Origin of the sequence: Microbulbifer litoralis (genome assembly GCF_023634065.1) — a bacterium.
In the GTDB taxonomy this organism is placed as follows: Bacteria; Pseudomonadota; Gammaproteobacteria; order Pseudomonadales; family Cellvibrionaceae; genus Microbulbifer; species Microbulbifer litoralis.
On sequence record NZ_JALKCV010000013.1, the window covers coordinates 57,672 to 115,342 of the forward strand.

The following is a 57,671-nucleotide window of genomic DNA, read 5'->3' on the forward strand; positions in this document are numbered from 1 at the left end:
CGGGCGAAGCTGCCCAGCGGGCAGGGCTCCTGGCCGGCTTTCTGGATGCTGCCCACGGACGGGGCTTACGGCGGTTGGCCGCTGTCCGGTGAAATCGACATCCTGGAAGCCGTCAACCTGAAAGTGGGTGGCGAGGACCGGGTGTACGGCACCCTGCACTTCGGCGACACCTGGCCATCGAACGTCCACTCCGGTGAGCCCTACCAGCTGCCCGGCGGCCTCAACCCGGCGGATGGTTTCCACGATTACGCGGTCGAGTGGCAGCAGGGCGAGATCCGCTGGTATGTGGACGGCGACCACTACGCCACCCAGACCAGCGACGGCTGGTATAGCAGCGCCGCACTGGACCGGCCCAACGCGCCTTTCGATCAGGCCTTCCACCTGATTCTCAACCTGGCGGTGGGCGGCGACTGGGCCGGCAATGTCAATGACACCGGCATTGACGAAAGCGCCTTCCCGCAGGAATTCCAGATCGACCATGTGCGCGTGTATCAATGCACCGAGGATTTCGAAACCGGCAAGGGTTGCGCCAGTACCGACGGCGAGTTTGTCAGCAATCCCGGCCACAAGCCGCCGCAGCCGCCGGAGGATGCCGGCGATGAGCTGGTGGTGTTCGATGGCGGGATCCACGCGTCCTACCAATGGGGGATCTACACCAACAGCGGCACGGTGGACTTCCAGGTGGTGGATGCCGGTGGCGACTACGGCGATGTGGGCCAGATCAGCTACAACACCGACGAGGGGATCGGCTTCTTCCAGTCCACGGATGCCTACGACCTGAGCGACTACACCTACGTGGAATTTGACCTGCGGGTCCTGGCGGAACCGGCCGATGCCGGTTCCGCTTCCCTGACCTTCCGCGCCGACTGCGTACACCCCTGCAGCTCCGGCGATTACCCGCTGGACATGCCGCCGATGGACCAGTGGACCCACTTCCAGATTCCGATGATGGAACTCGAGGAGGGCGGTCTGGAAGCGGACCGGGTCAATACACCGTTTGTGATCTCGCCGGGCTGGGGGAACCAGGATGGTGCGGTGTTGCAGGTGGACAATGTGCTGCTGAGCAAGTGATGCCCCGTCCCATTTTGGCGTTTTCAACCGGTGGCAAGGTGGTATGCACCATTTTGCCGCGCCGGTCCAAAGTGGGACGACCCTTTTCCGGGCTGTGCGTACAACGGAGACTGACAGAGCCGTGTTTCGCAAAACCGGCAGTAAACATTGGGTCACAAGAATAACGGGAGTTCTACGGTGATGAAGAAGCGAATTCTGCTGGGGGTCATCTCCGGTCTGATTGCCGGCGGCGGGCTGGCCGGTTGCAGCGAGCAGAAAATGGTCAGCCAACCGAAACAGGAGAGCGGCGCATCGACGGAGTTGAATGCGGATTGGCCGAAATTGACCAGTGGCATCGCCAAAGATCCGGCGATCGAAACGCGCATCGACGAACTGCTCGGCAGGATGTCCACGGAGGAAAAAGTCGGCCAGCTGATCCAGGTGGAGATTCGCACGGCGACCCCGGAAGAGGTCGGGAAATACCATGTCGGTTCCATCCTCAACGGGGGCGGCGCCTTCCCGAACAACGACAAGCACGCGAGCGTCGCCGACTGGGTCGAGCTGGCAGACGCCTACTACCAGGCTTCCACGAATACCAGTGACGGTGGCGTTGCGGTCCCGGTGATCTGGGGCACCGATGCGGTACACGGTCACAACAACGTGATCGGCGCGACCCTGTTCCCCCACAACATCGCCCTCGGCGCCACCCGCAATCCGGAACTGATGCGCGAGATCGGCGCCGCCACCGCGGCGGAAGTGTCCGCGACCGGTATCGACTGGATCTTCGCCCCCACCCTGGCGGTCGTCCGCGATGACCGCTGGGGGCGGACCTACGAATCCTACTCCGAAGACCCGGAAGTCGTGCGCAACTACGGCGGCGAGCTGGTGGAGGGACTGCAGGGCGCGCCGGGCAGTGACGAGCTGCTGCACGGCAAGCATGTGATCGGCACCGCAAAGCATTTCCTCGCCGATGGGGGCACCGAAAACGGTATCGACCGCGGCGATGCCATCATGAGCGAAGACGAGCTGATGCAGATCCACGCGCAGGGTTACTTCTCCGCGATCGAGGCCGGTGTGCAGACGGTAATGGCATCCTTCAGCAGCTGGAACGGCAAGAAGATGCACGGCCACAAATACCTGATGACCGACGTGCTGAAAAACCGTCTCGGCTTCGATGGCTTTATCGTCGGTGACTGGGCCGGCCACCAGTTTGTCAACGGTTGCAGCAACGTCAGCTGCCCGCAGGCGATCAACGCCGGCCTGGATATGTTCATGGCCACCGATCCGAGCTGGAAAGAGCTGTACAAAAACACCCTGGCGCAGGTGAAGAGCGGGGAAATTCCCGCTGAGCGCCTGAACGATGCCGTGCGCCGTATCCTGCGCGTCAAACTGCGCGCCGGCCTGTTCGAGGCCGGTGCCCCGTCCCAGCGTCCCTACGCCGGTGACGAATCCCTGATCGGTGCGCCGGAACACCGCGCCATCGCCCGCCAGGCGGTGCGCGAGTCCCTGGTGCTGCTGAAAAACAAAGGCGACCTGTTGCCGCTGGCGCGCGAGCAGCGCGTTCTCGTCACCGGCGACGGTGCCGACAATATCGGCAAGCAGGCCGGTGGCTGGAGCGTGACCTGGCAGGGCACCGGTAACCGGAACAGCGATTTCCCCGGCGCCACTTCCGTGTACGACGGCATCGCTGAGGTGGTAGAGGCCTCCGGCGGCAGCGCCGAACTGTCCGGCGACGGCAGCTTCGAACAGAAACCGGATGTGGCCATCGTGGTTTTCGGCGAGGACCCCTACGCGGAAATGCAGGGCGATGTCTCCAACCTGGACTACCGGGGCGAGCGCGACCTGGCACTGATGAAACGCCTGCGCGAACAGGGTATTCCGGTGGTGTCGCTGTTCATTACCGGCCGCCCGCTGTGGGTGAACCCCGAGATCAATGCCTCCGATGCCTTCGTCACCATCTGGCAGCTGGGCACCGAGGGCGGCGGTATTGCGGATGTGATCTTCCGCAATAGCGCGGGGCAGGTAAACCACGACTTCAAGGGCAAGCTCACCTTCTCCTGGCCGGACGATGCGCGTCCCCAGGTACGCAACCGCGGCCAGAACGAGGAATTGGCGCAGTTCAACTACGGCTATGGCCTCACCTATCGGGACGGCGGGCAGCTGGCCGCACTGCCGGAAGACAGCGGCCTGGAACAGGGCGACGGCAACGAGGCACTGGCGGTATTCAACGGCCGCGCACTGGATCCGTGGAAGTTTGAAGTGACCGACGTGGGCAACAACCGCCAGGTCATCTCCAGCAGTGTCGCCAAGCTGCAGGGGATCCGCGTGCAGTCTGTCGACCGCAACGTCCAGGAAGACAGCCGCCGCCTGCAGTGGACCGGCGAGGGGAACGCCGTTGCCGGTTTCTTTGCCAACAGTCGCACCGACCTCTCCAGTTACCTGGGCAATCGGGGTGCGCTGGTATTCGATGTCAAGGTGGACAGTGCCCCCAGCGACACCGTGAACCTGGGCATCAATTGCGGCATGGATTGCGGTGCCGAGCAGTCCATTACCGAGCTGCTGAAGGGCGCGGCGCCCGGCGAGTGGAAAACCGTCGCCGTGGACCTGCAGTGCATGGCCGAGGGCGGCGCGAAAATGGATATGGTGCTGTCACCATTCTACGTGCGCACCGCCGGTGCCCTGGACCTGACCATTCACGATATTCATATCGCCTCGAAAACGGATGCGGATATCAACTGCGGCTGACGGCACACCACACTGAAACACGAAAGCCCGGGCCGATAGCCCGGGCTTTTTTGATTCAGCCTGCGGTACCTTCAGTAATCAATAATCGGAGTCGCGGCTGCGAGTTGCCTGTCAGGGAACATGCGCACTCTCGAAAGTGGCCACATAGAGCGGCGGCCGGTCCAGGTAGGGCGCCCAGCGGGTGTCACCGTCGAGGAAGGTTTTCTGGAAAGCCAGCGCCAGCTGGCCCACATAGCGATTGGCATCGGTGGGCCCGCCCCAGGCGAAGTGCCCGGCGTTGGACGCTTCGTAGAAAAGCTTCGGCACACCGTAGGGAATACTGTCATAGACACCGTCGCTCTGGCCCAGGCCGCCGAGGTAGGTGGTATCCAGTGCGCCGTTGAACAGGATGGTGGGGATATGGGTGTTGCGACCGCTGGCATCACTGTCGATGGCGGTCATGTTGTGGCCGGCGAAAGACATGGCGGTTTTCAGGCCGCTGTATTCGGCGGACGTGATCCAGGTGGCGCCGCCGCCCATGGACCAACCGGTAGCACCGAAGCGGCCGGTGTCCAGCTTGCCACGCAGTGCACTGCCGTAGCGGGTATTTTCATCTTTCATCGCGTCCAGCACTTCCTGTTGCTGGTCCGCGCGCGAGTCCACCGAATCGTAGATGGTGCGGCTATCCATGGTAACCAGCACAATGCCGTGGGAGGCGAAGAAGGGGCCCCAGTCCCGGTACATGACCTGGGTTCCGGTGTAGGGTGGAGTGAAGACGATCAGCGAGTAGGGTGGCGCTGCGTCGGTGGGATGGTAAACCGTGGCCCCGCCCGGTGTGGAAAACAGTGGCATGGTGTAGCTGTCGTAATCGTAGGGTCCGTTGTCACTGTAATTTCCGGGGGTATCCTCGTAGCGGCAGATGGCGTCCGAGGGACAGCTCTGTGCCTGGGCGGGGGAAATACTGAAGGTCATCGCCAGCAGGATTCCCGCAATTGATAGCAGTGTTCTGACCGGGTTTTTCTTTATCATCATCAAGGCCTCTTTATCTGGCAGTTATTATCCGCGCGGTTGCGCGCTTTAAATCTCACTCGCGGTGCCGCTGCGAGTGCGGAAAGCATAAGTGGCCGCTGCCGTTGCCAGAAAGTACAGAAGACACCAAAAAAGCCGCGCGCAGTACGCTGTTGTCACACTGGCGCTTATCCCCTCTCGTTGCCGACCGCCGACCTCTGGCACACTGTGAAAAGAGACGTAGTCTTGTTGTGCTGCTGGTTTTTGTGTCGGTTACCCGGGAGGTAATGCCGTGAAATATTTTTGGGTGGGAGCGGGAGTTGTATCGTTCGGTATCACCATTGCGCTGCTGTCCTGGCGACAGTCGGGCCCCGCCACAACGCGCGCGATAAAAGTGGCCGACAGCCCCGCGGCCGTTACCGCGACTGTGAAAAAAGCGGAGCAGGGCCCAGTGACGACAACGCGGGAGCCGGAAGAAAACCCTGGGCATGCGGCGCTTGCCCCGCCGGAACCCGCCTCTGCGCGAATCTACGATGCGCTGCTGTTACTGAACTTCGATAAAGACGGTGCCCTGATCCTCGATCGCAATACCCGCGGCGCCCTGGAGATCCTCTACCCGGAACTGGCTGTGTCCGGCGGTTCCATAACCGCAACGCAGTTGCAGGCACTGCTCGAAGGGGCACTGCCGGAAGCCGCCGCGCAGCAGTTGACGGGGGTGGTGCGCAGCTATAGCGACTACCGCCAGGCGGAGCGGGACTTTCTCGGCGACAGTGGCGGCCGCAGGGTACCGGCGGACAGAAGCCGCTACCGGCAATTACTGGAACTGCGGCGCAACTATTTCGGCGAGGAACTGGCGAGCGGGCTCTTTGCCGAGGAGGAGATTCAGGCCCCGTATATCATGGATGCCATGGCGGTGGCGGGCGATGAGAACCTCAGCGGGGAAGAGCGGGCCCGGCGCCTGGCGGACCTGCAGCGGCAGTTCAACCGCGAGACCAGCCGGATGGGTTCCCCGCTGGCGCGCAGGATACTGGCGGCGCGGGTGCAGCGGATGCGCGCGGCGGGCGCCGGCGAGGCGCAGGTTTTTTCCGTGCGCAGCGAGGCGCTGGGCAGTGCCGAAGCCCAGCGGCTGGCCGAGGCTGAACACCAGCGGCAGGATGCGGCCGGCGGGCTATGAGCGCGCCGTTGCCACCTCTCCCTTCGGCGCCTGCGCCTGCTTTCGATACTCGGTCGGCGACATGCCCACCAGCCGGCTGAAGAAGCGGTGGAAGGCGGATTTACTGTTGAAGCCGGACTGCAGCAGGATATCGAGAATGGTCATATCCGCATTCTTGCCATCCGCCAGCAGCGCCTTGGCCTCTTCCACGCGATAGGAGTTCACGAACTCGAAGAAGTTGGTGCCGAAGTGTTTATTGATCACGGCCGAGACTTCTTTTGCCGGCAGCTCCACCCGCTCGGAGAATTGTTCCAGGTTCAGGTTTTTTTTCAGGAAAACCTTATCGTCTTCCATGGCTTTGCGCACCCGGTCGATGGCGCTCTCGGACGGCTCGTCCTCCGGTGCCTCGCGGCTGGTCTCCGGTTTGGTGTCCAGCAGTTGGTGGGCATAGGTCAGCGTGTACGCGAAGAAGGCATTGATCAGGATAAAGGTGACGTAGTTGTCGGCGATCCCCAAGTAGTCGGCGAGGGTGACGGACGAGAACTTGGCGAGGATATGAACCACCATGGTCCAGCCCCAACTGGCGGCGACGGCCAGCGTGAGGCCGTTGAGCCAGCTCAGTTCCTCGGTGGAGAAGTGCGAGTACTCGTCCTTGAGCTCGCCGCGGTAGCGGCGGATCAGCAGTACGGCGGCCACGGCGTAGGCCAGTGGCACCAGCGTGGACAGGTCCCAGACGAAATCCACCAGGGCCTCGGGCATTCCCTGGCCGGCCACGGAGATACGGCGCAGGTCGTCGGCGCTGAGGTCGAAGATGGCGATGCAGAGCATCATCGCCACCGCCGGCAGCAGGTGCAGCGCGTGGTGCCGGCGCAGGCGCAGGTTCTGCTGGGTCAGGGCCGACACATAGAGATAGATGGCCGGGCCCTTCAGCATCAGCGCGGCGAACAGCAGGTAGGGGACGATGCGCTGCTCGAACAACTGTGACAGCGTGAACTGGTCGTTCCACAGGATCAGGGTACTGGTGGAGGCCAGCGCCACGATCAGCAGGAAGGCGGTCAGCAGCAGGCCGTAGTTGCGTTCCCGCTGTGGCAGTACCTGCTGGAAAATGGACAGCAGCAGGCATTCCGCGGCGGTCATCAGTAGTACCACGTCGGGGATATTGAATACGTATTCTTTCATCGGCGCTTGAGTAGTGCGTTATTTATTAGGGTTGTTTGTAGTCTTTGTTATGTCGCGCAGTATAGAGAATAACCAGTGCTGCGCCTATCTTGGCCTGTCGCGAATTTTGTGCCTGGGGAGGCCGGGTGCGCTGGATCACAGGGCTGGCGGTTATTTCTTTTTTGTTCCCGGAGTGGCGATAAAGTGGCATGCCCAGTTTCCGCCGCGGAGGGAAGTGGGGCGACTCGATGGTCGCCAGCAGTGACCATCGACTGGTTACGAGTCTGGATGCTGTGTCGCGGGGCGCGGTCATCGCGCGGAGTTCAAGCGTGGGCTTGGTTCGCGGTGCGCTATCCGGGCGAGGATTGACAACAATAACGACGGATACAGCAATGAAAACACTCAGCAAGTTGCTCTGGCTGGGCGCCGCCCTGTCAGCGGCGCCCCTCGCGCAGGCCGGCTTCACCAACTACGGTGCCGGCAATATCAGCGATACCATCAACCCCGCCGGCTACGGTTGCACCGTGGATCACGGCACCTGGATTCACAATGCCGGTGTCGTCGAACCGGGCGTCAGTTCCTGTGATCCGATCGGCGCGCCCACGCCACTGCACCCGCAGTTGGTGGCGCCGGCGGCCAACGGGCCGACCATGACCCACCGCTGGTGGGGCTCGGTGTCCTTCTACGGCGAGATGACCATCGGCGATCCCGCCGATTCCGCCTATATCACCCCGGACCCGGTCACCGCGCGCATCAGCAACCGCGGCGCGCGTATCCTGTCGATCCCGGCGGGCCTGCAGACGCTGGACAACCAGACCGTCTACCAGATCCCGGACCCGTTCAGCGAAGTGTTCGACGGTATCGCCGTGGGCAACACCGCCTACAGCGATATGGAAGCCTTCCTGAAAGACTATAGTGACGGCTCGGTCACTGTGCAGTGGCGCAGCGGCGCCACGCCGGTCATGGAGGCCACCTTCGTCTACGGCTCGCCGTTCGTTTACTTCGACCTGCTGGCCGGACAGTTCGCGGTGCGCACCAAGGCCGCCGACGGCGGCGAGAAGGGTACCTTCCACCAGGACGGCAACAGCCTCGGTATCTGGACCGATGTGGCCGGTATCCGCAACCATTTCCTGTTGGTGGGCGATGGTGCCACCCAGTTCAACAACCCGGCCGGCAGCGAGATCGCCATCACCGACAGCAATCGCCTGACGGTCGCCTGGCTGCCGGGGGCCGGCACGCCGGATGCGGGCACCATCCAGACCTTCGCCCAGTACGCGCAGCAGCCGGTGGACGAGATGTTCATCGATTACGCGGTCAACCGCGCCGACAACTCGGTCAACGTGACCCATCACTACCGCTATCGGGGCGCACCGGTGAATACCCTCGCCGGCCTGCAGCCGCTGCACTGGAAAAACTCCAGCCAGCCGCTGTCCGGCTACAAGGCGCGCAGCGCCCGCGGTGTGGTGCAGTTCGCGGCCACCAGCCAGTTCAGCTACCAGTTGCCATTTGTCGGCCTGCTGCCGTTTTTCCCGGCCGGCGTCGGCGATTACGATCCGCAGACACTGCAGCAACTGGTGCAGGGTTTCATTGATCAGGGCCAGGCGAACTGGAATACCAACTCCGATACCTACTGGTCCGGCAAGAACTACGGCAAGGTGGCGGAACTGGCGGCCATCGCGCGCAGCAACGGCATGACCGCGCAGGCGGACCAGTTGACCAACTGGCTCAAGGCGGAACTGGAGGACTGGTTCCGGGCCAACACCAGCGGCTCCCTGGATACCAGCAAGTATTTTGTCTACGACGACGAGTGGAACACGCTGCTGGGCTTCGACGAGTCCTTCGGCGCCCAGCAGCAGCTGAACGACCACCACTTCCACTACGGCTACTTCGTGCGCGCGGCGGCGGAGATCTGCCGCGTGGACCCGGCCTGGTGCGGCCCCAACGCCTACGGGCCGATGGTGGAACTGCTGATTCGCGACTACGCCGGTGGCCGCAACGACACCATGTTCCCGTACCTGCGCAACTTTGACCCGGCCAACGGCTTCTCCTGGGCCTCCGGTCACGCCAACTTTGCGCTGGGCAATAACAACGAGTCCACCTCCGAGGCGGCCAACGCCTACGGCGCCATCGTGCTCTACGGCCTGATCACCGACAACCAGGACCTGGTGAACCGCGGCATCTATCTGCACACCCTGTCCACCGCGGCCTACTGGGAGTACTGGAACAACCTGGACCGCTACCGCGGCCTGGGCGGCGACCGGGACAACTTCGCGCCGGCGTACGACAAGATGACCACCTCCATTATCTGGGGCAACGGCCATGTCTTCTCCACCTGGTTCAGCGGCGCCTACGCCCATATCCTCGGTATCCAGGGCCTGCCGCTGTCGCCGCTGGTGCTGCATATCGGCCAGCACCCCGACTACCTGCAGGACTACGTGACCCTGGGCATGAGCGGAGAATCCAGCAACGGCAAGCCGTCCGGCCTGCCTGCCGGCCACTGGCGCGATGTCTGGTGGAATATCTGGGCCATGACCGACGGCCAGGCGGCGGTCGCCGACTACGACAGCATGGCCGGCAACTACACCCCGGAGGAGGGTGAGACCAGGGCCCATACCTATCACTGGATCCACACCTACAAGGAGCTGGGCCACCTGGCCAGCGGCAACGGCGGCCTGAGCGCCGACTACCCGGCGGCGCTGGCGTTCGACAACAACGGCGACAGGACCTACCTGGCCTACAACTTCGGCGACACCGCGCGCACCGTGAGCTTCTCCGACGGCACCAGCTTCAGCGTGCCGGCCGGACAGATGTCGGTGGACGGCAGCAGCGGCGGCGGTGACCCGGATCCGGAACCCGGTTTCGAACTGACCATCCAGGCCGAGGACTACACCGCCATGGCCGGCGTGCAGACCGAGGCCACCTCGGACACCGGCGGCGGCGACAATGTGGGCTGGATCGAAACCGGGGACTGGATGGCCTACGCCGGCATCAGCCTGCCCGAGGCCGGCAGCTACCGGGTCGAGTACCGGGTCGCCAGCGAGGCCGGCGGGCGCCTGTCGCTGGACCTGAACGCCGGCAGCACGGTACTGGGAGAAGTAGATATTCCCGCCACCGGTGGCTGGCAGAGCTGGGACACCGTATCCCAAACCGTCGATCTGCCCGCGGGTCCCTTCGACCTGGGCGTGTTCGCGGCCCAGGGCGGCTGGAACATCAACTGGATCCGCATCGTCAAGCTCTGACCTGCGGTAGGGCGGGATTTCCCGCCCGTCGGGGCAAAGTGACACGGCCCCAGTTTGCCCCGGCGCTGCAAAGTGGGCCGACAGACTGTGCATCTGCGGCGATGATCCGCCTCACGCGACCGCCGCCACGACAAGTGGCTCCCTGGTTATTGCGGTCGCCGAGGCAGTGGGCTCCATCGCCTTCTTCTTCTTTTTTCTGCTAATTGGACCGGCCCCAGTGCCGGTCTTTTTTTGTCCGCAGGTTGACGGCGGCCCCGGTGAGCGGCGCAGTTGGCGTCTGTCTACCCCTCCCGCCGGAGGGGAGTTGTCGACAAAGGCGGGGAGGGCTGGTTTTTTAGTCGCCGAATCCGTAACTTATAGCGCCGCTTTTCAGGGAGATACAACAGGAACAAGCCATGACGAGCATCGTAGCGGATATCGGCGGCACCAACGCCCGTTTTGCCATCGCCAAGCCTGCCAACGGCGGCTATGAACTGCAGTGCCTCAAGGTGGTGGACTGCCAGCAGTTTGCCGGCTTCGATGCCGCCTTCCACCACTGGCTCCAGGGCCTGGACCAGCCGGCCCCCGAGCGCGCCTGCATCGCCGCGGCCGGCCCGGTGGACAGCACCGCCGCCGGCGGCCGCGTCTATATGACCAACCTGGGTTGGAGCATCTGCGCCGAATCCCTGCGCCGGGAGTTTGACTTTGCCCACCTGGAACTGATCAACGATTTCGCCGCGCTGGCCCTGTCGCTGCCCAAACTGGGTGCGGGTGACTATAAAGTCCTGCGCGATGTGCCGCGGGTCGAGGGCGCGCAGATGGCGGTATTGGGCCCGGGCACCGGCCTGGGGGTGGCCGGCCTGGCGGTGGAAAACGGCCGCTACCACGTGCTCGCCGGCGAGGGCGGCCACGCCAACCTGGCGCCGGCCACGGAGCGGGACCTGGCACTGATACAGATACTGATGAAGAGCCGCCAGCCGGTCTTCAACGAGTGGGTGCTGTCCGGCAACGGCCTGGTGAACCTGTACCGCGCTGTGTGCGAATTGAACGGCAAGCCGGCCGAAGACCTGGCGCCGCCGGATGTCGGCACCCGGGGCCTGGACGGTTCCGACCCGCTGTGCCGCGAGACCCTGATCGATTTCCTCAACTTCCTCGGCAGCGCCGCCGGCGACGCGGCCCTGTATATCGGCGCCCGTGGCGGCGTATTCCTCGGCGGCGGTATACTCCCGCGCATTGCCGACCTGGTGCCAGCGAGTCAGCTGGAGCAGCGCTTCCTGGATAAGGGCCGGGTGGAAGGCTGGATGCAGTCCGTGCCCCTCTATGCCCTGAATGCGGGCTTCCAGGCCCTGATCGGCGCGGCGGTACAGCTGGAAGGCTGAGCAGGGGGGGCGTCGGCTACTGCCGCCGAGGGCGGATTCCATCCAGTCGGCGCGCGGCGGCTGAATTACTCGCCGCGAGCAAACCATTGTCGATACTGCCGAAAAGGGCTGCCTCGGGGCTGTTTGGCTGCGCTCCTGTACCCCGGCCGGGGATCCTTCCCGCACTCCGATCACTCACTGTTGAGCGATTGTCGCCACACCGGCGATGACGGTCAGCAGGGCTCTGTCCTTTTCTTCCTGCAGCTCTTTCCTGCCAGCCTTTGAAGTCGGGAGTTATTTCCTCTGCCGACATTGTCGGGTGCGATCCGCAGGTGTTGACCGGATATCGGGCATCTCTATTTTTTTGCCGCTGTATTTGCAGTTGGGCTCATCGATTATTTTATGTTTTCGGCATTGCAAGGCATTTCCTTGAGTAGCCAGGCATGAGGTTTCATGTCGGACTACTGATGTATATGTTGGTAGGTCGGAAATTTATTGCCGTTTTATATTTGAATTACTTCTAACAATCGCGTTGAAAAATCCTTAATTTTTAGTATTTCTAGTACTGCATGTAGTCATATCTCGAAAAAATAAAATAAAGACTCCTCCTCCCCCAGCCGGGGGGAGGAGTCTTTTCTCTCCGCTGTTTAGATTCCGGGTTCCAGAAAAATCTTTCCGCAGACGCCTGCCGGTTGGCAGGCCGTCGGCATATTCCTGTTTCGATTACTTTATGTGGGCCGCTAGGGAGGTGGGCAGATGACTTATTTACGTAATATATTGTCTTCTATTTGGTACGGAAATCTCCATTTGCGGGACAGTGACAGGCAGAAATTGATTCTGGTTGTTATTTCCGTTGTCGGATTCCTGGCGTGGCTGATTCCCCAGCCTATAATTTCTGACTTTCGTAGCATTGTCGAAGCGGATTCCGCACGGGTCTTCTATATGGCCAAAGACCTGGTGTTGGACAGTGTCTCTGCACCACTGGCCAGTATCCTGGTGGCTGGGTTGGTCGTGCGCGCGGTCTTTGTAATCCTGGTGGGCTGTGCGGATATGATCTTTTACCGCCGCGTATCCGGACGACCATTTGATTACCAGGGCATGTTCAATATTTCCATGGTGAACCTGTTCCTGGTTTTCGGTGGCCTGTTTGCTTTTTTCAACAGCGATATACAGAGCCTGCTCGAACACTACGATGAACTGGTGCAGAGCGTCCCCACGCTGATTGAGCTAAATGGCGTTGTGGCTCTCGTGGTTTCGATGTTGATCGGGGATTTCTGCTTTTACTGGTCTCACAGGCTATGCCACAACGTGCGTTTTTTCTGGAACCTGGGGCATATTTACCACCACCGTAACAGAAATCTGACACAGCTGACCTGTGCCATAGAGCCGACTTCCGTACTGTTGCAGGCTGCCGGTGGCCTGACCCTGGTTGTGTTGCCGCTGCTTTCGAAGCTTTTTACCTCGAATATCCAAAACGCCGGCTGGGCCCTGGTTGTGGTCATGATTGTGGATGTTCTGGTCGACCCGTCCCACTCCCCGGTGCTCTATCGGATCGAGTCCCGCAGCCGCATTCTGAAATCGTTGCGATGGTTCTTTGTGACGGTCGGTGTGCACTACACGCATCACTCCCGGGAGGAAAAGCACAATATCCACTCGGGATGTAACTTCGGGGCGCGACTGACCATCTGGGATCGCCTCTTCGGGACCTACCGGGAGCCGGACGACGAGCTTCCCGAAGCCGGCCTTTTCAGCGATACGGCAGATTATTGCATGAATCCAGTACGCTATATCTTACAGCCCTTTGTGCGGATGTCGGACGAGTTGAGAAGGAACAACATCATTCACTGGCCGATGATCCTGTTCGGGCCGACAACCTACCAGCCGCCAAATCAATCCCCTGTAAAGCCCTGATTGTGACCGGTGGTGAGCCCCGACAGCTTGTGGAGCATGTCCGGGCTGCCGCGTCTCCCTTCGTTTTCAGCAATCTCGGGTGTTGGTATGGAACGCTGGTTTGCCGCTTTTCTGGTGTCTGCGCTGCTGTATTCCCCACAGACCTCTTCGGCGGAAGCCCTGGGGTTTTCCACCAGTGGTTATATCCGCTATGGCTACGGCCATACGCGCAACAGGAGCACGCATACCTGTTACCGGGCAAAGGGCGCGCACGGTGCTTCCCGGTTTGGCAACGAGTGCAATCAGTATATGGATTTCCAGCTGAAGCACGATTTGGGAAAAAAGGACGGTATCTACCTGCACAGTGAAATTGGCTGGGATTTTTATGCTGAGGAAGGGAGGACGCTGGCACTGGTAAAACGGGATGAGCGCTTTTTGCAGTTGCATGGCCTGGGCGAGGTGAGCCTCTGGGCCGGGCGGCGTACCTATCGGCGCAAGGAGGCCCATTTACTGGATTTCAAGTATTCCAATCTCTGGGGAGAGGGATTTGGCTGGGAGGATGCTCCTTTGCTGCGTGGTCACTGGGCCTACGCCTACCTGTCCCGCCCCGCGGAAGAGGGCGACATCCATTCGCGACATATTACGCACGACTTCCGGGTCTACGACTTGCCGATCGATATTTTGCCCGTGCAGTCTGCCACTCTGGAATTATCCGCCAACTATGCCGAAATGAAACCAAAGCCAGGCTACTTCGACCGCCAAACCGGCTTCGAGGGATTTTCGCTCAATGCTGTGCTGGATCAGCAGTTCCGCCCGGGGGTGAGCCACAAGCTGTCGCTGCAGACTGGTTCCGGCGCCCTGGCTGATCTGGACTCCCGACTGTCGCTGCGTCGCGACAGAGAGGGGGACCCCATCTCCCCCGACAATTACAGAACAGTGCGGGTTGTCAGCGAATCCCTGATCGAGAACCTGGACCGCGCCTCGATAATGTTGACGCAGCTGTTTGAAAAGAGGTGGGTGCTCGGGACGCAGGATAGTGGTTTTACCTGGGGTAGCCTCGGCGGCCGGGTGAAGTTGTATCAATCTGATGCCATCAATTACGTACTGGATGGCTCTGTAGATTATGTCCGGGACGGCGAGGTGGGTGTCTCGTCGCTGGTAAAGAAACTGTCGGTTGCGTTGCAGTTTTCCCGCGGGCGCGGGTTTTACAATCGCCCGGCACTGCGTCTTTATGCCACCTATGCGGAACTCGACGATGATTATGCCCTGACAACTAGGGAGGGCCTGTCGGAGTCGGGGGTCTCCTGTGGTATCCAGTTTGAAACCTGGTGGTAGCCGGTATGCAGGCCGGAGCCTGTCCAAAGGTGGACTCGGAGACACCCGCTGAGCTGCGGGGCGAAGGTGGCCCGGGTCGGGTGCCGGCAGTCAGTTGCGCCACCGGCTTTCCCCGGATGCCTCGCGCTGGCCTGCGAGGTTCTGTGCCGGATGGGGTCGCCGGAGGGGGGGGGGAGGGAAGCGGGGTTCCTTTCATCATTGCCCGGGGGAGGCTTTTATTTTCCCAGCGAGCAGAAGCTGAGACTTTTTTGCTCGTTGCGGCAGCGATCTGATTGTTTTCTGGACAGATGGCGGCTGTGAAATCATTATACGCAGCCTGGTCGGTACTGTGGCGGGTTGCGTACTGAAGGGGGAGAGAAAGTCTCTCCGGAGTTCGCCGCAGGCTGGGGGCCGGATCAGTGTGATCTGATAAAGTCTTTATAAAACAGTTGGTTACGGTGCTGTATCGAACCGGGCTGCAGAGCCCGGTTGCTTCTCTCGCCTCCTCCCCCTCGGGGGAGGATGTTATGGACAATGGGCGCTCATAGGATGCGACTACTCACCATAACGATAAGTCCAGGGAGAAGATGATGAGTCAATCCTATAAAGGCAAAGGGGTTTTCCGGCCCACTTTGCTGTCCGCTGCCGTAGCAGCCGTGAGTGTTTCATTGCCGGCTTTCGCTGCTGAAGAGGGCGTTTCCAACACCCTCGAAGAAGTAACTGTCACGGGCTTCCGCAAGAGTGTGATGGATGCCATCGACACCAAGCGCGAAGCCACTGGTGTTGTCGAGGCTATATCCGCCGAGGATATCGGCAAGCTGCCGGACTCCTCCATCGCCGAATCGATCTCCCGCCTGCCGGGCCTGACCTCCCAGCGACTGGACGGCCGAGCGAGCCGCGTCAGCATCCGCGGCTTTGGTGAGAACGAGAGCGCCACTACCTTCAACGGCCGCGAACAGGTCTCCATCGGCGACAACCGCGGCGTCGAGTTCGATCTGTATCCGTCCGAAATCATGAGCGGCGTGACGGTTCACAAGACGCCTACCGCCGATCTCGGTGCCGAGGGCATCGCCGGTGTGATCGATATGCAGTCGGTCAAGCCGCTGGATCGCGGCGAGCGCGTAATCAAGGTCAACAGCCAGTACGAAATGACCAGTTTCGACAAGCTGAACCCCGATGGTGAAGACAGTGGTCATCGCGCCACCCTGTCCTACATCGACCAGTTCGCCGACGACAGGATCGGTGTGGCGTTTGCCTACAACACCATGAGCTCGCCGAATCAGGAGGAGCGCTGGAATTCCTGGGGCTACCGCACCGATACGCCCGGACTGGAAGGCTACTCGGTATTGGGCGGTGCCAAGCCATTCGTGCGCTCTTCCGTACTGGATCGCGACAGTGCCATGCTGGTGCTCCAGGCCCAGCCCAATGACAGGTTGGACCTCACTTTCGATTCCCTCTACGTGGACTTCAACGATGAGAAGATCCTGCGCGGTATCGAAGTTCCCTTCGCCTGGGGGCAGGGTGAAGTAGTCGCCAACGAAATCGATGAAGCCACCGGTTTTGTGACCGACGGTACAGTGCTGGACCAACGCGTTGTGGTCCGCAACGATATGGAAAGCCGCGAGGCGAAGCTGAACTCCTTCGGCTTCAACGCCAAGTACGATGCCACCGACTCGCTGATTCTCGAGTTCGATGCCAGCCACTCCAAGGTCGAACGCAAAATCTGGAGTTTCGAGAGTTACTCCGGTACCGGCCGCGGCGACAGCCTGGGTGTGGGTGAGGATATCGGCTACACCTTCCGGTCCGGCAACACCGGGGCCCTGTTTACCCACCAGCTGGATTACAGCGACTGGGACCTGATCAAGCTGGGCGGCCCGCTGAGCTGGGGTGCCAGCACCGCATTGAACAGCAAGTACGGCCTGGAAGAGGGGGACGTGCTCTATAACTCCGCCCAGGACGGATTTATCAATGCACCGGAAATCGACGACGAACTGAGCACCTTCAAGCTCGCCGCCACGCAGATGGTGGATCTCGGTGTCGTCAACGAAATCTCCTTCGGGGTCTCCCACCGCGCGCGGGAAAAATCCAAAGACTCCAACGGCTACTACATGACCCTGGCCAATTTCGACGGTGAGTCCGAGGGGATGCTGACCGTGCCGGAAGAGTACCGCCTGGGTACCGTCTCCCTGGACTTTATCGGTATGGGGAACATGGTTGCGTATGACTCCGCCGGCCTGCTGGCTGACGGCTACTACGACCTGCTCGATGAATCCCTCACCGGCATCCAGCACTTGACCAAATCCTTCACCGTGAGCGAGGACGTCACCGCGGCCTTCGCCCAGGCCGGCATCGACACCGAGATCGCCGGCATGCCGCTGACCGGTAGCGTTGGTATGCGCTACGTCTACACCGACCAGCGCTCCGAAGGTTACGCCGGAACCGTCAATGCGGACGGGCTGGTTGAGGCCCTGGCTACCGATGTGAGCCACGACTACGATCACTGGCTGCCGAGTCTCAACCTGTCACTGGCGCTCGACGAGCAACAGACGGTGCGCTTCGGTGCCGCCAAGACCATCTCCCGCCCGCGCATGGACGAGATGAACGCGTCGCAGGAAGTGACCTACAGCCCTACCCCCAATGCAGACGGCTATTACTGGACCGTCACCGGCGGTAACCCGAACCTGGAGCCGAAGGAATCTCTGGGGCTGGATCTCACCTACGAAAACTACTTCAGTGATGAAGGCTACTTCTCCGTAGCTTACTTCTGGAAAGACCTGAAACAGTGGATTTTCGACGGCAACTACGAACTGGATATGAGCGGCGTTGCCGACCCGGCTACCGGCGAAGTGCCGGAGGAATCCCTGGCGTTTGCCAGCGGCAAGGTCAACGGCGGCGGTGGCACCCTGCAGGGCTATGAAGTGTCCGCCACCCTGCCATTCAACATGTTCAGCGAAGCACTGGATGGTTTTGGTGTGATCGCCAGCCACACCGGTATCACCTCCGATGTGGAGGACCAGCACGGCAACGACTACGAGCTGCCGGGCCTGTCCGACCGCATTGAGTCCCTGACCCTGTACTACGACAACTACGGTTTCTCCGCCCGCACCAGCGTGCGGAAGCGTTCCGACTTCAAGGGCGAAGTCTACGGTCTCGGTTTCGATACCACGCAGGTGGATGTACTGGGTGAGACCATTGTCGATGCGCAGCTCGGTTACGACTTTGGCGAGGCGGGCTTCACCGGCCTGGACGGCCTGTCGGTATACCTGCAAGGGACCAACCTGACCGATGAACCGTTCACGACCCTGAGCGGCGACAACGAACTGCAGGTTCGCGACTACCAGAGCTATGGCAAGACCTACCTGCTGGGCTTCAGCTACGAGTTCTAATCCAGCCGGTTAGTGCCGCAATTGAAAGGCCCCTGCAATCCGGTATTGCAGGGGCTTTTTTTGTCGATCGCGATAGGCCGTACAAGCGGGCAGACCGCTGTCGCGGACCAATCACTTCCGGCTTGTCGCGTTAAGGAGGGAGCCATGAGCCAGAAACCAGTCGCTGTATTCCTGTACTATCTGCACAAGCTGTCCGCTCTCTCGGAGCGAGCCCGGGACATGGATGATGGTGAATTGCTGCAGGCGCGGCTTGCGCCGGAAATGTTTCCGCTGGGACAACAGATAACCACTGCGGTCAGCTTTGCTCCGAGAACCCTGTGCCCGTTGGCAAAATTGGAGGTGCCGGACCTGGGCTGCGCCGGAACCTTTGCCGAAATCCGCGCGCTGATCCAGCGCACGGAAGATTTTATCCGGCAGATTCCGGAGTCGGCGTTTGCCGACTTTGAAGCGCGGGAGGTGACTGTGACAGCCGGCTTCGCTGAACGGGTATTCACCGGCGATGACTTCCTGGACCTGTATGGGGTGCCGAACTTCCTGTTTCACTATGCGATGGCTTACGCAATACTGCGGGCCGCGGGTATCCCGGTGGGAAAAGGGGATTTCGACGGTTTTCACGAATACCCGGTGGGCTTCAGTTTTCCTGCCTGAGCCCACAGGAGCCCGGGAGGAGGTATTTGCGACGAGGGGAACTCCACACAGGTATGGAGAGTTCCCCCGCAAACGACAGACTGGATCAGCGCTCCCGGTTTCTGACCAGGATCAGGCCATCCAGGGCGCCGATGGTTATACCGCTGGATTGGCGGTCGACAGGCTGCGCCTTTTTGTCCAACGCATTCTGCCAGCTTGAGTTTTCCAGCATCTCTGTCGAAATGGTCTGCTGCCGGGGGGCATTGTTCAATATCACCAGAACCTCGTTGCCGCGATACTTGCGTCGATAGCCATAGAGCTGGCGCTTATCATCAATCAGCACGGGCTTGAAATTGCCCAGCTGTAGCGCCGGGTTCTCGTTGCGGATCCGAATCAGTGCGCGGTAGTGAGACAGCAGGTCCGCGTTGACGGCCACTTTGTCGGGCGAGCGCTTGCCGCCATCGGGCAGGTAAATTTCGTCTTCGTACTCGATGTCGGGCCAGATCATCGGCTTGCGCGAGTCCGGGTCATTTGCGCCCCACATGCCCACTTCATCACCGTAATAGATCATCGGAGCTCCCACGTAGGTCATCTGGAAGATGGTAAAGAGCTTCTGTAGCTGGATCTCATCCTGGTTGGGTTTCCTGACAGAGTAATCGGGGTTATTGCCAGCCTGCGACTTCGTGAAGTAATCGCCCCAGTCCCTGAAGTTGCCTATTCCGCGGTTGACGATGTGCGAGCCGATCCGGTTGGAGTCGTGACTGCCAAACAGGTTTTGCACGACGTAGGCGACACCCTGCGGGTAGAGTCCCCTGAGCTCGGCCAGTTTCCGGTTGAACTCACTGACACTGATATCGGTATCGGCGGGATTGAAGAAGAACTCCGCTGCGGCAAAGGCAAAGTTGTAATTCATCTCGCCGTCGAACTCGTCACCCTGGAAGTAGGGCTTTACCTTTTCGGGCTTATCGACGATCTCTGCGGTCAGGTAGGCCTGGGGATTGATCGATTTTACGTGGCTGCGCCAGGCTTTCCAGAAGTTGTGATGCACATCGTAAGCGACGTCCAGCCGCCAGCCATCGATGCCGTGCTCGATACCCTCGCCTTTCGGATTCATCCAGCGCCTGGTTGCGGCAAATACGTACTCTCTCGGGCCTGCTACCAGCCCGTTTTCATCTTCCCTGAATTCGGGCAGGGACTCCACGCCAAACCAGCCGGAGTACTTGAATTTCGTCCCTTTCTGTTCATTGCGGAAAGACTCCACCATGAACCAATCCCTGTAGGGAGACTTCTCCTGGTATTTGAGCAGGTTCTGGAAGGCGAAACTCTCGGTGCCCATATGATTGAACACACCGTCGAATATGATCCTGATACCGCGTTTATGGGCTTCGTCGATCAGCTCCAGTGCCAGCTCATCGGCGCTCGTCCAGACCCAGGTCGAGGGATCCAGCGGGTTTTCGCCGGCCATCAGTTTCCGGTCGCCCTTGGGGTCCGGCCCGAAATTGGGGTCGATATGGTGGTAGCTGGCGCCGTCATACTTGTGCAGCGAGGGGGAGTCGAAGACCGGATTCAGGTAAATCGCATTGATACCGAGGTCGCTCACGTAGTCGAGCTGATCGATGATCCCCTGGAGGTCGCCGCCGTAACGGCGCCGCAGCAGGTGTTTCCAGAGCTCCGGCTCGCCGTTGGCTTTTTCGTAGGGCTGCAGCCGATACCAGTCGCTGCCCCAGGGGTGAATCTGCCATTCCCTGGGCGGCTCCTGCGGATCGGCGCCGAGTATATCCTTCATCTTTGGGTCGTTGGAGGAATCGCCATTGCGGAAACGCTCGGGAAAGATCTGGTACCAGACCGCCCGCTTTGCCCATTGCGGTACGAACTCATCGCCGTCTTGGGCGCTGGAAAGCTGGGTACTGCCGAGCATGGCAGCGGACAGGGTTATCGCAGCAAGCCGTTTTATATTCTTCATCTTTAACTTCTCTTCTGTGGGCCTGTGTCAATGCAAAATAAAACCTGGAAGGGATCTGCGCAGGAGCTGGTCGCAGGCGGCAACCGGGTATGAAGCGGGGCTGTGGCTCTTGCGATAACAGCTTCCAAGGGTCTCGGTGTAATAACCTGCCAGTATCCACCAGAAGGTCGGCTGTTGCGTCAGCCCCATACGGGGAGTAGGGAGAGCCGCCGGGTGGACCGGCGGTTAAAAGGAGGGCAGGTAAATCAGCGCTGTTCGACTGAGTCCACTTTTTGAGTCAGACGCTGGCTCTGAACTTTGTCACTATCGGGATCGCCCGTTTCGACCGATGCTTTGGGGCTTGGTTGCCCCCGCAACCGGGGTTTTTAGCGGGTAACATTCATATTGACTCTGGTTCCATAGCTCAATTCCTGAATCCCGTCGCCATCCAGATCGATAAAATGGACACTGTTGAGTGGGATTGAGCTGGATATCTCCGGCGAACGATATACCGTCTTGCCGGAGTATGGATCCACAATCGCAATAAACGAATTCCCGGAGCTGTAGAGGTAGTTATGGCTTACATTGAGCAGAAGGTTTCTATGGCCGTCGCCGTAATTTTCGATCGCCAGTGCGCGAATGTAATTCCCAATGGAAAATACCGAGCGCAACGTCAGGTCCGGCTCGTATATCAGTACCCAGTTTTGGTCGGAGTAATATCTCGCGACTACGGCGATCTCCCGTGTACCGTCACCATCGAGATCCTCTATGGCAATATCTGTAATGGAGGCGTTGTCGCTCACTTCGGCTATATCCCGGATACTGGCGGAATACATCTTGTTGAGAACGCCGTCCCGGCGGGAGGTTACCGACAACTCGGTGCCAGAGGCTGTGACAAGTTCGGCGGAGTCGTCGTCGTTGAGATCGGCAATGGAAACATCGCGGCCGCCGCCGGCACTGTCGCTCCAGATCAGGGTAGAGTTGGCGACATCGTAAGCAAAGGTTGCACCATCGGAGGAGGTGACCACAAAATCGGCCAACTGGTCGCCGTTCAGGTCGCCGCAGGCGGTGGCGACACCGGATTCATTTAGCGAAGGGGCTGTCCACAGGGTGCTTTGGGTCGACGGATCATAGAGGTAGACCGCCGGGTTGTAGACTTCATTGGTGGCGATAAACAGCTCGTAGACGCCGTCGAGATTGTAGTCGGCGGGACACAAGGCCAGTGCGCCTTCCCAGTTGGATCCCTGCTCCTGCCCTATTTCCAGGACGCCGGTATCGGGGTCCAGGTAAATGAGGCGGGAACCCTCACCGCCGCTATCGGTGCTCAGGGAGGCGAAAGAGAGACGGCGCTCGCCGCTGCTCAGGGTGATTGGTTCGCCGCCGAAGAAGGTGCCGTCCAGCTGGCTCGGCGAGGTGTTAATCCATTCTATTTCAAAGTCTGGGTTCAGCCCCGCGACAACGAGGGCATCAGCCCCACTGTGGCCGGTACCCGATCCCCAGATTATCTCCGCTTTGCCATCGTTATCCGCATCGCCGATCAGTAGGCCGCTCTCGTCGCTCCCCGATGTGGTTGATATCCACTCTTCGGTCAGGCCGGATCCCGAGGTGAAGGTGTAGGCCGCCGCCGATCCCACCACTATTTCCGCTTCCGGGTCGGCGTCGATATTTCCGACGGCAATAGCGGCATATCTCGTGTTCGATTTTTCCGTCAGGATAGCTTTTTCCGTAGCGCTATAGACCCGAAGTGCATAGGAGCTATTTGAAATGCCGACGATCTCGTCGATACCGTCGCCATCCAGGTCGCCGGTCTGCACTTCTCTGTAGCCAAAACCCTCGCCGAAGATCCATTCGTTTTCATAGCTGCTGCCACTGTAACCGAAGATATAGCCATTGGAGAGAACTATCTCGATTTGTGGATCTGAATCGGTATTCCCGAGCGTCATGGCCGATCCCAATACGATTTCTGAAGACTGCCATTCCAGTTCCAGGCTTTGAGCGTCTCGGATCTGTATTATCTGTCCGGTGCCGTAGGTGTGGCCGAGGTCGATCAACAGTACCAGCTCAAGTTGCTTATCGAGGTCCGTGTCGGCCAGGTGTATCGCGCGAACGCTGTGGCCATCAATCTCGATAAACTCCGCCAGTTTTCTTGTGGCGCCATCTAGGATCAGGAGTTTAGTCTGCGTGTCGTGGTAACTTGAAGTGAGGCCGACAAAAAATTCTGCTTGCCCATCGCCATTGATTTCTGCGGCGGCAATAGATGAGATGTTTTCATCTTCGCCCGCCAGGCTGAATGGGTAGAGCCAGTCCTGTATATAGTCGGTTCCATTGTGGGAGAGTGTGAAGAGCCTCTGCCGCCCGTCGGTGATCAACAGTTCATTCTTGTCATCGTTGTCAAAGTCCCCCAGGCGAATTTGCTCCTGGTTCTTGGCTACCTCAATGCCGCTGCGGCTGAGAGGGTAACGCCTGTCTTCATCGATAACTCTGATAGTGCTGCCGGCAGTTTCACTATTGTTGTCTCCAGTGACGACGACTTCCCAGTTGAAGTTGGTTTCGTCGACAAACAAAGGCCCGGTTGGTGTCCAGGTTATATTGCCCTTGTCGTCGATTTCCATGCCGTTGGGACGGGCGAGGAACTGAAAATCGAGCGGGTCGTCATCTTTGTCCTGTGCATCGATCCTGAAGTTTACCGCTTGTCCGTAAATGGCGCTTTCCGGGACACCGCTCAATTTCACACTCGGTGGGCTGTCGGCAATCGTCAGCGTGGCAGAATCGGCATCGTCACCATAGCCATCGGTAACCTGCAGCGCCACTTGCACCCGGTCGTCTTTATGGAAGAATTTCGGAGCCAGGGTTTCGCCGCTGGCTTCCGGTATTTCCTCGCCGTTGACCATCCAAGTATACACATAGCTGAGATCGCGGCGGTCGTGATTCGAAACGCTCACTTCCGCCTGCAATTCTGAATCGGTAAAGGCCGGGGAGGGGGTTATTTGCAGGCTGGTTATCTGCGGTGGCGTATTGCGAACCAGTACGCGTACTTCGGAGGGCTCGGAACTCTGTTCGCCATCACTCACCAGCAGTTGGAATACCAGTTCGCCATCTTCCGAAGGACTCGTAAAGCTGGCCGTGGCTTTATCGGCATTCCGGATTTCCACTTCAGCGCCGGCGGTTTGGGTCCACGAATAGCTTAGAGAGTCTCCGTCAGCGTCCTCGGCTTTGCCGTTGAGCGGGATTTCCCGGCCGCTGATGACGGGACTGTCGGCACTCGCCTCGGATTGGGGAGCGCTGTTCAATATGATGGTACCAATGTTCCGGCTTGTGGACTTGTCGCCATCAGTGACGATAAGGAAGAGACCGATTTCATCACCTTTAGCAAAGAACTCGGGGCTCAATTGATCGGTTTCCTCTCCGGGAATTTCATTGCCGTTGAGAATCCAATGGTAGGTGTAGGTGAGGTCATCGCCGTCCGGATCATTGGCCTCCGCCTTTGCCAAAAGAGGGGTATCGCTATAGGCCGGGTTAGGCGAGAGGCTCAGGTTTTCAATAGCCGGCGGTTGGTTGGAGGGGCCACCTGAGCTGCTACTGGATCCTCCGCTGGATGAGCTGCCCGAGGAGGAACTACCGGATGAGCTGGTGGATCCGTTAGATGAACTGCTACTCGAAGAACTGCTGCTTACAGGTCCGCCGGATGAGCTGCCCCCACCTGAACCACTGTCAGACGAGCCACCGCCACCACCGCAAGCGGCGAGAGACAAAGTAAATAGCGTGAAAAGCAGGTTTCGGGTTGAGGGGGCAATATGGATCATGGGTCGGCCCTTCCGGGGCATTATTGGTTTTATCACAGTGGGTCGCTGGGCCCGATACGGGCAGCTTATTCTTGATAACTATGCCACGGGATTCAAGCCGGGGAGTTCTGTACGGCAGGGGGGATATCTGCACTCCGGGCAGGGACAAAAGCGGGCCCGGAGCGCCAAAACCGCGGTATACGGTGTTTAGGGGAGGGGTTGTGCGTCAGGACCGCCGGGTCTATCCGGCGGTTGCGGACGCATTACATACCATTACATCCACGTCGAGAGACCCGATCACCCGCTCCGCGGTATTGCCCCGCAGCAGCGAGCCGGTTTCCCCGTACTGGTTCAGGGTGCCCATCACCACCAGGTCCGCGTCGACTTCCTTTGCCACCTCGGCCACGACTTCGTTGGTATAGCCCTGCTTGACGTGAATGCGGTGCGTGGGCACGCCGGTCTTGTCGGCCAGCTTGGCCAGGGCGCCGCGGTCCGGGTAGAGCATGGAGTCCAGGTAGGCGTTCACCAGGTGCAGTTCGGCACCGTAGCGCTCGGCAAAGTAGCTGGCCTGGGAGCTGATCAGTCGATTGAGTTCGCGCTGGGCAGTCTTCTGGGCCTGGAAGTTGACGGTGGCCAGTACCACCTTGCGGTTGCTTTTGGCTCCGGGGCGAATCAGCACGACCGGGCACTTGGCCTGTTTCAGTACCTGCCACTTGGATTCGGCAAAGGTGAAGCGACGGCTGGTTTTGGCGTGCACCGGCAGGTAGACCAGTTCGGCGCCGTAGCGTTTGGATTCCTGGATGATCGCGCCCTGCCAGTCGCTCGACCAGCAGACCTGCAGTTCGTAGTCCAGGCCGGCGTCCTCCACCGGTTTGCGGATCTGGTCGCGGAACCAGAATTCGTCGCGGAACAGGTGATCATTGCTTGCGCGGGTGTCGACGGCCTCGCCATCCACGGCCACGAAGATGACCAGTTTGGGCTGCGGGTCACGCAGCTTTGCGGTGGTGAGCACGCGCTCAAGGGCGACATGGTTGTCGTCGTTGGGGTCGACGACGACAAAGATGGTTTTCGGCTCGGCTTGCATTTTCTCTCCTCGGCTGGGAATTCCATGTTCCCGTGCCGCGCCAGCCGCGCATACCCCTCGGCCGGCAGCGGCCGGCGGGGAGAGATTAACATACCTTTGTCATAAACAGTGGGGCGGGGGATGGGTTGCCGGTGAATCGGGGAGGCCTGTTCCCGGGTGGGACCGGCCCCCTGGCGGGGGCCGGTCCGTTGGAACAATATTGATGACGGTTGCCCGGTTCAGTCGCCGGCAGAGGGCGATACCTGCTCCAGTTCCGCTTTCAGCTCCCGCAGCTTTTCCTTGACCCGCGCGGCATTGTCCGGCCCCATCCGGATCATCAGCTTGTGCACGCCGGGCAGCCGCTCCAGTTTGGGATCGGCGAATTTGTAGTAGACCGACGGGCGCACCAGTTGGATGGGCTGTTCCGCTTCGGAGGCGGCCAGGGCCTGGTCGATGGCCTTCAGCACCACGTCGTGGAAACTCTGGTTGCGCATGCCCAGTTCGCCGTAGGCCTCCTGCAGCCGCGGGTACCAGAAGCGGTAGAGATCGACGGCCTTGGCTGTGTCCATCATCGCCAGCAGCCGCACCGGCACGTCGTAGCGCTGGTAGTTCTCTTCCGACAGCACCATGCCGGTGGCGCCTTCTTCTTTCACCGCCAATTCGCCCTGCGGGGCCTTGTAGGGCCGGTTCTTGGCCATCATCTGGCCGCTGGAGGCGGCGTTGACCGCGGCTACCCACTTGCGCAGCAGTTCGTCGGAAACCAGCCAGCGGCCGAGGGCGCCGTCCGGCGCCAGGCTGAGCAGGTCGCCGCGGAAGGTTTCATCGCTGTCGTTCAGTGGCGGGAGTTCGCGCTCCGGCTCGGCGGGCTCGGGTGCGGGTTGCGCTGTTTCCGGCTCGGCGGGTTCGGGCTCCAGGTCCGGCGCCGGCTCTTCCTGCGGTTGGGGCTCTTCGGTCACCACGGGCGGTGCGGGTTTGGGCGGTTTGTCCGCGGAGAGAATAAAGTAGGCGGCAATGGCGACGGTGGCGATGACGGCCAGGCCGATGATCCAGCCGCGATTTGATTGATGTTCCGACATCCCCGGCTCTCCTTGATTGAGTCTCTGGGCGCGATGGTTCCACGTGTTCTGTGACGGATCTCCCAACGGGAAAGTTCCCGCCATTGTCCCTTTGTATGGTAGCTGCCGCGATAATGCAATCGGCGCGACCGCCCGGACAGACTTAATGGTCGCGCTACGCCCCCGTCCCCGGAGGATGTGGGCGGTGCTGCCAATGGTAGAGTGGGATGATCGAAATACCGTTGATGTCTAGCGAGAGAATAAAATGAAACGTATCGCCGCCGGCCTGATTGCCCTGTTGGGGCTCAACGCCTGTACCGACCCGAGCGTCGCGGAACCACAGACCAGCGACAACGCCTGGTCCAGCGCCACCGTCTATTTCCTGCTGCCGGACCGTTTCCGCAATGGCGATCCCGACAACGACCTCAGCTATGGCCGCAAGCGCGACGGGGCCCGGCTGCGCAACTTTGCCGGCGGCGACCTGCGCGGTGTGATCGGCAAGCTCGAGGAGGGCTACTTCAACGACCTGGGGGTGGACGCCCTGTGGATGTCGCCGGTCTACCGGCAGATCGAGGGCGCCACCGACGAGGGCACCGGGCGCACCTACGCCTACCACGGCTACTGGCCCCGGGACTGGACTGCCGTCGACCGCAATTTCGGTACCGAGGCGGATCTGGCCGAGTTGATCGATAGCGCACACCGCCGGGGGATCCGTGTACTGCTGGATGTGGTCATCAACCACACCGGGCCGGTCACGGAAAAGGATCCGCTGTGGCCGCAGTCCTGGGTCAGGCCCGGGCCCGTCTGCGACTGGTCCGGATTCGCCGGCACCGTGGCCTGCACGCTGGTCGAGAACCTGCCGGATATCCGCACCGAGCGCGAGGAGCCGGTGGCATTGCCGCCGCAGCTGGTTGAACAGTGGCGCCGGGAAGGGCGCCTGGCGCAGGAGCAGGCGGAGCTGGATGCCTTTTTCGAGCGCACCGGTTATCCGCGCACGCCGAGATACTACCTGATCAAGTGGGCGACCGACTGGGTGCGGGAATACGGTGTGGACGGTTTCCGTGTGGACACCACCAAGCATGTGGAGCCGGAGGCCTGGGCGCAACTCAAAAAAGAGGCGGATACGGCACTGGCGCAGTGGCGGGCCGAAAACCCCGAGCGGAAACTCGGCGACCGCGACTTTTACATGGTGGGTGAAGTCTACGGCTACGGTATCAATGATTTCGGTGCGAGCGAGGGGCGGGACTACGATTTCGGCGATCGCAAAGTGGATTTTTTCGACTACGGTTTCGACAGCCTGATCAATTTCGACCTGGTGCAGAGCGCCGACGGGGACATGGAGACAATTTTCTCCAGCTATTCCGACAGCCTGCACGGCGGGGCCCTCGATGGCGTTGGCGTGCTCAACTACCTGGCGTCCCACGACGATATGCATTCCTTCGACCGCGAGCGCCAACGCGCGCGAGAGGCGGCGATCAAGCTGCTGTTGGCCCCGGGGGCCGCACAGATCTATTACGGCGATGAACTGGGCCGCACCCTGACCGCGTCCGCCAACGGCGACGCCCAGTTGCGCAGCCCGATGAACTGGGCGGACCTGGACGAGCCGCAAACCCGCGAGTTGCTGTCCCACTGGCAGAAGCTGGGCCGCTTCCGGCGCGCGCATACCGCAGTCGGGGCCGGTGTCCACAGTCAACTGGCCGACAAGCCCTACACCTTTGCCCGCACCCTGGACGGCTCGCCCTCGGTGGTGGTCGCGGTCGACAGCGGGCGGGGACAGAAGTCCATCACAGTCGGCGACATTTTTGCCGAAGGCACAAAGCTGCAGGATTTCTATTCCGGCAAAACGGCGTTGGTCGAGGGCGGTCGCGTGAGCCTGGATACACCCTCCGGGCTGGTGCTGCTGGCGCCGGCGGAATAGACCGGCTTCCCGTCTCCGGCAGATCCCCCGCGATCGGGCGGGGGATTTTCTGGCGCTTGAATTTGCTACGCCCCACAGTGGGTGGATGCCGGGGATTTCCCCCTTTCCTTAAGCTGTTCCCGCGCTGCCCGGCAAGCTGTTCGGCCGGCAGTTGAAAACTCCTGAATAACAATAACGGGAAACAGCGATGAAACCACAGACCCAGACCAGCAACTGGTTTGCGGGCGCGGCCATGGTGCTCGGCGCGCTCGCCAGTAACAATCTTTCCGCCGGCACAGCATTTGTGCACCTGTTCGAATGGCGTTGGAATGATATCGCCAGCGAGTGTGAAAACTTCCTCGGTCCCAAGGGCTACGATGCAGTACAGATCTCGCCGCCGCAGGAACATATCAGCCTCGACACCTGGTGGGCCCGCTACCAGCCGGTAACCTACACCAACCTCACCAGTCGCAGCGGTACCGAGTCGGAGCTGGCCAGCATGATCCAGCGTTGCCACGCCGCCGGCGTCAAGGTGTACGCGGATGCGGTGATCAATCACACCGCCGCCTGGAACAGCGGCGGCACCGGCTGGGGCGGCACGCCCTGGAGCCTGACCAACCACCCGGAATTCTCCCCCGCGGATTATCACTCCAACTGCGATATCGACAACTATGCGGATGCCGGCAATGTCTGGAATTGCCGCCTCAGCGGACTGCCGGACCTGGATACCGGTTCCGGTTATGTGCGCGACACCCTGGCGGCCTACTTCAGCAAGCTGTCGAATATGGGCGTGGACGGATTCCGTATCGATGCGGTCAAGCATATGAGCCCCGCCGACCTCGGTGCCATTCTCGGCGCCGCCGGCAACCCCTGGGTTTTCTCCGAGGTGATCGGCGCGGCCGGGGAGGCGGCGGAAATCCAACCCGCAAACTACACCCACCTGGGGCGGGTTACCGAGTTCAAGTACGGCACCGATGTGGCCAGCAATTTCAACGGCCAGATCAGGAACCTGGAGACCATCGGCGAGTCCTGGGGACTGCTGCCCTCGTCCGACGCCGTGCAATTTATCGATAACCACGACCGCGAGCGCGGCCACGGCGGCGGGGGCAATTTCACCTATAAGGATGGAGCCAAATACAACCTGGCGAATGTATTCATGCTGGCGCATCCCTACGGCTACCCGAAAGTGATGTCCGGCTACGCGTTTACCGACACCGATATCGGCCCGCCCGCCAGCGGCCCGCAGGACTGCGGCAACAGCGCCTGGATCTGCCAGCACCGCTGGGGCAACATCGCCAACATGGTCGGTTTTCGCAACCATGTGGACGGCACCCCGCTGCAGAACTGGTGGGACAACGGCGATAACCAGATCGCTTTCAGCCGCGGGCAGAAGGGGTTTGTCGTGATCAACAACGAAAGCGGCGGCCTGGAGCAGGACCTGTACACCGGCCTGCCCGCCGGGGACTACTGCAATGTCCTGGCGGGAGACGAGCCTTGCAGCGGCGATGTGATCAGCGTGGATGCCGATGGCTACGCACAGTTCAGTGTGGCCGCCAACAGCGCCGCGGCGATTCACGGCGGCGCCCCCGCAGCGCCCTGCAGCGACTGCATCGCGCAGAATTTCCCGCAGCTCCATTTCCGCGGTACGCCCAATAACTGGGGTGCCGCAGCCATGGAACTGGTGGCGGACAACACCTGGCGTACGACGGTGGTGTTTGACGGCAGCAGCGAACAGCGTTTCAAGTTTGATGTGGAGGGCGACTGGAGCTGGAATTACGGCGACAGCGACGCCGACGGTGTCCTGGAGCAGGGCGGTGGCGATATCCACACACCGGTCAGCGGTCGCTATCGCGTGGAGGTCAACGACCAGACCCTGGCCTACAGCCTGACCTGCCTGTCGGATTGCGGCGCCCTGCAATCCAACCTGCCGTCACTCTATTTTCGCGGCACAGCCAACAGCTGGGGCAGCACGGCGATGACACTGGTGGCGGACAATACCTGGCAAGCAACGGTGTCCTTCGACGGCAGTACCGATCAACGTTTCAAGGTGGACGTCCACGGCGACTGGAGTGAAAACTACGGCGACAACGACGCGGACGGCACCCTGGAGCAGACCGGTGCCGATATCTACACGGATGTCAGCGGCAGTTATCGTGTCACCGTAAACGACGCGGCCATGAGCTACTCGATCGAGGCCCAATAGCGGCTGCACCGACCCGCTCGCGGACGGGGCCGGGTAGCGCATTCCCCGCCCCTGTCCCATCCCCCTTCGGATCTGCGGCGCCAGCTGGGCGTCGATTTTGCCTTGAGCGGTCGCGACAAGGAAAAGTATTCCGCGACAAAGCTGATAATTCCGTCACGCTTTTGGCGAGACTCCCGGGCCAGCCCCTCAAATCGCCGGCGTGGCGACATGGTGGCTACTAGTCTCTGTACGTTGGATCGTCAAGGATAAAAACGAGGGACGGGCAGATGCGGTGGTATCGGAAAACCGACAGAAAGGGATCCCGCAAAACCTCGCGGGTATCACTGAGGGCGCGGATACTGGGTGGCCTGTTACTGGTGCTGCTGGCCACAGGGGCCAGCGCCGGCCTGCTGGACCTGCTCAGAAATACCAAGGTGGACATCAATACAGGCTTGCTCGACCTGCGTCTCGAAAACCTGGTGTTGGACCTGGGTCTTCTGCTGGGCCTGATCGAACTGGAAATAGACGGCAACCAGGTCCTTGCCATTCTGTCGCTGCCCGGCGATATCGAAACCGACCTGCTGATCAGCTTCGACCGGGTGCTCGGGCTCACCGAGCAGAACATCGGCCTCTCCGCGCGCGAGTTCGACCCCGTCGACCCGGATCTGCTGCAGCGCCTGCCGCCGGGCGCCCACGTCGTGCCCCAGGCCGATTTTCCGATGATGGTGCAGATTGAACCGGTCGGCGGCCTGGCCTTTTCCGATACCGTGGAACTGGAACTCCACACCCACAACCTCGAGTACCAGCCGGGCACCAACCTGCGCCTGTTCGCCGCTTCCGGCGGTGAGGACTTTCGCGATATCACCACCTACGTGGGCTCGGGCAGTTACCGCTGCCGCGGCCGGCGGGGCAAGTTTTCCGAATTCCTGGTGGTCGAGGACACCCGCGATACCGATGTGGTGATCGCCGGCAAGTTCGATTTCCTGCAGGACAAACTGCACGAATTCCGCGGCCAGATGCCCAGCTGGATCTACTGGAGCCTCTACCTGAAAGTGGCCCACGCGAAGGGCGCCTGGGCCTTTGACAACGACGCCGGGGCGGTGTGGAAACTGAAATCCGCCATCGCCACCGTCGAGGGTTACGGCGGCTACTGGATTCCCAATACCTGGCGCTCCAGCCGCGATATCGACAATGTCGCCGGCGAACTCAGTGCCGCGGCGCAAACCCTGATCTTCAGCCTGGAGCTCCCCGACTGATGCCCGAATATCGCGATACAGACCACGGAGTTGAGCCGCCAGCCGGCAGCAGTATCCGCCGCGGGCTGGTCCTGTTCTTTACCGCCCTCGCCATTGCCGTGCTGTTCGGGGTGCTCGGGGCACAGAGGATCGCGAAACCGCAGCCGCCATCCGCCGGTGCGGCCTATGCACTCGCGGTGTTGCCGGTACAGGTCGCGGGGGCCCCTGGAAACAGCGATTGGCTGGAGCGCGGCGGGCAGGTGCTGTTGAACCAGTCGCTGCAGGAGTTGCGGGAAATCCGCCTGTTGCAGTCCGGCGATGTCAACCGCGCGCTGCACCTGTTCCAGCAGGCCTATCCGGGCGCGGACGATCCCCAGACGGCCAGGATCGGCCGCCTGATGGGCGCCGACTACCTGCTGGCCGCACAGGTTGCCCCGGCGCAGCGCGGCTACCGGGTTGTGCTGAAGCTGCGCAGCCTGCACGCGGGGGCGCGCGAGGCACAGGTCCTGGCGGAGAGACAGCTCGAGCAAGACTCGCTGCCGGCATTTTTCCAGGGCGCCCACACCCTCGTGCGGGACGCATTGAGGATCGACGGGGCATCGGCTGAAGAGGTTCCCCTGTGGACCGCCGATGCACAGCGCTTCACCGAGGCAAAGCGGGCCTACCAACTGGGCCAGCTGCAGAAAGCGCGGGATGCGGTGGAGCAACTGGTGCGCTCCCAGCCTGACTACGGGCCGGGTTGGCTGTTGCGGGCCCGTATCGCCAGTGAGCAGGGCGATGCGGCACAGGCGCAAGCCAGCCTCGAGCGCGCCGTCAACGCCGGCCGCCCGGACTCGGTGACGGCCCACTGGGCCCAGGCCCTGTCCGCCCGCTGGCGGGGGGACGCGGAGGCGGCAGAGACTTTCCTGCGCGGGCTGATCGAGACTTTTCCCGGCCGCACCCGCGCGCGTATGGAGCTGGCCGCGCTGAAAATGGAACAGGGGTTGTTTGAAGAGGCTCTCGTGGAACTCCAACGCGTGGTCGAGCTGGACCCGAAACACCCCCGCGCCTGGCTGGAACTCTCCAAGGCCGCCATTGTCGCCGGCCGCGCCCAGCGCGCCGTGGATGAATTCCTGCCGCGCGCACTGGAAACCCACGAACGCCTGCGCGACCTGGCCGGTCGCGGCGATGTACTGAATGCCTACGGCGTCGCCTACCAGCGTCTCGGCCAGTTGCAGCAGGCGCGGGACTACTACCGCCAGGGCCTGGAGATGCGGCGCGCCGAGGGCGACAGCCGCGGCCAGGTGGTCAGTCTCGGCAACCTCGCGGCACTGCACAGCATACGCGGCGAAGGGGAGATCGCGGCGCGGCAACTGCGCGAGGCGCTGGCCCTGGCCGAGGGGCTTCGCGACGAAACTTCCCAGAGCGAAATCTACAACCAGATGGGCCTGCTGGCGGAAGAGCGCGGCCGCTACAGTGAGGCGCTGCAGCACTACCGCGCTTCCCTGGCCATCCGCATGCGCCTGGAGGATATCTGGCTGCGTGCCGAGAGCCAGAACAATGTCGGCTTTATCTATTTTCTGTTGTCCGACTACGATCACGCCATGGTTTACTGGCGCAGCGCGCGGGAGAATTTTGCCGCTGCCCACGACGCCATGGGCGAAGTGGAAGTGCAGCAGAATATCGCCCAGCTGCAGTTGCAGCGGGGCAACTGGCCCGAGGCGTACAGCGCGCTGCGTGCCGGTGAGAAGCTGGCCCGGCGGGAAAAACTTGAGGATTACGAAGTGGTCATCCGCGCCTACCTCGGACGGTTGGCTTTCCTGCAGGGGCGCTTCCGGGCCGCGGCGGAAACCTGGGAATCGGTCAGCGGGTTTATGCACCGCCGCGGCGACAGGCGGGGTATTGTCGAGTTCGATCTCTGGCGAGCCGAGCTCTCCCTGGCGTTGGGCCAGCTCAAGCGCGCGTCGCGACAGTTGCAGGTGCTGCAGAAAAACCTGCTCGAGTACGGCAGCACCGAGCAGAAGGTCTCGGCAAAGCTGTTGCGACTGCAATTGGCCAGCGACAGCGGCGAGCCCCGGCGCGCGGCGGAAATCTACCGCGAAATACAGCCGCTGCTGGGGCCGGAGGTGCCGCATTACCTGGCGCTGCGCACGCGTATCGCGGCGCTGGAGCTGGGGCTTGCGGGGGAGGAAGAGGCCGGGCTGGAAAAAGTGGCGTGGGCCGATTACCCGGTAGAGCACCTGCGCTGGCTGGAGGCGAAGTCCCGCCGACAGCGGCAGGGCGGCGACTGGAAAGGGCTGCAACAGAGCCTGGCGGTCGCACAGCCGGTATTGAAAAAGGTGGATGGCTACTGGCGCAGCTATGTATTCAACCACCTGGATTTCCTGTTGTCGCAGCAACTGGGGCGCGCCGACCTGGCCGCCCGCGCCAGTGCCAACCGCCTCTACAGCAATCTGCTGGAGCAGGTGGCCGACGAAGACAGGGCGGCATTCCGCGCCCACAACCCGCTGCCGCGGGAGCTGGCAATGCATGTCAATTGACATGCATTGCCCGGGGAGATACCGCGGCGAGGCAGGCTTCCCGGATTCCGCTGCGTAGTGGGCCGGAGTGAAGGTTCCGGAGCCGGGGGTTACTGCGTGACGCGGAAAATATGGCTGGCCCGCGGTGCCAGCTCCAGCGCGATGGAGCCACTGGTCCCTTCCACATGCAACTGCGCATCGGTGTCGCCGAGCTGGTCAACCAGCGGGTAGTTGCCGTCGGCCAGTTGCCACTGTTGCATCAGTGCCTGCGGTAGCTGCAGTTCGGCCGGGCTGCTGTCGGCGGCGAAGTTGGCTACCACCAGCAGCTTCTCGTCCCCATCCCAGCGTGCAAACGCGAATTGCCGATCGCCGTAACCTTCCAGCGCCGCGTAGTTGTCACTGCGCAGCGCGGCGTTGCCGGCGGAGAAGTTCATCAACCGCCGGTAGAATTCCCGCAGTCGCTGTTCATCCGCAGTGGACTCTCCCTGCAGCCAGCGGCGCACACTGGGGACCGACCAGTAATCAAAAATGGTGGTGCGGCTGGCCTTGCCGAAACCGGCGTCCTCGCTCGCCGGCTCGCCCAGTTCCTGGCCGAAGTACACCAGCGTTGGCGCGGCGGATACGGTGGCGGAGACGAGCATGGCCGGCTTGCCGGCCTCGGCGTCGCCGGCGAATTCCGGGCTGGCGATGCGCTGCTCGTCGTGGTTTTCCATAAAGTGCAGCATATGCGGGGCGATATCCTCGAGGCTCCGCTGGATCTCGGCGACCTTGTCGGTATCGCCCTTGCCTTCCATTACTGCGCGAATCGCGTCGTAGGTGCCTACCTTGTCGTACAGGTAGTCCATCTTGCCGAGGTGGATATAGTCGCGGTAGCGCTCCGGGGTATAGATCTCGGCCAGCAGCAACGTGTCCGGCTTCTCCATCTTGATGGAGGAATTCAGGTAACTCCAGAATTCCACCGGCACCATGCCGGCCATATCGTAACGGAAACCGTCGACGCCGAAGTCGAGCCAGTAGTGGGTGATATCGCGGAATTTTTCCCAGGAATCCGGCACATCCCTGTCGGCCCAGAATTCCGCGTGGGCTTTGTAGTCCTTCTGTGCAAACTCTGCGGACAGCTGCGGGAAATCCTCACGGCCATCCGGGCGTACGCCGAAATTGATCTTGACTGTCTCGTACCAGTCGTCAATGGCCGGCTGTGCCGCGCGGGCGCCGTTGCCGGTCCACTTGGCCGGGCGCTCTTCGAACCGGCCGTCCGCCAACGGGTGCGGTTCGCCCCCCAGCGGCCGGTAGTCATCGCTCTCGGGCACCCGGAAGTCCTCGCCCACCACATAGTAGAAATTGTTGTCGCGGTCGTAGGTGACCGAGGTGTCGTCGCCGGCACCAAAATCCCCCACGCCGTCCGGTTTGTCGAGGGATTCGTAAGCGCGGGCCACGTGGTTGGGCACGATATCGATGATGACCTTGAGCCCCTGCTCGTGGCTGCGGTCAATCAGCGCGCGGAACTCGTCCAGACGCTTTGCCGGATCTTCCGCCAGGTCCGGGTTGACGCTGTAGTAATCCTTGATCGCGTAGGGAGAGCCGGCGCGGCCCTTGACCACATCCGGGTCGTCATTGCCGATGCCGTACTGTGTGTAATCGCCGACCAGTGCGTGGTGCAGCGAGCCGGTATACCAGATGTAATTGGCTCCCAGCTCGCGGATCTGCTGCAGCACTTGCGGCGTAAAATCGTTGAACTTGCCCGTGCCGTTTTCGTCGATGGTGCCCCAGGGTTTGTTGGTGGGGTTGGTGTTGCCGAACAGGCGCGGCAGGGCCTGGTAGATCACCGGTTTTTCCACGGGCGCCGCGCTATTGTCACTTGCGGAGTCGGGGCCCCGCGGGTCCGGGGTGGATTCTTCGCTGCAGCCGCCGGCGATGGCGAGCGTGGCGGCGGCGATCAGGGATTGGATTTTCTTCATCGGTCATTGTGCCCTTGAATCTTGTTTATTCTGCAGGATGGGGACGATCCGCTCTGCCCATCCTGCGTCTATTACTAGTATTTGACGGCCAGTCCGAGTGGGTTGCCACTCCAATCGAATTTGATGCGCAACTGTCCGGTGGACTTGTCCAGCCAGGCGCCTCGGGCGGCTTTGTCGAAATCGCTTTCGCGCGCCAGTATCCGGAATGGCTGCCCGTCGACAGCAACGCGCGCCGGCGCCGTCTTCCAGTTGTGGATGTTCAGGTGGATACGGCGCTGTTCCGGTGCGCCGTGGTAGCCGTCGCCCTCGCTGGTAAAACGGAAGTCGATGCCGTCGGCGCTGCGCTCGGCGTTGAACTCGAGCATCTGGTATTCGCCGCGCCCGTAGGCGTCGACGGTCTGGCCGTCGTCCTCGTAGACGGAGCCGCTGGAACGGGTTGCCGTCGGGTGGGCGTAGTAGTCCAGGTTCAGTGTTTTGCTGGAGTAGTCGCGGGTATTGTCGAGGTCGTCGACGGTGGGGACAAAGGCGCCGGCGCGTACCAGTACCGGGATAGTCTCCAGCTCCACATCCACCTGCGCCGCGTCGCCGCTGTACTGCTCGTCGCTCCAGTAATCGAACCAGACACCACCGGGCAGTTTCACTTCCACCCGATCGACGCCGGCGTCGGTCACCGGTGCCACCAGGAAGGCGTCGCCCCACAGGTAGGCCTCCCTGTAATCGATCAGGTCGGTATCCTTCTCGTTTTCAAAAAACAATGGACGCATCAGCGGCATGCCGGTGCGGCTGTTTTCGAATGCCAGGGTGTAGTTGTAGGGCAGCAGGCGGTAGCGCAGTTTGACGTAGTCGCGCACGATGTCGCGGGTCTTGCGGTCGTGGAAGACCGGTTCCGGCGCTATCTCTTCCTGCGCGTGCGGGCGGTAGACCGGCTGGAAGACGCCGTACTGCAGCCAGCGGATATACAGTTCGCGATCGAATTCCTCGCCGCCGGCAAAGCCGCCCAGGTCGGAGTGGGTGTAGCCGAATCCCAGCAGGCCCATCTGTAGCGACAATTCCACCTGCGGTTTGAGGCCGCCCCAGGAGCGGCTCACATCGCCGGTCCAGGGAATCATGCCGTAACGCTGGGAGCCGGCGAAACCGGCGCGCATCATGATAAACGGGCGCCGCCCGGGATAGTTTTCCGTCTGGCGTTCGAACAGCAGTTGTGCCCAGCGGTGGCCGTAGGCGTTGTGGACTTCGTCCGCTGTGCCGATGGCGTGCACTGTGTCCGCCGGGTGCACTTCCGGTTCGCCCAGGTCACCCCACCAGCCGGCGACGCCCTGCTGGTAGAGGCCGTGGTAGATATTCCAGAACCAGTCGCGGCCGTCTTTGGAGAAGACATCCACCAGGCCGGTATTGCCAAAAAAGAAGTCGAAGCGCTTGGGATCGCCGGCCAGGTTTTTCGCCAGCGCGTTTGCGGCCACAGCGTCGTCCCAGCGTTTGGAGCTGGTCAGCACAAAGGGCTCGGTGACGAGAATGGTCTGGATACCGCGCTCCTTCAGGTCGGCCAGCATTTTCTCCGGCTCGGGGAAGGCGTTTCTGTCCCAGGCCAGGTTGCCCATGTGGCCCTGGACATCCGGGCCGAACCAGTAGAGGTCCAGCACCAGTGCATCCAGCGGGAAATCCTCATCGGCGAATTTCTCCACCGTATCCCGCACTTCTTTTTCTGTGTGGTAGCCAAAGCGGGAGGCGAAGTTGCCCAGTGCCCAGCGCGGCGGCAGCGGCTGGCGGCCGCTTACGTCGACATAGTGTTCGATCAGCTGTGGATAGCTATCCCCGGCGACGACGATGTAGCTGGTGCGGCCGGCCGCCGCCTCGAACTGCAACACGTCCTCCTCGCTGGCACCCAGGTCCATGGCACCGCTGGCGCTGTTGTCGAACAGCAGCAGGTACTTGTTGCTGCTCATGACTGCCGGCAGGCCGAAGTACATCTGGCTGGACTCGGTGGTGTAGCCGTAGTGGGCCTTGTTGTAGAGCGGCAGGCGCTGGCCGCGGCGGTCCATGCCCAGCACCCGCTCGCCGCCGCCGAGCAGTTTTTCCTGTGGCTGTAGCGAGAAGCGGAAACCGCGCAGGGTTTCGGTAGCGAAAAAACCGCTTTCCTCGCCGACAAGCAGCCGGCCGCGGTGCAGGTACTCGATGCGGAACGGGGATTTGTGGATCAGGGCGGTGAGGCCGGGCAGGCTGTAGGCCAGCCTGTCCCGCCCCTCGGTGAGTTTGGCCGCGACGGTGCGTTGGCGCTCACTGTCGATGGCAAAGGAGGGCAGCTGTTTCAGGCCATCGCGCCGATAGTGGACTTCCAGCGCTGCATCGTTGAGGGGGGTCAGGGTAACGCTGCCGTCGCTGAGCGCGATGGTCAGTGTGTCCGAGTCCAGTTGATGGCTCCGGTACTCGCGCGTTTCGCCGGCGCTGGCGAGGCCGGCGTAGAACAGGAAAACAAGCGCGAAACCGCGCAGCAGGGTATTTCGGTTTGTCATCGCTCTATTACATCTCGATTATCTGGTCGGTGTCCCGTAGGAGCCTGCTTTGCAGGCGAATAGGGTCGATGCCCGTTCCGGTTCGCCTGCGGGGCAGGCTCCTACAGCCGTTGCGCAGCGACCTGCCGATCAATCCAGTTCCAGCACCAGCACATCCCGCGCCGGGATCTCCAACTGATCCAGTGTGTGGCGTTTGCCAGTCAGGACGTCGACGCCCGCGGTGTTGTCACCGAGCGCTTCCGCAAAGCGTGCCGCCGGCAGCCGATAGGGTTCGTCGCCTTTGTTGATCGCCACCATCACCGTGTCGTTATCGTTGTAGCGGAAATACACATAGGTGTTTTCCCGCGGTGAGAAGTGTTTCAGCTTGCCGCTGTGAATCACCGGTGCCTGCCGGCGCCAGCGGAACAGTCTGCGCACGGTTTCCTGCGCCTGCTGTTGGCGCTGGTCCAGGCCCTTGCCGCTAAACGCATCGCGCTCGTCGCCGGTCCAGCCGCCGGGGAAGTCGCTGCGCACGATGCCGTCGTTGCGTTCTTTTGGGCTCTCCATCAGTACTTCGTCGCCGTAGAAAAACTGCGGGATGCCGCGCATCGTGGCCAGGTAGGCGACCGCCATCTTGAACAGCGCGGGGTCGTCATTGAGCTGGCTGAACAGGCGGCTGGTGTCGTGGTTGCCGCCGAAGATCACCAGCCGCTGCGGCTGCGGATAGAGGAAGTCGTTGGCCAGTGATTCGTACAGGGTGGTGAGGCCGCTGTCCCAGCTGTCCTCCCGGGCGAGACCTTCGCGCAACGCATAGTGCAGCGGGAAGTCCATCATGCTCTTCAGGCGGCCGCCGCTGACCTGTGCGTCTTCGCCGCGCTGCCAGTGGGCCACCAGCGCCGGGTTGCGGGTCCACTCCTCGCCGACGATATTGAAATCCGGGTACTCCCGGTGGATGCGCGCCGCCCACTGCTGCAGGAAGTCGCCGTCGGAATAGGCATAGGTGTCGGCGCGAATGCCGGACAGGCCGGCGTACTCGATCCACCAGACGCTGTTCTGGACCAGGTAGTTGGCCAGCAGCGGATTGCGCTGGTTCAGGTCTGGCATCGAGTCCACGAACCAGCCCTGCACGAAGGCCGCGCGGTCGCTGTCGCTCGCGTGCGGGTCCACCAGTGTGGTGCGGCTGTGGTTGGTGAGTGTGTACTCGCCCTCGTCGGTGCCGTCGCCGTTCAGCCAGCTCGCCGCGGGCAGGTCGCGCATCCACCAGTGGCCGCTGCCGATATGGTTGAGCACCACATCCTGGATCACGCCGATATCCCGCTCGCGCGCCGCGCCGACGAATTCGCGAAATTCGTCGTTGCTGCCGAAGCGCGGGTCGATGCGGTAGAAGTCGGTGGCGGAGTAGCCGTGGTAGGAGTAGGCCGACTGGTCGTTTTCCACCAGCGGGTTGGGCCATACCTGGGTGAAGCCCATGTCGGCGATATAGTCCAGGTGTTCGCGCATGCCGGCGATATCGCCGCCGTGGCGGCCGCCGGGGTTGTCGCGGTCGGCTCCCTCGCGGGTGTCGGCGGTGCTGTCGTTGGCGGTGTCGCCATTGGCGAAGCGGTCCGGGGTGATCAGGTAGATGGCGTCGCTGCTGTCGAAGCCGCGGCGCCCGGCGGAGCCCGCGGCCCGCGCTTTCAGTGTGTAGTCGATCACCGCCTGTGTCTCGCCGCCGTCCTGCAGGGCGATTTCCAGCGTGCCGGGCTCGGTTTCCGGTGCCAGCCGCAGGTTGATGAACAGGTAGTTGTCGTTGTCGGTGGTCTCGCTGCCCAGCAGGGTCACGCCGGGGTAGTCGAGTCGCGGTTCGAGACCGGCGATATCGCGGCCGTGAACCATCAGTTGCAGTTCTTCCGCCGCCATATCCGTCCACCAGAACGGCGGTTCGACGCGCTCGACGGTGTCGGCGCTGGCGGGGAGGGCCAGGCAGGCGAGCAAGGCGATGAGTAAGTACTTGGTTACCTGGCGGGTATGGTAGAATCTGACGCCAGTGCGGGTCGTGGCCTGGCGGGCGGAGTGATATCGGATGCTCGGAATCATGGTGCTGACCGGGTCGTTATTGTGGGGTCGATCGAATACTGCGCCGGGCGCAGTTGGGCCAGCTTTATGGTATTTCGGTGACAGCCGCCCGCATCCACCCCCTCGGGGGAGGATGGCCCCGCCGGGGTGCCGTGCAAAGATGGCCCGATAAGCATAAACAGTTCCAGCGGTGAGCCTTCCCATGTCGCAAACAGAGTCAGCGTCTCCAACAGCATCCCCGGCGGCGAAGCAGCCGAAACTCCCCTTCTGGCAGGTGTGGAACGTCAGCCTCGGCTTCCTCGGCGTGCAGTTCGGCTTTGCGCTGCAGAATGCCAACGCCAGCCGCATCCTGTCCGACCTGGGGGCGGACCTGCACGCGCTGTCGCTGTTCTGGATAGTGGCGCCATTGATGGGGCTGATCGTGCAGCCGATCGTCGGTTCGGCGTCCGACCGCACCTGGAGCCGCTTCGGCCGCCGCAACCCCTATATCCTGTTCGGCGCCATCGCCGCGGCCCTGGGCATGGCGTTCATGCCCAACGCGGGCATCGCCGTGGCCTTCATCGCGCCGATCCTGTTCGGCGGTGTGATGCTGGCGCTGATGGACGCCGCCTTCAATGTGACCATGCAGCCGTTTCGCGCGCTGGTATCCGATATGGTGCCGCCCGAACAGCGTACGCTGGGTTACTCGGTGCAGTCGCTGCTGATCAATATCGGCGCGGTCATGGGCTCCATGTTGCCGTTTATCCTGACCAACGTGGTCGGGCTGGAGAACACCGCGCGCGCGGGCGAGGTGGCGCCGTCGGTGATCTGGGCCTTCTATCTCGGCGGCTCGGTGCTGCTGGGCTCGGTGCTGTGGACCGTATTCCGCACCAAGGAGTACCCGCCGCAAGAGTACAACGCCTACAAGGGCATCGACGGCGAGCAGTTGGCCCGCGAGCAGGCTGAACGCCAGTCCCTGCCGCAGCGCCTGGCGGGTTTCTGCCGGCTGCTGGTAAGTATGCCGAAGACCATGCGCCAACTGGCGGTGGTGCAGTTCTTCTCCTGGTTTGCGCTGTTTATCATGTGGGTCTACACCACACCGGCGATCACCCAGCACGTCTGGGGCGTGGAGGCCAAGTGGTTCGATTCGCACTACCTGCAGAGCGTGGGCGAGATCCCGGCGCATATCGCCGCGGCCAAGGGCGCGGCCGGGGACTGGGTGGGTATCCTGTTTGCCGCCTACTCGCTGTTTGCGGCCATCTTCTCCATCGCGCTGGCGAAGATTGCCAACACCATCGGCCGCAAGCCCACCTACGCGCTGTCGCTGGGACTGGGCGGCCTGTGCTATATCAGCTTCCTGTTTTTCCAGGGCGGCGCACCGACGCCGGTGAACCTGTTGATTACCGAGGTGACGGTGCCCAGCGGCGCACTGGGGCTGCTGCTGCCGATGATCGGTATCGGGATCTGCTGGGCGGCGATCCTGGCGATGCCCTACTCGATTCTGTCCGAGGCGCTGCCGGCCAGCAAGACCGGGGTCTATATGGGCATCTTCAATTTCACCATCGCCGCGCCGCAAATCGTCTCGGCACTGGTGGCCGGGCCGATACTGGCCGGGGTGTTCGGCAACCAGGCGATCTACATCATCGTGCTGGCGGGCGGCTTTATGCTGCTCGGGGCCCTGTCGGTGTTCTTTGTCCGCGAGCCGGACAGCGAGGTGCGCGCCGCGGAGGCTGGTGCCGTCGCCGTATAGTGGACCAGGCTATAGAGACAAAAAGCCCCGTACGGGGCTTTTTGTAGGGAAAAGGAATTGGGAGCGGGCGAGCCGCTTCAGTCCGCGCCGGCCGCCGACAGGGTGTTGCCGGAAACGCTGACATCCTCCTGGGACGGGTAGGGCCAGTTGGCCTTGCTGAAGGCGCCGCCGTCGACCCACAGGGTCTGGCCGCTGACGAAAGACGCTTTTTCATCGGCGAGAAATTCCACTGCGCGGGCGATATCGTCGGTGTAGCCGACGCGCCCCAGCGGTGTGATTGCCGCCCAGCTGCCGGCGTAGTCCGGCGCTTCGCGCTCGGTGCGCTCGGTCAGGACGCCGCCGGGCGCCACGCAGTTGACGCGGATCCCGTATTCCCCCAGCTCGATTGCCGAGGTCTTGGTGAGCATCTCGATTCCGCCCTTGCTGGCGGCGTAGTCGACCAGGTTGGGAAAGGCGAGCTTGTTGCAGCCGGAGCCGATATTGACGATGGCGCCGCGTACGCCGCTCTCCACCATCAATCGCGCAGCGCGCTGGGTATTCAGGAAGCAGCCCTTCAGGTTGGTGCGAATCACCCGGTCCCAGTCGTCTTCGGACAGCTCGAGCAACGGCGCCCATGTCTGTACGCCGGCGTTGTTCACCAGCAGGTCCGGCACCCGCTGGAAATGCTCCACCACCTCGCGATAGAAGGCATCCACCTCTTTGCTGTCGCCCACATCGCAGCGGGCGAACAGGACCTGGCGACCCAGCCCTTCGACTTCTGCTACCAGTCGGCGCGCCTCGACGTCGTCGCGCAGATTGTTGACCGCGATATCCCAGCCCGCCCGGGCCAGGTAGAGGGCTATTCCCCTGCCGATGCCGGTAGTACCACCTGTGACTACCGCCAGCTTGTTGTTCTTCATACTTCGATCTCTATCCATACAGCCGATCATGTGCCCGGCGATCGCCAGCCGGACCAATAAATGGGATGACCCTGAGTAGTGTGAACGCTACCATGTTATGTAAACGTTTACAATTAACATAAAGCGTGGCAGTAATGGGGCGGCGTTGGCGATGGATGCCGCTGAAAACGTTACCATAACCTCCCGACCGGAAGTCTCTCGCACAGGAAACCACAGGTGTCGATCAAACAAGTTGCCAAAGAAGCCGGCGTTTCCATCGCCACGGTATCCCGCTATCTGAACAGCCCCGAGCATGTGCGGGAGAAGACCCGCCTCAAGGTCCAGGAGGCGATCGACAAGACCGGCTTCTCGCGCAACGCGCTGGCGCGCAATTTCCGCCGCGGCAAGACCAGTCTGGTGATGGTGGTGCTGTCGGCCGTGGGCGATCCCTTTTTCTCCGGCGTGATGCGCGGTATCTGGCGGGTGGCGCGGCGCGAGGGCTACAGCATCCTGATCAGTGAAACCCAGTTCAACACCACCGGTTTCAATGAATATGCGGATATGGTGTTCTCCAAGCAGGCGGACGGCATCATCCTGCTGGCGAGCATCTCGCCCTTCATGCGCGACGGCGGGGCCGGCAGCAGTGCCCTGGAACGCCGCGCGGACGGCACCGTGCCGCCGGTGGTGATCGGCTGTGAGACGGTGACGCCGGAGCTGAGCCATTTCCCCAGCGTGCGTGTGGACAATATCGGCGCCGCCCGCGAGGCCGCCGGTCACCTGATCGACCTGGGGCACAAACGCATCGCCTTTATCTCCGGCGCGCACGATTCGCTGCTGACCAGCGACCGCGAGCGCGGCTACCGGGCCGCCATGGAGGATGCCGGCCTGCCGGTGGCGGAGGGTTGGGTGCAGGAGGGCCAATTGAGCATCGACGGCGCGCGCCGCGCAACGCGGGAACTGCTGGCGCTGGAGTCGCGTCCCAGCGCCATTTTCTGTGCCACCGACGAAATGGCGCTGGGCGCCATGCACGAGATCCGCGCCCACGGGCTGGAGATTCCCGGGGACATATCGATCATCGGTTTCGACGATATGCGCTACGCCGCGACCGCCTCACCGCCGCTGACCACCATCGCCCAGCCCGCCGAGGAGATCGGCGAGCACACCATGGAACGCCTGTGCCGTGCCATGCGCGGTGACGATATCGGCGCCGAGCCGGAGGTGGTGCCACACCGGCTGGTACTGCGCAGTTCCACCGCGCCGCCGCGGGAGTGACGGGGCGCCGCCGCGGCCAATTGGGTGTAAACGTTTACATCCCCGCTCCGGAAGTTGTATAAAAGACAGGACGATGCCGCTTTGGCAGTGGCGCCCGGGGCTGGCCCCTGTTACAACATCCGCCTGGCATCGATAACAATAATCACCGGCCGCACCGCGGCCGCTACAGCGAGTGAGGGAATAACAAGATGAATCCCACGACCGACAGCGCCGTACTGGGCGAAGCGCCCGCGGCCGCACAATCGGAAACCAATCACGCGATGGTGATCGCCATCAGCGCCGTGGCCACCCTCGGTGGCTTCCTGTTCGGCTTCGACAGCGGCGTGATCAACGGCACCGTCGACGGCCTGCAAAGCGCGTTCAATTCGGACAGCGCCGGTACCGGCTTCAATGTCGCCTCCATGTTGCTGGGCTGCGCCGCCGGCGCCTTCTTCGCCGGCTCGCTGGCGGACAAGTTCGGTCGCAAGGCGCTGCTGGTGGTCTCGGCCATCTTCTTTATCGTCTCCGCCTGGGGCTCCGGCGTCGCCACCGGCTCGCTGGAGTTCGTGGTCTACCGCATTCTCGGCGGCCTGGCCGTGGGCGCCGCCAGTGTCATGACACCGGCCTATATCAGCGAGGTGGCACCGGCCGCCTACCGCGGGCGCCTGGCCACGGTGCAGCAGGTGGCGATCATCAGCGGCCTCTTCTGCGCCTTTGTCAGCAACTACGCCATCGCCAACTGGGCCGGTGCCTCCACCGAGGTGCTGTGGATGGGCTTCGAGGCCTGGCGCTGGATGTTCTGGATGGAACTGATCCCGGCCGCGGTGTTCCTGGTCGGTCTCTACTTCATCCCCGAGAGCCCGCGCTTCCTGGTCGCCAGTGGCAATGGCGACGGCGCGCAGAAAGTACTGGGCAGGCTGTTCGGCGACAGCGCCGGCGCCGACAAGGTCAGCGAGATCCGCGATTCCCTGGCGGAAGATCACCGCCCGAGCCTGCGCGACCTGCTCGACCCCACCAGCGGCAAGCTGCGCCGCATCGTCTGGGTGGGTATCGGCCTGGCGGTATTCCAGCAACTGGTGGGCATCAACGTGGTCTTCTACTACGGCGCCGTGCTCTGGCAGTCGGTGGGCTTTACCGAGAGCGATGCGCTGCTGATCAATGTGGTGTCCGGTGCGGTCAGTATCGCCGCTGTCATCACCGCGCTGATCCTGGTGGACAGGATCGGCCGCAAGCCGCTGCTGTGGTTCGGCTCCATCGGCATGGCGGTGACGCTGGCGATCATGGCCCTCGCCTTTTCCCAGGCAACCATCGACGACAGCGGCTCCCTGAGCCTGTCCGACGGTATCGGTACCATCGCGCTGCTGTCGGCCAACGCCTATGTGGTTTTCTTCAACGCCTCCTGGGGCCCGGTGATGTGGGTGATGCTGGGGGAGATGTTCCCCAACCAGATGCGCGGCTCCGGCCTGGCGGTCAGTGGCCTGGCGCAGTGGCTGGCGAATTTCGGCATCACCCTGTCGTTCCCGGTGCTGCTGGCCTCGATTCAGCTGTCCGGCAGTTACGGCCTCTACGCCCTGGCGGCGGCGATCTCGATTTTCTTCGTGGGTAAATACGTGCACGAAACCCGCGGTCGCGAACTGGAACAGATGGAAGGTTGAGGACAGTCATGCAGCAGTACGGCAAAGACCTGCAGTGTATCTGGGAAGCCGGCGCCACCCTCGGCGAGGGGCCGCTGTGGGTGGAGCGCGAGCGCGCGCTCTACTGGGTGGATATCAAGCGGATGCAATTGCACCGCTGTGATATCGATGGCGGCAACCGCCGCAGCTGGCAGTTCGAGAGTCCGCTCAGTGCACTGGCGCCCCGCGCCGGCGGCGGCTTTATCGGCACTTTCCGCGAGGGCTTTGCCACTGTCGACCTGCGCGGCAGCGAGGCCGCGGTGCATCCGCTGGGCGGTCCCGAGGCGGACCTGCCCGGCAACCGCTTCAACGATGGCAAGGTGGATACCCGCGGCAACTTCTGGGCCGGCAGTATGGACGACGGCGAGGAAAACCCCACCGGCGCCCTCTACCGGCTCGACCGCGACCTGCAGTGGTGTCTACAGGACGACGACTATGTGATTACCAACGGCCCGGCCTTCAGTCCCGACGGCCGCAGGATGTATCACAACGACACCCTGAAGCGCACCGTCTACGCCTTCGACCTGGACGAAAACGGCCGCCCGGGCAACCGGCGCGTTTTCCTCGAGCTACCGCAGGAGTCCGGTTTTCCCGACGGCCTGACCGTGGATGCCGAAGGCTGCCTGTGGCAGTGCCACTGGAACGGTTGGGGTATCACGCGCTTCTCGCCCGCGGGTGAGACCATCGGCCGCATCGAGTTGCCAGTGGCCAATATCACCAGCTGCACCTTCGCCGGCCCGGACCTGGATACGCTGCTGATCACCAGCGCCCGCAAAGGCCTCAGTGACGGGGAGCTGGCGGAGCAGCCGCTGGCCGGTGGCGTCTTCCGCTGCACACCGGGCGTGCGCGGTGTGGAGCAGCCGCTGTTTCGCGGCTGAGCGGCTTCGTCGTCATTCCGGACTTGATTTGAAACAGGGTATCCACGGCGCCTTTTTCGGATCCGGTTCGGATCTGGATGTAAACGTTTACTTAAATTGATGTGAGTGAGTCATGACTGTAACCGAGAGCCTGCAAACACAAACCCTGCCGGAGGACGGCCTGGCCGGCACGCTGCTCGGCCGCGCCTGGATACCGGCGGAAGTGTCGCCGTCCGGCATCGCCGGCCCCAGCCCGGTATGGCTGTGCGAGGACGGTGTCTTCGACCTGAGTGCGCTGGCGCCGACGCTGGCGCAACTGGTGGAGGCGGGCATCAGGCCGGGCAGCGCCGATGTCGGCAAGGCCCATCGTATCGGCTCTGTCGATGAAATCCTGCAGAACACCGAGTCGCCCGGGCGCGACCCGTCGCTGCCGCACTTCCTGGCGCCGGTAGACCTGCAGGCGATCAAGGCCTGCGGCGTCACCTTTGTCTGCTCCATGCTCGAGCGGGTCATCGAGGAGCGGGCCGCCGGCGATCCGGCCCGGGCCAAAGCGTTGCGGGAAAAGCTGGCCGACAAGATCGGCGGCGATATCACCGGGGTGGTTCCCGGCTCCGCGGAAGCCGAATCACTGAAGGCCGCACTGCAGGAAGCGGGTATCTGGTCCCAGTACCTGGAGGTTGGCATCGGCCCCTTCGCCGAGGTGTTTACCAAATCCCAGCCGCTGTCGGCGGTGGGCCCCGGCGACCAGGTGGGGGTGCATCCGGTTTCCTCCTGGAACAACCCGGAGCCGGAAGTGGTGTTGATCGTCGACAGTCGCGGCAACACCGTCGGCGCGACGCTCGGCAACGATGTCAACCTGCGCGATATCGAGGGCCGCAGCGCATTGCTGCTGGGCAAGGCCAAGGACAACAACGCCTCCTGCGCCATCGGGCCCTTTATCCGCCTGTTCGACAAGACCTTTTCCATCGACGACGTGCGCTCTGCCGAAGTCACGCTGGAAATCGAGGGCGAGGACGGCTTCGCGCTGCGCGAAGTCAGCCCCATGAGCGAAATCAGCCGCGATCCGCTGAACCTGGTGGAACAGACCATCGGCCGCACGCACCAGTACCCGGACGGCGTGGCACTGTTTACCGGCACCCTGTTCGCGCCCACCCAGGACCGCGACAGTGAAGGCGCAGGCTTTACCCACAAAGAGGGCGACCGCGTGCGTATCAGCTCGCCCAAGCTGGGTGCGCTGACCAACCGCGTCACCACCAGTGACAAGGCGCCCGAATGGACCTTTGGCTTTTCCGCACTGATTCGGAATCTGGCGGCCAGGGGACTATTGTAATTGCGGGGACCGCGGCGCCTGTAAACGGGTGTTGAGGGGGCCGCGCCGCCTCTGGGCGCCGGCCCCGCGGCCAGTCCCGCCACATTTGCAGCCATAGGGCGTCCGGCAAAAATCCAGACATGAAAAGGGCCTTCCGGGCCCTGCATTGTTTTAAAATTAATTATATGATTTAACCTATGAATAAGAAGCGGAAACTCAGAAGCACGGACTGGTTCAACGATCCGAGCCAGCCGGACCAGACGGCGATCTATATCGAGCGCTACCTGAATTACGGCCTCACCCGCGAGGAACTGCAGTCCGGCAAACCGATCATCGGTATCGCCCAGACCGGCAGCGACCTGGCGCCGTGCAACCGCCACCATATGGACCTGGCCAAGCGCGTGCGCGACGGCATTCGCGACGCCGGTGGCGTGCCGTTCGAGTTCCCGGTGCACGCGATCCACGAAATGGGCAAGAGGCCCACCGCGGCGCTGGATCGCAACCTGGCCTACCTGGGGCTGGTGGAAATCCTGTACGGCTACCCGCTGGACGGCGTAGTGCTGACCACCGGCTGCGACAAGACCACCCCCGCCACGCTGATGGCCGCGGCGGCGGTGGATATCCCCGCAATCGTGCTGTCCGGCGGCCCGATGCTGAACGGCTGGGGCCGCGACGACACCAATCGCCGCGTGGGCTCCGGTTCCATCATCTGGACCTCGCGCGAAGACTACGCCCGCGGCGATATCGACTACGAACAGTTCATGGACAATGTCACCGACTCCGCGCCCAGCATCGGCCACTGCAACACCATGGGCACCGCGCTGACCATGAACAGCCTGGCGGAAGCGCTGGGCATGTCGCTGCCGGGCTGCGCGGCGATTCCGGCCCCCTACAAAGATCGCCCGGCGATGGCTTACTACACCGGCCAGCGCATCGTCGACATGGTGTTCGAGGACCTGAAACCCTCGGACATCATGACCCGCGAATCCTTCCTCAATGCCATCCGCCTCTGCTCCGCCATCGGCGGCTCCACCAATGCACCGCCGCACCTGCAGGCCATCGCCAACCGCGTGGGGGTGAAACTCTCGATCGAGGACTGGCAGGACTACGGCGAAAAAATCCCGCTGCTGGTGAACTGCCAGCCCGCGGGTGACTACCTGGGTGAGGATTTCCACCGCGCCGGCGGCGTGCCGGCGGTGATGGGCGAACTGCTGCGCGCCGGCGTCGCCGACGGTAACTGCCTGAATGTCAGCGGCAAGACCCTGGGCGAACTCTACGGCGAAAAGGCATCGCGCAACGAGCAGGTGATCCTGCCCTACGGCGCGCCGCTGATGGAGAACGCCGGCTTCGCGGTGATGCGCGGCAACCTGTTCGACAACGCCATCATGAAAAAATCGGTGATCGGCGACAGTTTCCGCAAACACTACCTGGAAAACCCTGAGCATCCGAATGTACTGCGCGGCCGCGCCATCGTGTTCGACGGGCCGGAGGACTACCACCACCGCATCGACGACCCGTCGCTGAACGTGGACGAGCACTGTGTACTGGTGATCCGCAACTGTGGCCCGTTGGGTTACCCGGGTTCCGCCGAGGTGGTCAATATGCGCCCGCCCAACTACCTGATCAAGCGCGGGATTACCGGCCTGCCCTGTATCGGCGACGGTCGCCAGAGCGGTACCTCCGCCAGCCCGTCGATCCTGAATGCCTCCCCCGAGGCGGCCGCCGGCGGTGGCCTGGCACTGCTGCGCACCGACGACCGCATCCAGGTGGACCTGAACAACAACCGTGTGGATGTGCTGGTGGACGAAGCGGAACTGGAACGCCGCCGCGCCGACCTGCCGCCACCGCAGCTGGTCAACCAGACACCGTGGCAGGAAATCTACCGCAAACACGTAACGCAACTGGACGAGGGCGGCGATATGAAAATGGAAGAGCAGCATATTCGCATCGTCGAAACCCACGGCACGCCGAGAAATTCCCACTAGTGGGTCGCTTGTAAAGTTCGGTAACAAAGGAGCACAGCCAAATCGTTCAGGTCAAGGCGAGAAAGCGCTGGAATAGCAGCGTTATTTCAAGCTTTCTCAACGCGGAGCTGGACGATTTGGCGAAGTGAACTGTTACCTAATTTTGCGAGCGGCCCACTAGTGATCCGAGAGCTCCCCTCTCCCCGACCGGAGAGGGGCTGGGGGAAGGGCCTCCGTGCCAACGCCAACTGAACAATAAAAAAGAAACCGCGATGATCAGAAAAAGCCGAACCACAAAGACCCTGGCCGCAATCGTATCCGCAACCTTGCTGTTCCCCGGCATCTGCGCCGCAGAGGAATCCGCGCGCAACCTCGGCCTCTGGCCCAGAGTCTCCAGCCCCGACGCCGACCCGGCCATTGAACGCCGGGTGGAATCCCTGCTGAAAAAAATGACGCTGGAAGAAAAAGTCGGCCAGATCATGCAGCCGGAAATCCAGTCGATCACCCCGGAGCAGGTAAAAAAATACCATATCGGTTCGGTGCTGAACGGCGGTGGCTCCATGCCCGAGCGCAACAGCAATGCCGGCCCGGACGACTGGTTGGCACTGGCCGATGCCTACTGGGAGGCGTCCATGGACACCGCCGACGGCGGCACCGCGATCCCGGTTTTCTGGGGCACGGACGCCGTGCACGGCAACGGCAACCTGCTGGGCGCGACGCTGTTCCCGCACAATATCGGTCTCGGCGCCGCCGGCGATCCAGAACTGGTCAAGGCCATCGGTACCGCCACCGCGGAAGAGGTGCGCACCACCGGCGTCGAGTGGGTGTTTGCGCCGACGCTGGCGGTGGCCCAGAACGATTTCTGGGGCCGCACCTACGAGAGCTACAGCGAGAATCCCGAGCTGGTGCGCGAATATGCGGCGGCCATGGTCGAGGGGCTGCAGGGCGAAGCCGGTTCCGATGAGTTCCTGTCGGAAAAGCACGTCCTCGCCTCCGCCAAGCATTTCCTCGCCGACGGCGGCACCTTCGAGGGTGACGACCAGGGCAATGCGCGTATCGGCGAAAAGGAACTGGTGAAGATTCACAACGCCGGCTATCCGGCGGCCATCGAGAGCGGCGTGCAGACGATCATGGCCAGCTTCTCGTCCTGGAACGGCGAAAAGACCCACGGCAACGAATACCTGCTGACCGAGGTGCTGAAAAAACGCATGGGTTTCGACGGCCTGGTGGTGGGCGACTGGAACGGCCACGGCCAGGTGCCCGGCTGTACCAACGACAGCTGCCCGCAGGCGGTCAACGCCGGTATCGACCTGCTGATGGTCACCTACGACTGGAAAAACATGATCGCCAATACACTGCAGCAGGTGGGCAGCGGGGAAATTCCCGAAGCGCGGCTGGACGACGCGGTGCGGCGTATCCTGCGCGTCAAGCTGCGCGCCGGCCTGTTCGACAGGAAGCCGTCGGCGCGCGCGCTGGCCGGCGACGAATCCGCAGTCGGCAGTGCGGAACACCGCGCACTGGCACGCCGCGCCGTGCGCGAGAGCCTGGTGCTGCTGAAAAACCGCGACGGTATACTGCCGCTGGACCCGAGCGGGGATATCCTCGTCGCCGGTCCCGGGGCAGACTCCATCGCCATGCAGTCCGGCGGCTGGAGTGTGAGCTGGCAGGGTACCGGAATTGCCAATGAAAAATTCCCCGGTGCCACCTCCATCTATGCCGGTATCCGCGAGGCGGTGGAGAGTGCAGGCGGCAGTGCGCGGCTGTCGGCGAACGGCAATTTCGACAGCAAGCCCGATGTGGCCGTGGTGGTGTTCGGCGAAACCCCCTACGCGGAGGGCCAGGGTGACCTGAATTCGCTGGAATTCGAGGCCGGCCGCAAAAACAGCCTCGCACTGCTGGAAAAATTCCGCGCGGCGGATATTCCGGTGGTGTCGATCTTCCTGTCCGGGCGCCCGCGCTGGGTCAACCCGGAACTGAACGCCTCCGATGCCTTCGTCGCCGCCTGGCTGCCGGGCACCGAGGGTGCCGGTGTGGCGGACGTGATCATTGCCGACCGGGACGGCGAGCCGCGCCACGATTTTCGCGGACGCCTGTCGTTCTCCTGGCCCAGGCTGCCACTGCAGGGCCGCCTGAATCCGCAGCACCCGGATTACGATCCCCTGTTCGCCTACGGCTACGGCCTGGACTACCGCTCTGGTAAAAGCGGGCCGGAAAACCTGGCCGAGAATGTGCCCGGCCTGATGCGCGGCCAGCCCAGCGAATACGATCTCTATGTCGGTCGGCCGCTACAGCCCTGGGGCATCCAGATCGAGGATTTCGAGCAGAACCAGATGTTGAGCGGCGCCTTCGCCAGGCTGCCCAGTGGCCGGGTAACGGTGATGACCAGCGACAAGGAGGTGCAGGAGGATGCGTTGACCTTAGAGTGGCAGGACACCTGGCTCGCCCGCCTGAGCCTCAAACACGGCGGCCCGCTGGACCTGAGCAGTTACGTCGACGGGGGCGTGCTGTCTTTCGACCTGAAAGTGGAGGACCTGGAAGAGGGCGACCTGGCACTGGAACTGCAGTGCGGTGACAACTGCGAGCGCCGCGTGAATCTCAGCCCGCTGGCGCGGGAGAGTATCGGCGAGGGCTGGCAGCGCCTGAGCTACAGGCTCGCCTGTTTCGTGCGCGACGGCGACGATTTTTCCAAAGTCACGGTTCCCTTCTCCCTGAACGCCGGCGGCGAGGGCCGGGTGGCCGTGGCCAACGTACGGCTGGAAAAAAATGGCGAGGCCAGCCAGGCCTGTCCCGACTATCGAAGCCTGTCCGTCACCCCGGCGATGCTCGACACCTACTGGGCGCGGGACTGGTGGCTGCCGCGTCACAAGGAAAAACTGGCGATGCTGGAAAAGCGCGATATCGACCTGCTGATGATCGGTGACTCCATAACCGAGGGCTGGGCCAATGCCGGCAAGGACGTCTGGGAAAAATATTACGGCGACCGCAATGCACTGAACCTGGGGTTCGGCGGCGACCGCACCGAGAACCTGCTCTGGCGCCTGCGCCACGGCGAGGTGGACGGCATCGAACCCAGCGTCGGGGTGCTGATGATCGGCACCAACAACACCGGCCACCGCCGCGAGGCACCGGAACTCACCGCCGCCGGTATTCGCGCGGTGCTGGACGAACTGCGCGAGCGCCAGCCGCAAATGAAGATACTGTTGCTGGGCGTTTTCCCCCGCGACCCGCAACCCGGCACGCCGATGCGGAAAATCAACCGCGATATCAACGAGATCATCGCCGGTTATGCCGATAACCGGCATATTTTCTATCGGGAAATCTACGACGAATTCCTGACCGGGGACGGCGAGCTGACAAAAGAGATCATGCCGGATTTCCTGCACCCGAACGAGCGTGGCTACGAGATCTGGGCCGAGGCCATGGAGCCTACGCTGGCCAGGTTGCTGGAGGAGTGATCCGAAATGAGCGGTGGCAATTGAATTCCCCGGACGGTATGCACTGATGGTCAACGATTCCCGAAGAAATCTTTTCAAGGCCGTGCTGGCCGGCACCGCCTCGGCACCTTTCGCCGGCCTGGCCCGGGCCTCCGGATGCCCGGCGGATAACGATAGCGGTGCGCCGCAGTGGCAGCGCGGTGTCGAGGGGCAGCGCAAGGCCGACCTGGGCAACGGCCGCTACCTGAATCCGATTGTTACCGGCGACCACCCGGACCCGACCATCGTCAAGGATGGCGATGACTACTACATGACGTTTTCGTCCTTTTACTCCTATCCCGGGCTGATTATCTGGCACTCCACCGACCTGGTGAACTGGAGCCCGATAGGGCCGGCGCTGTTCAAGCCGCTGGGTGCCATCTGGGCCGTGGATCTGTGCAAGCACGGGGATCGCTACTACATCTATATTCCGGCCAATCCCGATGACCGCGGCTGGTCCATCTATGTGATCTGGGCCGACGATATACGTGGACCCTGGAGCGATCCCGTCGATATGGAAATCCACGGCTGTATCGATCCCGGCCATATCGTGGGCGAGGACGGCAGGCGCTACCTGTTCGTAAACGGCATCCGTAAGATCCGCCTCCGCGACGATGGCCTCGCCGCCGACGGCGAACTGGAGCAGGCCTACGACCCCTGGCGCTACCCGGATCACTGGGTAGTGGAAAACTTCGCCCCGGAGGGACCGAAACTGTTGCGCCGCGGCGAGTGGTTTTACCTGGTAACGGCCGTCGGCGGTACCGCCGGCCCGCCCACCGGACATATGGTGATCGCGGCCCGCTCGCGCTCCATTCACGGCCCCTGGGAGCACTGCCCGCACAATCCGCTGGTGCGCACCACCGACGCCGCCGAACCCTGGTGGTCGCGCGGCCACGCGACCCTGGTGGAGGGCCCCGCCGGCGACTGGTGGATGGTTTATCACGGTTACGAAAACGGTTATCGCACGCTCGGGCGCCAGACACTGCTGGAACCGGTGGAGTGGACCGACGACGGCTGGTTTCGCGCTGTCGGGGGAGACCTGTCGAAACCCCTGCCGGCACCGGCCGGTGGCGAGACCGGTGTGGCCGGCTTTGCACTGTCGGACGACTTTGGCCGCAACCGCCTGGGTGTGCAGTGGGCCTTTCACGATCCGGCACCGGGCGAACAACAGCGCGTCCACTACGAGGCGGAGGGGCTGCGGATTGCCGCTGGCGGCAGCACGCCCGCGGACAGTGCGCCGCTGACCTGTACCGTCGGCGATCGCGCCTATGTGGCCGAAGTGACCATCGACCTGCTGGATGGAGGCGAGGGCGGATTGCTGCTGTTCTACAACCACAAAGCATTTGTCGGACTGGGTTTCTCTGCGGAACATGTAAAGACTTTCCAGTATGCGCAGGAGCAGGCCTGGTTTCGCCAGCCAATGCGCTCCACCGGCGTGCGGGTGCGAATGGAGAATCGCGACAATGTCGTGACCTACCACTACTCGCAGGACGGCGGAAAAAGCTGGACGCAACACGGCCACCGCATGGAGGTTTCCGGTATTCACCACAATGTATTCGGCGGTTTCCTGAGCCTGCGCATCGGTATCTACAGTGCCGGAAAGGGCAGTATCCGCCTGCGGGACTTTAATTACCGCGCACTGGTTTGAAGCAGAAGTTTGAATAAATAAAAGCCGGGCCAAACCGGCATTATCCACTTATCAAAGCAGTCTGATTGCTTTCGCACCATCACAAGCAGACGAACAAAGAGCATTCACAGCATCGCTGTGCCTGCTGTTTGTGTGTGTCGTGGTGACGGTGCGAGTAAAGCGGGATGACTGACAGCCATCTTTTTCTTCCCGTTCGTCTCTTATCCAGGCCCGGCGCACAGCGCCCGTACCCACTTGTCTGTTCGGGACGGGTTATCCGCGCGGAATTTCCGGTTGTATCCGCTGCGGTCTTTTGCACTGCAGTTGCCGACCGGCATCCGCAGTGCACCTTTCACATAGGCCTGTTAGCAGTATCGGCTGAATAAAAACTGACAAAAGGACAGTTCAATGAGAGATAAACGGATAACACCGGGAGCGCGAAATATACGGCGCATGGGTTGCAACCTGCTAAAGGCCGGTGCCCTCGCCCTGATTGCGGGCGGTGTCGGTGCCGCGCCACAGGAGGACTACGACTGGCAGAATGTGCGTATCGATGGCGGCGGTTTTGTGCCCGGAATCATCTTCAATCGCAGCGAGCCGGACCTGATCTACGCGCGTACGGATATCGGTGGCGCCTATCGCTGGAACGAAACCGCACAGAAATGGGAGCCGTTGCTGGACTGGGTCGGCTGGGACAACTGGGGCTGGAACGGTGTCATGAGCATGGCCACGGACCCGGTTGACCCGGACCGCGTCTACGCGGCGCTGGGGATGTATACCAATGACTGGGACCCGAACAACGGCGCCATCGCCCGTTCCACTGACCGCGGCGAAACCTGGGCCGTGACTGAACTGCCATTCAAGGTGGGCGGCAACATGCCTGGTCGCGGTATGGGGGAGCGGCTGCGTATCGACCCCAACGACAACAGTGTCATTTATTTCGGTGCCGAGGGCGGCAACGGTCTCTGGCGCAGCACGGACTACGGCGCGAGCTGGTTAGAGGTGGAGAGCTTTCCCAATCCCGGCAGTTACGCTGCGGATCCGGCCGATCCCAACAATTACCTGAATCAACTGCAGGGCGTGGTCTGGGTCACCTTCGATCCCTCGTCCGGCACGCCGGGCCAGGGCAGTGATGTCATCTACGCGGGCGTGGCGGACAAGGCGGAATCCCTGTACCGCTCCACCGATGGCGGTGCCAGTTGGGAAGCCATCCCCGGTGCACCGGCGGGTTACATTCCGCACAAAGGCGTCTACGACGAGGTGAACGGTGTCCTCTATGTAGCCACCAGCGATACCGGTGGCCCCTACGATGGCGAGGACGGTGCCGTATGGAAATTCGACGCCACCGCCGAAACCTGGACGGATATCACACCGGTCAGTGGCGACGACCTGTATTTCGGCTTCTCCGGTCTGACCATCGATCGCCAGAATCCGGACACTATCATGGTGGCCTCGCTGAATTCCTGGTGGCCGGATATGGTGCTGTTCCGCAGTACCGATGCCGGCGCCAGTTGGACGCGCATCTGGGAGTGGGGCGCCTACCCGGAGCGCAGCAAACGCTACACCATGGATATCAGCAGCGTGCCGTGGCTGGATCTGGGCGCGAATCCGCAACCACCGGAGGAGGCACTGAAGCTCGGCTGGATGAATGAATCGGTGGAAATCGACCCGCACGACTCCAACCGCTTCATGTACGGTACCGGCGCCACCATTTACGGTTCCAACGACCTGACGAACTGGGATGCCGGCGGCGTGATCACCATCGAGCCGATGATCGAGGGGCTGGAGGAAACCGCGGTACTGGACCTGGCCAGCCCGCCCAGCGGCGATGCACCGGTGTTTTCTGCGCTGGGCGATATCGGCGGTTT

Annotated in this window: 32 protein-coding genes (2 of these 32 cut by a window edge); 22 read left to right on the top strand and 10 right to left on the bottom strand. The window is 62.2% G+C overall.

Translation table 11 applies throughout. From position 1 onward, the window contains the following. Together MWN76_RS16855 and MWN76_RS16860 are read left to right on the top strand one after the other, a co-directional pair. Window positions 1–1,071 carry the 3' portion of a glycoside hydrolase family 16 protein gene (locus tag MWN76_RS16855; RefSeq protein ID WP_250463465.1) on the top strand. Its footprint begins 486 nt before the window's first position, so 1,071 of the gene's 1,557 nt are visible here — the last part of the coding sequence; its start codon lies beyond the left edge, outside the window; the stop codon is at window positions 1,069–1,071. Window positions 1,072–1,251: 180 nt separating this feature from the next. Continuing rightward, the gene (locus MWN76_RS16860; protein WP_284500635.1) at window positions 1,252–3,795 is read left to right on the top strand and encodes a glycoside hydrolase family 3 protein; all 2,544 of its coding nucleotides are present in this window, start codon (window positions 1,252–1,254) and stop codon (window positions 3,793–3,795) included. A 111-nt stretch (window positions 3,796–3,906) separates the two neighbouring features. Here MWN76_RS16860 and MWN76_RS16865 read toward each other — a convergent pair whose 3' ends face one another. Beyond that, window positions 3,907–4,806 carry a dienelactone hydrolase family protein gene (locus tag MWN76_RS16865; RefSeq protein WP_250463467.1) on the bottom strand — a complete coding sequence of 300 codons (900 nt, stop codon included), beginning with the start codon at window positions 4,804–4,806 and terminating at the stop codon, window positions 3,907–3,909. Window positions 4,807–5,233: 427 nt separating this feature from the next. Here MWN76_RS16865 and MWN76_RS21205 point away from each other — a divergent pair, with 427 nt between their 5' ends. After that, complete coding sequence (locus MWN76_RS21205; protein ID WP_250463470.1) at window positions 5,234–5,956, top strand: lipase secretion chaperone; 723 nt, start codon at window positions 5,234–5,236, stop codon at window positions 5,954–5,956. Here MWN76_RS21205 and MWN76_RS16875 read toward each other — a convergent pair. Continuing rightward, window positions 5,951–7,114 (bottom strand): helix-turn-helix domain-containing protein, encoded by a 1,164-nt coding sequence (locus MWN76_RS16875; RefSeq protein ID WP_250463472.1) that lies wholly within the window; start codon window positions 7,112–7,114, stop codon window positions 5,951–5,953. The genes MWN76_RS21205 and MWN76_RS16875 overlap by 6 nt on opposite strands. 371 nt (window positions 7,115–7,485) lie before the next feature. On the opposite strand from MWN76_RS16875, the gene MWN76_RS16880 reads away from it, so the two are divergent. The 6 genes from MWN76_RS16880 (at window position 7,486) to MWN76_RS16905 (ending at window position 18,907) form a co-directional block, all read left to right on the top strand. Next, window positions 7,486–10,332 carry a glycosyl hydrolase gene (locus MWN76_RS16880; protein WP_250463475.1) on the top strand — a complete coding sequence of 949 codons (2,847 nt, stop codon included), beginning with the start codon at window positions 7,486–7,488 and terminating at the stop codon, window positions 10,330–10,332. Between the two features lie 395 nt (window positions 10,333–10,727). Then, window positions 10,728–11,690 (top strand): glucokinase, encoded by a 963-nt coding sequence (glk, locus tag MWN76_RS16885; protein WP_250463478.1) that lies wholly within the window; start codon window positions 10,728–10,730, stop codon window positions 11,688–11,690. A 735-nt stretch (window positions 11,691–12,425) separates the two neighbouring features. After that, the gene (locus MWN76_RS16890) at window positions 12,426–13,580 is read left to right on the top strand and encodes a sterol desaturase family protein (RefSeq protein WP_250463482.1); all 1,155 of its coding nucleotides are present in this window, start codon (window positions 12,426–12,428) and stop codon (window positions 13,578–13,580) included. 87 nt (window positions 13,581–13,667) lie between these two features. Beyond that, on the top strand, window positions 13,668–14,894 hold the full coding sequence (locus tag MWN76_RS16895; RefSeq protein WP_250463484.1) for a carbohydrate porin: 1,227 nt from the start codon (window positions 13,668–13,670) through the stop codon (window positions 14,892–14,894). Window positions 14,895–15,463: 569 nt separating this feature from the next. Beyond that, window positions 15,464–18,259 (top strand): TonB-dependent receptor, encoded by a 2,796-nt coding sequence (locus tag MWN76_RS16900; protein ID WP_250463488.1) that lies wholly within the window; start codon window positions 15,464–15,466, stop codon window positions 18,257–18,259. A 144-nt stretch (window positions 18,260–18,403) separates the two neighbouring features. Next, window positions 18,404–18,907 (top strand): DUF1993 family protein, encoded by a 504-nt coding sequence (locus MWN76_RS16905; RefSeq protein WP_250463491.1) that lies wholly within the window; start codon window positions 18,404–18,406, stop codon window positions 18,905–18,907. Between the two features lie 85 nt (window positions 18,908–18,992). On the opposite strand, the gene MWN76_RS16910 is transcribed toward MWN76_RS16905, so the two are convergent. From MWN76_RS16910 to MWN76_RS16925, 4 genes are all read right to left on the bottom strand, one after another. Beyond that, on the bottom strand, window positions 18,993–20,849 hold the full coding sequence (locus MWN76_RS16910; protein ID WP_250463494.1) for a glycoside hydrolase family 13 protein: 1,857 nt from the start codon (window positions 20,847–20,849) through the stop codon (window positions 18,993–18,995). A gap of 365 nt (window positions 20,850–21,214) precedes the next feature. After that, a complete protein-coding gene (locus MWN76_RS16915; protein WP_250463498.1) occupies window positions 21,215–24,631 on the bottom strand; it encodes a PKD domain-containing protein in 3,417 nt (1,138 codons plus the stop codon). Window positions 24,632–24,851: 220 nt separating this feature from the next. After that, the gene (locus MWN76_RS16920; RefSeq protein WP_250463501.1) at window positions 24,852–25,694 is read right to left on the bottom strand and encodes a universal stress protein; all 843 of its coding nucleotides are present in this window, start codon (window positions 25,692–25,694) and stop codon (window positions 24,852–24,854) included. Between the two features lie 218 nt (window positions 25,695–25,912). Further along, on the bottom strand, window positions 25,913–26,749 hold the full coding sequence (locus MWN76_RS16925) for a DUF3014 domain-containing protein (RefSeq protein ID WP_250463504.1): 837 nt from the start codon (window positions 26,747–26,749) through the stop codon (window positions 25,913–25,915). Between the two features lie 244 nt (window positions 26,750–26,993). On the opposite strand from MWN76_RS16925, the gene MWN76_RS16930 reads away from it, so the two are divergent. The 4 genes from MWN76_RS16930 (at window position 26,994) to MWN76_RS16945 (ending at window position 34,561) form a co-directional block, all read left to right on the top strand. Continuing rightward, window positions 26,994–28,646, top strand: a complete 1,653-nt coding sequence (locus MWN76_RS16930) for an alpha-amylase family glycosyl hydrolase (protein ID WP_250463507.1) — start codon at window positions 26,994–26,996, stop codon at window positions 28,644–28,646. 187 nt (window positions 28,647–28,833) lie between these two features. After that, window positions 28,834–30,828 (top strand): alpha amylase C-terminal domain-containing protein, encoded by a 1,995-nt coding sequence (locus tag MWN76_RS16935; RefSeq protein WP_250463510.1) that lies wholly within the window; start codon window positions 28,834–28,836, stop codon window positions 30,826–30,828. A 266-nt stretch (window positions 30,829–31,094) separates the two neighbouring features. After that, a complete protein-coding gene (locus MWN76_RS16940) occupies window positions 31,095–32,063 on the top strand; it encodes a DUF6689 family protein (RefSeq protein WP_250463513.1) in 969 nt (322 codons plus the stop codon). Continuing rightward, window positions 32,063–34,561, top strand: a complete 2,499-nt coding sequence (locus MWN76_RS16945) for a tetratricopeptide repeat protein (RefSeq protein ID WP_250463516.1) — start codon at window positions 32,063–32,065, stop codon at window positions 34,559–34,561. The genes MWN76_RS16940 and MWN76_RS16945 overlap by 1 nt, the downstream gene beginning before the upstream one ends. 89 nt (window positions 34,562–34,650) lie before the next feature. Here the strand turns inward: MWN76_RS16945 and MWN76_RS16950 are convergent, their stop codons facing one another. The 3 genes from MWN76_RS16950 to MWN76_RS16960 form a co-directional block, all read right to left on the bottom strand. Next, complete coding sequence (locus MWN76_RS16950; RefSeq protein ID WP_250463518.1) at window positions 34,651–36,498, bottom strand: alpha-amylase family glycosyl hydrolase; 1,848 nt, start codon at window positions 36,496–36,498, stop codon at window positions 34,651–34,653. A 74-nt stretch (window positions 36,499–36,572) separates the two neighbouring features. Beyond that, window positions 36,573–39,008, bottom strand: coding sequence for a glycoside hydrolase family 31 protein (locus MWN76_RS16955; RefSeq protein ID WP_250463521.1), 2,436 nt, complete (start codon window positions 39,006–39,008; stop codon window positions 36,573–36,575). 129 nt (window positions 39,009–39,137) lie between these two features. Continuing rightward, complete coding sequence (locus tag MWN76_RS16960; protein ID WP_250463524.1) at window positions 39,138–41,063, bottom strand: glycoside hydrolase family 13 protein; 1,926 nt, start codon at window positions 41,061–41,063, stop codon at window positions 39,138–39,140. A 181-nt stretch (window positions 41,064–41,244) separates the two neighbouring features. On the opposite strand from MWN76_RS16960, the gene MWN76_RS16965 reads away from it, so the two are divergent. Beyond that, window positions 41,245–42,771: an MFS transporter gene (locus MWN76_RS16965; RefSeq protein WP_250463527.1), complete on the top strand. Its 1,527-nt coding sequence runs from the start codon at window positions 41,245–41,247 to the stop codon at window positions 42,769–42,771. Window positions 42,772–42,848: 77 nt separating this feature from the next. On the opposite strand, the gene MWN76_RS16970 is transcribed toward MWN76_RS16965, so the two are convergent. Further along, the gene (locus MWN76_RS16970) at window positions 42,849–43,670 is read right to left on the bottom strand and encodes an SDR family NAD(P)-dependent oxidoreductase (protein WP_250463530.1); all 822 of its coding nucleotides are present in this window, start codon (window positions 43,668–43,670) and stop codon (window positions 42,849–42,851) included. A 216-nt stretch (window positions 43,671–43,886) separates the two neighbouring features. Between MWN76_RS16970 and MWN76_RS16975 the strand changes: the two genes are divergently transcribed. The 8 genes from MWN76_RS16975 to MWN76_RS17010 all read left to right on the top strand — a co-directional run. Continuing rightward, window positions 43,887–44,921, top strand: coding sequence for a LacI family DNA-binding transcriptional regulator (locus tag MWN76_RS16975; RefSeq protein WP_250463533.1), 1,035 nt, complete (start codon window positions 43,887–43,889; stop codon window positions 44,919–44,921). Between the two features lie 188 nt (window positions 44,922–45,109). Beyond that, the gene (locus MWN76_RS16980; RefSeq protein ID WP_284500642.1) at window positions 45,110–46,555 is read left to right on the top strand and encodes a sugar porter family MFS transporter; all 1,446 of its coding nucleotides are present in this window, start codon (window positions 45,110–45,112) and stop codon (window positions 46,553–46,555) included. 8 nt (window positions 46,556–46,563) lie between these two features. Next, window positions 46,564–47,451 carry an SMP-30/gluconolactonase/LRE family protein gene (locus MWN76_RS16985; protein ID WP_250463536.1) on the top strand — a complete coding sequence of 296 codons (888 nt, stop codon included), beginning with the start codon at window positions 46,564–46,566 and terminating at the stop codon, window positions 47,449–47,451. 112 nt (window positions 47,452–47,563) lie between these two features. Continuing rightward, window positions 47,564–48,760, top strand: a complete 1,197-nt coding sequence (locus tag MWN76_RS16990; RefSeq protein WP_250463539.1) for a fumarylacetoacetate hydrolase family protein — start codon at window positions 47,564–47,566, stop codon at window positions 48,758–48,760. Window positions 48,761–48,936: 176 nt separating this feature from the next. Continuing rightward, the gene (locus tag MWN76_RS16995) at window positions 48,937–50,724 is read left to right on the top strand and encodes an IlvD/Edd family dehydratase (RefSeq protein WP_250463542.1); all 1,788 of its coding nucleotides are present in this window, start codon (window positions 48,937–48,939) and stop codon (window positions 50,722–50,724) included. A gap of 251 nt (window positions 50,725–50,975) precedes the next feature. Further along, window positions 50,976–54,158: a glycoside hydrolase family 3 N-terminal domain-containing protein gene (locus MWN76_RS17000; protein WP_250463545.1), complete on the top strand. Its 3,183-nt coding sequence runs from the start codon at window positions 50,976–50,978 to the stop codon at window positions 54,156–54,158. Window positions 54,159–54,171: 13 nt separating this feature from the next. Then, the gene (locus MWN76_RS17005; protein ID WP_250463548.1) at window positions 54,172–55,824 is read left to right on the top strand and encodes a family 43 glycosylhydrolase; all 1,653 of its coding nucleotides are present in this window, start codon (window positions 54,172–54,174) and stop codon (window positions 55,822–55,824) included. A gap of 432 nt (window positions 55,825–56,256) precedes the next feature. Then, on the top strand, window positions 56,257–57,671 hold the 5' portion of the coding sequence (locus MWN76_RS17010) for a cellulose binding domain-containing protein (RefSeq protein ID WP_250463552.1). The gene runs 1,294 nt beyond the window's last position; 1,415 of the gene's 2,709 nt are visible here — the first part of the coding sequence; it begins with the start codon at window positions 56,257–56,259; the stop codon falls past the right edge of the window.

Coding starts and splice junctions, on each gene's coding strand:
- MWN76_RS16860 (WP_284500635.1), top strand. CDS start 1,252: ATGAAGAAGCGAATTCTGCTGGGGGTCATCTCCGGTCTGATTGCCGGC.
- MWN76_RS16865 (WP_250463467.1), bottom strand. CDS start 4,806: ATGATGATAAAGAAAAACCCGGTCAGAACACTGCTATCAATTGCGGGA.
- MWN76_RS16875 (WP_250463472.1), bottom strand. CDS start 7,114: ATGAAAGAATACGTATTCAATATCCCCGACGTGGTACTACTGATGACC.
- MWN76_RS16880 (WP_250463475.1), top strand. CDS start 7,486: ATGAAAACACTCAGCAAGTTGCTCTGGCTGGGCGCCGCCCTGTCAGCG.
- glk (WP_250463478.1), top strand. CDS start 10,728: ATGACGAGCATCGTAGCGGATATCGGCGGCACCAACGCCCGTTTTGCC.
- MWN76_RS16890 (WP_250463482.1), top strand. CDS start 12,426: ATGACTTATTTACGTAATATATTGTCTTCTATTTGGTACGGAAATCTC.
- MWN76_RS16895 (WP_250463484.1), top strand. CDS start 13,668: ATGGAACGCTGGTTTGCCGCTTTTCTGGTGTCTGCGCTGCTGTATTCC.
- MWN76_RS16900 (WP_250463488.1), top strand. CDS start 15,464: ATGAGTCAATCCTATAAAGGCAAAGGGGTTTTCCGGCCCACTTTGCTG.
- MWN76_RS16905 (WP_250463491.1), top strand. CDS start 18,404: ATGAGCCAGAAACCAGTCGCTGTATTCCTGTACTATCTGCACAAGCTG.
- MWN76_RS16910 (WP_250463494.1), bottom strand. CDS start 20,849: ATGAAGAATATAAAACGGCTTGCTGCGATAACCCTGTCCGCTGCCATG.
- MWN76_RS16915 (WP_250463498.1), bottom strand. CDS start 24,631: ATGATCCATATTGCCCCCTCAACCCGAAACCTGCTTTTCACGCTATTT.
- MWN76_RS16920 (WP_250463501.1), bottom strand. CDS start 25,694: ATGCAAGCCGAGCCGAAAACCATCTTTGTCGTCGTCGACCCCAACGAC.
- MWN76_RS16925 (WP_250463504.1), bottom strand. CDS start 26,749: ATGTCGGAACATCAATCAAATCGCGGCTGGATCATCGGCCTGGCCGTC.
- MWN76_RS16930 (WP_250463507.1), top strand. CDS start 26,994: ATGAAACGTATCGCCGCCGGCCTGATTGCCCTGTTGGGGCTCAACGCC.
- MWN76_RS16935 (WP_250463510.1), top strand. CDS start 28,834: ATGAAACCACAGACCCAGACCAGCAACTGGTTTGCGGGCGCGGCCATG.
- MWN76_RS16940 (WP_250463513.1), top strand. CDS start 31,095: ATGCGGTGGTATCGGAAAACCGACAGAAAGGGATCCCGCAAAACCTCG.
- MWN76_RS16945 (WP_250463516.1), top strand. CDS start 32,063: ATGCCCGAATATCGCGATACAGACCACGGAGTTGAGCCGCCAGCCGGC.
- MWN76_RS16950 (WP_250463518.1), bottom strand. CDS start 36,498: ATGAAGAAAATCCAATCCCTGATCGCCGCCGCCACGCTCGCCATCGCC.
- MWN76_RS16955 (WP_250463521.1), bottom strand. CDS start 39,008: ATGACAAACCGAAATACCCTGCTGCGCGGTTTCGCGCTTGTTTTCCTG.
- MWN76_RS16960 (WP_250463524.1), bottom strand. CDS start 41,063: ATGATTCCGAGCATCCGATATCACTCCGCCCGCCAGGCCACGACCCGC.
- MWN76_RS16965 (WP_250463527.1), top strand. CDS start 41,245: ATGTCGCAAACAGAGTCAGCGTCTCCAACAGCATCCCCGGCGGCGAAG.
- MWN76_RS16970 (WP_250463530.1), bottom strand. CDS start 43,670: ATGAAGAACAACAAGCTGGCGGTAGTCACAGGTGGTACTACCGGCATC.
- MWN76_RS16980 (WP_284500642.1), top strand. CDS start 45,110: ATGAATCCCACGACCGACAGCGCCGTACTGGGCGAAGCGCCCGCGGCC.
- MWN76_RS16985 (WP_250463536.1), top strand. CDS start 46,564: ATGCAGCAGTACGGCAAAGACCTGCAGTGTATCTGGGAAGCCGGCGCC.
- MWN76_RS16990 (WP_250463539.1), top strand. CDS start 47,564: ATGACTGTAACCGAGAGCCTGCAAACACAAACCCTGCCGGAGGACGGC.
- MWN76_RS16995 (WP_250463542.1), top strand. CDS start 48,937: ATGAATAAGAAGCGGAAACTCAGAAGCACGGACTGGTTCAACGATCCG.
- MWN76_RS17000 (WP_250463545.1), top strand. CDS start 50,976: ATGATCAGAAAAAGCCGAACCACAAAGACCCTGGCCGCAATCGTATCC.